The organism is Streptomyces sp. NPDC056486, assembly GCF_042795295.1.
In the GTDB taxonomy this organism is placed as follows: Bacteria; Actinomycetota; Actinomycetes; order Streptomycetales; family Streptomycetaceae; genus Streptomyces.
Map to the genome: position 1 here is coordinate 1 of NZ_JBHTSF010000037.1, position 56,181 is coordinate 56,181.

Genomic DNA, 56,181 nt, shown 5'->3' on the forward strand with positions numbered 1-56,181 from the left:
GAAGTTCACCTTCTGGCCCTCGAGGAGCTCACGGAAGCCCGAGGACGCGATGTTCGAGTAGTGGGCGAAGACGTCGGGGCCGCCGCCGTCCTGCTCGATGAAGCCGAAGCCCTTTTCCGAGTTGAACCACTTAACGGTACCGGTTGCCATGTCAATCTCCTCAACAGGGGCAGAGTAAGGAAAACCACGGAATTGTGGATTCCAAGCGCTGCAATGACCCCCATCCCGGAGAGACCGGAAAAAAACAATAATGCGCCTTCGGAGCATTCCCGTCAGGCGCACATAAAGTTCATGGGTACCAAAACTGCGACGCATAAGCCTAACACGGACGAGGGACCCCTTGTTTCGGGGTCCCCGCTGACCGCACGGGACCGGGCCGCCTCCCTTACTCCACTCGCCGCACCACCGAGCCGCACCACCGAGCCGCACCACGGAACCGGGGCGCCGGGACGTCGGGACGCCGGGGGTGAGATACCTGCCGCACACACCTTCCTCCTGTCGGGGCACCCCGCTACCTTCAACCAAACAATCGCTTGGTTGAGCGACGAGTGGCCATGGCGACCGCTACCGAGGAAGGCGGCCCAATGCGCATCACCCGTACACGCACCCGCACCCGCACCCGCACCCGCACCCGTGCAGCGGTCGGAGTCGCGGTCTGCGCGCTCGCCCTGGGCACCCTGCCCGCCTGGGCGGCCCAGGCCCAGGCCGAGACCGCCGGACCCGCCGCATCCGAGCGCGGCACGGCACAGCACGCCCCGCACCATTCCCGCCCCGCATCCGACGGCGTACACCGGATACCGCTCCAGGGCGCCGTCAACGTAAGAGACGTGGGCGGCTATCGCACCTACGACGGCGAACGGGTCCGCTACGGCCAGGTCTTCCGCGCCGACGCCCTGGCCAAGCTGACCGACGCCGACGTCACCACGCTCGCCGGGCTCGGCCTGAAGAAGGTCGTCGACTTCCGGGTGCCCGCCGAGGTCCAGTACGACGGACCCGACCGGCTGCCCGCCGGGCTCGCCCCGACGTCCCGGGCCATCAGCGACAACGGTCTCTTCGTGACGCTGATGACCGCGATCGGCTCCAAGGACCCGGTCAAGCAGGAGGAGATGCTGGGCAACGGCAAGGCGGACGCCTTCATGCGCGACGTCTACCGCACCTTCGTCACCGACGCCGCGAACCGCGCGCAGTTCGCTGCGACCCTGCGCGACATCGCCCACGGCGGAACGAAATCACCGCTGCTCTACCACTGCACGGCGGGCAAGGACCGTACGGGCTGGACCAGTTACCTACTGCTTCGCGCCGTCGGTGTCCCCGAACGCACCGTCGTGGGCGACTTCCTGGCGTCCAACACCTACCGGGCCGCGTACGACGCGAAGGTGCGCGAGAGCTTGAAGCAGAGCGGCCTGATGCAGAACCCGGATCTGCTGATCCCGCTCCAGGAGGTCCGCACCGGCTATCTGGAGGCGGCGCTCGCCCAGGTGAAGGAGAAGTACGGAAGCCTCGACGGCTATCTGAGGAAGGGACTCGGGCTTGATACGCGGACGATTCTCGCGCTGCGGGAGCGGATGGTCGACTAGAACGCCCCTCGGGGCGCGGAGGTCACGTCCTCACGATCCCCCGCGCCCGCGCCGCCGCGAGCCAGGACGGGAACTCTCCGAGGAGCTGGTCGTACAGGTGCTCGTCCGGGACCTTGTGGGGCTTCTTCCCCGCGTGGAAGAAGCCCGCGTTGTCGACGACGCGCTCGGCGGGGACGGCGAGTTCGTCGAGCCTGCGGAGGTAGTCGAACTGGCTGCTCTTCTCGTTGCCGAAGCCGATGAACTGCCAGAAGAGCGGGAGACCGGCCGCCTTGCAGAGATACCGCTCGGCGGCGCTCTTGCTGCTGGGGCCGCCGTCGGTCTGGAAGACGACCAGGGCAGGAGCGGTGGATCCGCTGTCCATGTAGTGGTCGATCACGGCGTCCATCGCCACGTGGTAGTTGGTCAGGCCCATGGGGCCGAGCCCGGCGACGATCTCGTCGATCCTGCCGTGGTGGCGGTCGAGGGAGATCTCCGTGACGGCGTCGACGTCTGTGGAGAAGAAGACGGTGGGCACGATGCCGTCGTCGTCGAGGTGCGCGGACAGGCCGAGCACGCGCTCGGCGAGGGCCTGGACGCTGCCCTTCTTGTAGTAGGACCGCATGGAGCCGGAGTAGTCGACGACGAGATAGACGGCGGCGCGCATGCCCTCGAGGCCGTGCTTGCGGAGGCTGACTCCGGCGGACTTGTAGAGGCTGACAAGGGCGGGCGCCGCCTCTTCCACCTTGCGCAGGCTGATCGCCGGTTCCACGTTCCGCTCCGTTCTCCCGCCCCGTTCCAGTGGGCCGAGGCTACGGGGTCGGCCGGAGGGGGCGTGCAGTGATCTCTTACGGGCTAGAGGGCAAGGTCGTACTGATCACCGGTGCGGGCCGTGGTCAGGGAGCGGCCGAGGCGCGGCTCTTCGCGGAGGCCGGGGCGCGGGTCGTGATCACGGACGTACGGGAGGAGGAAGGCCGCGAGGTCGCCAAGTCCCTGGGTGAGCAGGGTCTGTTCGTACGTCACGACGTCACGGATGCGGAGAGCTGGTCGTCGGCCGTGGCGGCCGGGACGGAGGCCTTCGGCCGCCTGGACGCGCTCGTCAACAATGCCGCGCTGTGGCGGACGGCGTCCGTGGAGAACGAGACGTACGAGAACTTCGAGGCCCTGATCCGGGTCAATCTGCTCGGCCCGTTCCTGGGCATCCAGGCGGCGCTGCCCGCGCTGCGGGAGGCGGGCGGGGGTTCGATCGTGAACGTCTCCTCCACGGCTGGGCTCGTGGGGATACGGGGGCATGCGGCGTACGGCTCGACGAAGTTCGGGCTGCGGGGGCTGACCCGGTCATCGGCCCTTGACCTCGCGCGGTTCGGGGTGCGGGTCAACTCCGTGCATCCGGGGGCGATCGACACTCCGATGATCGCGGGGGTGTCCTCCACGTCCGGCAAGGACTGGTCCCATCTGCCGCTCGGCCGGATGGGTCGGCCCGAGGAGGTCGGGGAGCTGGTCCTCTTCCTTGCCTCGGAGGCGTCCTCGTACATCACCGGGGCGGAGTTCGCGGTGGATGGAGGGTCGACGGCGGGGTGATTTTCGCGGTCGGCAGTTCCGGTCAGGTCGACACGCGAGCCGACTGGTAGCATTCCAAAACTACTTGTGACTTTATATCACTGGGCCACCGAAGAGGAGAAGCCGTGTCCGACCGGACGGATCACGTCACCTTCCAGCATGGGCAGGAGTTCTTGAGCGCCATCTCGGAGCGCTGGAACTACCAGATCCTGCGGGAGGTGTTCTTCGGGGTGGGCCGATTCGGGGAACTCAAACGGGCGCTCGGCATCTCGGCGAACATTCTCACCTCGCGACTGGCCACCCTGACGGAGCTCGGCCTGCTCTCGAAGCGCGCCTACCGGACGGACAAGCCGTGGTACGAGTACGAGCTCACCGACAGCGCCCGTGAACTCGTCGTCCCCGCCATCGTGGCGATCACCCGCTGGGCCGAGACTCGCGCGACCGACACGGACGCCACGCGGCACCCGCTGATGCACACGGTGTGCGGCAATCCGACCGACCCCTACCTCGCGTGCAGCAGCTGCCACGAGCCGATGGAGGCCGCGACCCTGCGCCCTATGCCCACCCAGGAGGGCAGCTAGCCATCTCACTGGTAGCGAGTCGGTACTAGTAGCGATACACTACTAGTACTACTCGAATCAGGAGACGATGACTGTGACGACGACAAACGCAGCACACGCGACGACCGCGCCCGAGTGGGCCTTGAAGTTCATGGACGCCATCGACACGCTGGAGTTCGGTGAGGGCTTCGCGCCGCTGACCGAGGACACCGACATGTTCTTCGGCACCGAGCACATCCACGGCGTCGAAGCCATCAAGGCGTTCTTCGTCAAGATCGACGAACCGCTGATCATCAAGCACGAGATCCTGGAATTCTGGGCCGCGGGCGACGGTGTCCGCCTGCTGCGCGGAGAGGCCACCATGGCCAAGAAGACCGAACCCGACCGCGTCGTCCGCGCCCCGTTCATGCACATCTTCTACCTCGCCGACGACGAGCTCACCGGCGAGGAGCTCACCGGCGAGGAGCTCACCGGCGAGGAGACGGTCCGCATCCGTGAACTGCGCATCACCGCAGGCCCGCTGCAGACCGACGCGGTGATGTGAGAGAACCTACTGAAACGCGGGCAACTCGAAGATCCGCGTCTTCGCCCCGTCGTCCATCAGCTCGACCAACGGCAGGACCAGTCCCCACAGATCCTGCTTGCTGACCTCGCGGGCAAGCGCGTCAAGATCCGCATCCGTCAGAGCGGCCGCCTCGTCCGCCACCACCTTGCGACCCGCGTCCGGCAGCAGCTCCACCAGGGGCAGGAACTCCGCCCACAGCCCGGTGGCCACGACCGCCCGCACGACCCCGCCGAGCACCTGCGCTTCCCGCAGGGAAGGCAGCACAGCGACCGCCCGTCGTTCCTCCTCGCCGAGGAGTGCGACCAACGGCAGCAGTGACTCCCACAGGTCCTGTTCGCTCACCGTCACGACCAGGGAATCCAGCTGCTCCGGCGGGCGTGCGGCGGCGAGCGACGCGATACGAGCCCGCTGCTCCCCCGTCACCATCCCCGCCACGGCAAGGGCCTCAGGCCACAGCCCCTCCCCCGACGCCGAAGCGATGACCGACGCGAGCCGCTCCGCGCCCATCAACTCGATGATCTGGCCGAGCCGTTCGGGCTCGTCGATCGTGAACCCGGTCCGCAGGACGGCGGCGTCGTCCACCTGCGGCAGGATCCGACGCAGCGCGGAGTCCCGCAGGTGGCCGACGAACCGGCCCATCGTCAGGTGGTCGCCCCGCTCGGCAAGGGCCACCGCGATCCGCACCACCAGGCCTTCGTCGAGCCGGTCGACGATGCCCTTGATCCGGCGCGGGTCGAGATGCCCGCACGACTGAGCCGTGAACGGCACCGGCAGCTTCTCGATGATGTCCGCGGCCCGCGCCGGTTCGAGGCGCCCCGCGACCCCGGCGGCGAGCCGCGGACCCAGCGCCTTCTGCGAGATCGCGGCAGCGACCCCGGCAGGCACCAGCTTCGTCGCGGACGCGATCCGGTCGAGCATCTCGGGCGTACGGTCGAAGAGTTCCGCGACGCAACTCTCGCGGAAGCGGCGTACGTCCTCGACGGGAAGCGTCCGCAGGAAGGCGAGCGTGTCCGGCTCCACGTCGAGGAGTCGAGCGATCTTCAGGGTCTCCGCCCTGCTCCGCAGCTTGTCCATGGCGTGCCCCTCCCCTATCGGAACAGAATCCGGCGTACAGGACCTCGCGCCAGCGCGGGCACGAGTTTCAGCGCCTCCTCGGCGGCCTCGTTCAGACCCGACGCCCGTCGCTCACGTTCGCGCTTCAGCGCGTCGGCCAGCAGAGCCAGTTGCTCGGGCGCCAACTGCCCGAAGGATTCCGGTGGTTCGTCCCGCAGCTCCTTGCTCAGCTGCTCCCGCGCTTCGGTGCTCATAGGGCCTCCCATGACCGGTCTGGCTCCAGAGACTGATGCGATATTGACTATTAGTCAATAGAGTCGGATCCGGAAGGCGCGCTACCGCCGAAGCGCACGTACTCTTGTGCGAATGAAACGTGCAGGCCTCCTTCTCATCGCCGTAGCACCGGTCGCCACGGTCGCCGTCTACTTCCTGGGCGGGGACTCGGACAAGGGTGGCTCCGGGGCCGGCCAGAAGGCGCCCGGCACCCACCGGCCCTACGACGACGACAAGTCGGCGGCCGAGATCAAGGCCGACGACGAGCTGATCGCGGACCTGCCCCCTGGCCTCGCGGCGCCCGCCAAGAAGGACCTCGCCCAGCAGCTGATAGCCAGCGCGGAGAACTCCACGCTGAAGTGGCGCGAGCAGTACGGCTATATAGAGGACATCGACGACGACCACGGCTACACCGCCGGGATCATCGGCTTCTGCACCGGCACGCACGACCTGCTCACCCTTGTCGAGCGGTACACGAAGGACCACCCGGACAACGGCCTCGCCCGCTATCTGCCCGCCCTGCGCAAGGTCGACGGCAGCGACTCGCACGAGGGCCTGGACCCCGGCTTCACCAAGGCCTGGAAGACGGAGGCCGACGAGCCCGCGTTCCGCAAGGCCCAGAACAGCGCGCGCGACCGTATCTACTTCGACCCCGCCGTCCGCCTCGCCAAGCTCGACGGGCTCGGCACGCTCGGGCAGTTCATCTACTACGACGCGATGGTCCTGCACGGTCCGGGCACCGGACCGCGCGGCTTCTACGGCCTGCGCGAGGCGGCGCTGAAGGAAGCGAACACGCCCGCGCAGGGCGGCAAGGAGAAGGCGTACCTCGACATCTTCCTGGACATCCGCCGCGCGGCGATGAAGTCCGAGAAGGCGCACCGCGACACGACACGCGTGGACACGGCGCAGCGGCAGTTCCTCTACGACGGCAATCTGAGCCTGAAGACGCCGCTGACATGGAAGGTGTACGGGGAGACGTTCAGGGTTCCGTAAGCCTGGACGACCCTGAAAACCCTGAACGCCCCGCCTCGCTCAGCCTTTCACCGCTCCCGCCGCCAGGCCCGAGCCGAGCTTCCGGTGCACGATCACGAAGAAGATCATCACCGGCACGGTGACCAGCGTGGAGCTGGCCATGACCGGGCCCCAGGCCGTGGAGTTCTCACCGAAGAACTGGTAAATGCCCACGGCAGCCGTGTACTTGTCGCTGCTCTTCATGAAGGTGTACGCGAAGACGAACTCGTTCCACGCCGTGATGAAGGCGAAGATCGAGGTCGCGACGAGTCCGGGCGCCACCAGCGGAAGCAGCACCGAGCGGAACATCCGGAACCAGGACGCCCCGTCGATGTACGCCGCCTCCTCGACCTCCTTCGGCACGGTCTGGACGAACCCGCGCAGGGTCCAGATCGCGAAGGGGAGCGAGAGCGCGATGTAGACGATCGTCAGGCCGATCAGCGAGTTGAGCATCTCGTAGTCCCGCATCTGGATGAAGAGCGGGATGACGAGTGCTTCCAGCGGGACCATCTGCACTATCAGGACCATGATCAGTACGGAGGTGCGGAACCGGAACTTGAAGCGGGCCACGGCGATCGCCGCGAAGAGCGAGAGCACTCCGGCGGCCAGGATCGTGCCGAAGCCGACGAGCGCCGAGTTCAGCAGGTACGTACCGAAGTTGCCCTTCTCGAACACGTAGGTGAAGTGCTCGAAGCTGAGGCCGCTCGGCAGCACGTCCGAACCGCGGGTGACCGCCTTCGGGTCGAGTGCCGTGGAGATCATCCAGTACACGGGGAAGAGCGCGAAGAGCAGCAGCGCGGCGACCGCGACGGGCAGGCCGATGCGTGCGGCGAGTGTGGCGCGACGGACACTCACAGGTCCTCCTCCCCCTGCCGGAACAGCGTACGGATGTAGACGATCGTGATGGCCAGGAGCAGCAGGGTGAGCAGGACCGCGGCTGCCGCGCCCGTGCCGTAGTCGTTCTTGGCGAAGGCCTGGATGTACGAGAAGACGCCCAGGTTGTAGACCTCTGCGTTGGCGCCGTCGCCGCCCGGCATCAGATAGATCTGGGTGAAGACCTTGAAGTCCCAGATGGTGGAGAGGATGGTCACCACGAGGAAGACCGGCTTGATCGTCGGCAGCGTGATCTTCCAGAACCGCTGCCAGGCGTTGGCGCCGTCCAACTCCCCTGCTTCGTAGAGCTCCTTGGGGATCGTCATCAGGCCCGCGAGGACGGTGATGGCGACGAACGGGAAGCCGTGGTGGACGACGTTCAGGGTCGCGATCGCGTAGAACGGTCCGCGCTCGGTGAACCAGTTGCTGGTCTCGGGGTCGATGAGCCCGATCGAGCCCGCGATCTGACTGACCATGCCGTCCTGCGGCTGGAAGAGCCAGATCCAGACGTACGTTCCTGTGACGGCGGGCATCGCCCACGCGGCGAGGATCGCGATGGAGCAGATCAACCGCCAGGCCGGGCCGAGGCGGTTGAGCAGCAGCGCGACGAGCGTGCCGAGGGCGACGGTGAGGCCGACGCAGGCGATCGCGAAGAACGCCGTGTTGGGCAGGACCGTCTTCCACAGGAGTTCACTGCCGAGCAGGTCGGTGTAGTGGTCGAATCCGGTGTACGTGCCCACTCCGCCGCCGAACTTGACGACGTAGTCCTGCATCGAGAGCTTGCCGACCTGGATCAGCGGCCAGAGCAGCAGGCCCGCGAGGACCAGGAGGGAGGGCGCGAGGAGCAGCCACGGCCGGGTAAGACCGACCAGCTTCTTCTTACGGAGGGCTGCTTCGTGTTCCGGTCGGGGGGAGGGGCGGCGGCGGGCCGTGGCGTCTTCCTCGGCCTTGGGCCCGTCGCCGACAAGCGTGTCTTTCACAGTGCCGACTCGCCCCTGCCTACTTGTCCTTGGCGAAGATCGCGTCCATGTCCTTGGCGGCCTTGTCCGCCGCCTCCTGGACGGAGGACTTCCCGGTCAGGATGGACTGCACCATGCCGGGGATGACCTTCGATGCCTGGATCTCGCCGTACGCCTTGGTCTTGGGGACGGTCGCGCCGGCCTCCAGCATCTGCTTGGCGAACGGCTCGACCAGCGGGTCCTTCTTCGCCTCGATCTTCTTCAGCTCGGAGTTCTGACCCGGGAAGTAGTTGGTCTCCTCGGCCCACTTGGCGGCGAAGTCACCCGTGGTCAGCATCTTCACGAACTCCCAGGCGAGGTCCTTCTTGTCCGTGTTGAACGTGGACAGGTAGGAGCCGCCGAGGAAGGACTTGCTCATGCCGCCGGTCTGGCCGGGGATCGGCACGGCGCCGAGCTTGCCCTTGAGGTCCGGGTTGGCCTCGACGATGGCCTTGGGGGTCCAGTTGCCGTTGACGGACATCGCGACCTGGCCCTTACCCCAGGCGTCGCCGACCTCCTTCTCCGTCCAGGTGTTGACCTTGGCCGGGGAGACCTTGTCCTTGGTGGCGAGGCCGGTGTAGAACTCGATGCCCTTGACGGCCTCCGGGGAGTTGATCCCGGACTTCCACTTGCCGCCCGACTCCGTGGCGAGTTCGCCTCCGGCGCCCCAGATGAAGGGGGTGGCGTACATTTCGGCGCCGCCCGCGACCGGGAAGGGGATCATCCCGGGCTCCTTGTCCTTCAGCGTCTTGGCCGCTGACTGGAGCTCCTTCCAGGTGGTGGGTGCCTTCAGCTTGTGCTTCTCGAAGACGTCCTTGCGGTAGACGATGCTGCGCACGCCTGCGTACCAGGGCATGCCGTACTGCTTGCCGTCCAGCGTGCCCGCGTCCGCGAGGCCCTCGACGAGGTCGTCATTGAGTCCGGACTCTTTCACCTTGTCGGTCACGTCGACGAGGCCACCGGTCTCGGCGAACTGCGGCACCCAGGTCGTACCGACCTCGGCCACGTCGGGGACCTGGTCCTCGCCGCCCTCGATGGCGGTGGTGAACTTCTTCTGCGCGGTGGCCCACTGCTGGTACTCGACGTGGATCTTGGCGCCGGTCTTCTTCTCGAAGGCCTTGCCGGCCTCGCTGAAGAAGGGTCTGGCGTCGGGGTTGGTCCCCTCCATGATCCATACGGTGAGGGTCTTGCCCTTGCCGTCGGTGGCGTCGCCGCCGTCGCTCCCGTCATCGCTGCCGCATGCCGTCGCGGTCAGTCCGAGCGTCATGGCGATACCTGCCGCGATGACCCGTCGCTTCATACCGGCCCCCTCATGGGTTCGAGCTGTTTCCTGCGCCGACCGTTGCTGTGGAGTGATTGTGGCCACACGGACTCCAGCCGGTCTAGACCCATCTGGGCCCGCTGCCGAACCGTAATGAGCATTGCGGGCTGCGCAATGCACAACGCGTGTTGCGTGGTTCGCAACGGCTTTGGGTCTCTGACTGCGCTCAGGCGGGGGTGGTGGCGGGTGGCGCTCCGGGGCTTTGGCGGGCCTGGGGTGTGGGGGTGCCGTTGCGGGAGTGCGGGTGGCCCGGTGTCGGTGAGGGCGCCGGGGCCGTCCGGTTGAACCCAGGTTGGTGGTTGCGGGCCGGGAGTAAAGGGCGCTCCTGCGTCGCGTCGGCTGCGCCGATGGCCCTGCGGGCCACCCTTGACTCCCGTCCCTCCACCACGCGAGGGAAGACGACCGGACGGCCCAGGGGCGGGACTCTCGACTATTCACGTGGGGTCGTTCGGTTTTGCGGTCGGGTGCGGACTGGTTCGTTGGGGGCGGCGGGGCGTGGGTGAGGTACGCGGCCGGTTCGGGGAGGGGTGGCGGTCTCGTCAAGCGTCCGACGACCGGATCGTCAGGGGTGACCGTCGAGGGGGCAGTGGAGGGGCATCGGGCGGCGGATTGCAGGAAAGTCCCGCGACACGCCGAGGTTAGGGGTGGATGGGCGGGACTTTCTTGCAACTGGCCCCTTTTCGGGGTGGGGTGGCTGCCGGTCTCCCGGGGACGCCGCGCGGAGGCGCACCTACTTTGGCGAAGTTGCGTTCTTGCAGGAGAGGGGCGCGCGAGTACGCCAACGCGCCCTTGAGCGGTACGTCATCCGCACCCTCCATCAAAGTGGGTGACCGGACGGTGGGTGCGCGGTCGCTCGGGAGGTGCGCGCTGGTCTGCTCAAGCGGTGGCGAACCGGCGCATAGACCCAATCGTCACGAATAGCGTGTCCCTCATGGGGCGGATACGAACATTCGGTGTCTTGTTCAGCCTCGGTGTCGTCGTGCTGATCACTGCATGTGGCAGCGGAACCACCGAGCGCGACGTCCACCGGCTGCCCGCAGCAGCCTGGCCCGCTGCCCACGGTGGCCATGACTCCGGAGAAGGACACGAAGTGGGGTTGGACCAACCCCAGTTGCCGGTCGAGCGAGCGGGGCAAGGCCGGAGCAACCCGCCACGATACGCGAGTGCGGTGCGAGGAGATGGGGGGCCAGTGGCAGTGGGGATGGCGTATCCCGCCCCAACCGAAGGAGCCCTGCGTGGACGAGAGTGGATGGGAACTCAGTACCCGTACCCGTTCCTACGTGTGCCGCGATGGGAGTTGGCGCGAGGAGCGACGCGAGGACTGGCGTAGGCCGCCCCCGGCTGACGGGCCGACTGGCGACTCGCTCCGGTGGAGGGTGCGGATGACGTACCGCTCAAGGGCGCGTTGGCGCACTCGCGCGCCCCTCTCCTGCAAGAACGCAACTTCGCCAAAGTAGGTGCGCCTCCGCGCGGCGTCCCCGGGAGACCGGCACCCACCCCAGCCCCGGTCCCGGCGGCCTCCCGTGGGACTTTCCTGCATTCCGCCCTCCCCACTCCCTCTGCGGCCACCCCCGACGATCCGGTCGCCGGCCGCTTGACGAGACCGTCACCCCTCCCCGAACCGACCGCGTACCCCTCCGTACTCGGGGTGCCCGCGACGAACTAGTCCGCACCCGGCCGCGAAACCGAAGCCCCCAAGCCAGCTGTCCCGAGAGTCCCGCCCCTGGGCCGTCCGGTCGTCTTCCCTCGCGTGGTGGAGGGACGGGTGTCAAGGGTGGCCCGCAGGGCCATCGGCGCAGCCGACGCGACGCAGGAGCGCCCTTTACTCCCGGCCCGCAACCACCAATCTGGGTTCAACCGGACGGCCCCGGCGCCCAGACCGACACCGGCCCACCCGCACTCCCGCACTCCCGCAACGGCACCCCCCACACCCCAGGCCCACCAAAGCCCCCGGAATGGCCCCGGGCCGAGCGGCACGCACCCTCAGCCCGAGCCCGGCCCGGGGCCCGCGAACGCCACGACGCCCGCCATGGTCCGGTCGGGGACGAGGCGGGCGCCGCTCAGTTCCGTACGCCGTTGTACGGGACGAATATGGGGTTGTGGTGGTGCTGAAGGACTAGACCATCAGAGATCGGTCCGTGGGTCGAATCGGGGACGGCAGGTCGCTCGCGCCGGTGAGGAAGCGGTCCACGCCCTTCGCGGCCGAGCGGCCCTCGGCGATCGCCCAGACGATGAGCGACTGACCGCGACCCGCGTCGCCGGCGACGAAGACGCCGGGGACGTTGGTCTGGAACTCGGCGTCGCGCGCGACGTTCCCGCGCTCGTCGAGGTCCAGGGAGAACTGGTCCACCAGGCCGTTCTCGCGGTCCGTGCCCGTGAAGCCCATGGCGAGGGTGACCAGCTGGGCGGGGATCTTGCGCTCCGTGCCCGGCTTCGGGGTCAGCTTGCCTTCGATGAACTCGACCTCGGTGAGGTGCAGGAACTGGACGTTCCCGTCCTCGTCACCCTCGAAGTGGGTCGTCGAGACGGCGTAGACGCGCTCGCCGCCCTCCTCGTGGGCCGAAGTGACCTTGTAGAGCATGGGGAAGGTCGGCCACGGCTGGTTGGCGTTCCGCTCCTCGCCCGGGCGCGGCATGATCTCCAGCTGGGTCACGGAAGCCGCGCCCTGGCGGTGGGCCGTGCCCACGCAGTCCGCGCCGGTGTCGCCGCCGCCGATGACCACGACGTGCTTGCCCTCGGCGGAGACGGGCGTGGTGACGTAGTCGCCCTCCTGGACCTTGTTGGCCAGGGGCAGGTACTCCATCGCCTGGTAGACGCCCTTGAGCTCACGGCCGGGGACCGGGAGGTCGCGTGACGTCGTGGCGCCCGCCGCGATGACCACCGCGTCGTACCGCTTGCGCAGCTTCTTCGCGTCGATGTCCCGGCCGATCTCCACACCCGTACGGAACTTGGTGCCCTCCGCGCGCATCTGCTCGATGCGGCGGTTGATGTGGCGCTTCTCCATCTTGAACTCGGGGATGCCGTACCGGAGCAGGCCGCCGATGCGGTCGGCGCGCTCGTAGACGGCGACCGTGTGGCCCGCCCGCGTCAGCTGCTGCGCCGCGGCCAGACCCGCCGGGCCCGAGCCGATGACGGCGACCGTCTTGCCGGAGAGGCGGTCGGGCGCCTGGTGCAGCACGTCGCCCGTGTCCCACGCCTTGTCGATGATGGAGACTTCGACGTTCTTGATGGTGACGGCGGGCTGGTTGATGCCGAGCACGCACGCCGACTCGCAGGGCGCCGGGCAGAGGCGGCCCGTGAACTCCGGGAAGTTGTTCGTGGCGTGCAGCCGCTCGGAAGCGGCCGACCAGTCCTCGCGGTACGCGAAGTCGTTCCACTCGGGGATCAGGTTCCCCAGCGGACAGCCCTGGTGACAGAACGGGATACCGCAGTCCATGCAGCGCGACGCCTGCTTGGAGATGATCGGGAGGAGGGAGCCGGGAACGTAGACCTCGTTCCAGTCCTGGACGCGCTCGCCGACCGGGCGGGTCTGCGCGACCTCGCGGCCATGGTTCAAAAAGCCCTTGGGATCAGCCATTGGTCGCCGCCTCCATCATCTTCTCCGTGATCTCGGTCTCGGAGAGACCGTCTCGCTCGGCGGCGTCCTTGGCGGCGAGCACTGCCTTGTACGTGCTGGGGATGATCCTGCTGAAGCGCTCCACGGTGGTCTCCCACTCGGCGAGCATCTTCTCGGCGACGGTCGAACCTGTCTCCTCCTGGTGGCGGCGCACGACGTCGTGCAGCCACTTCTTGTCGGAGTCGTCCAGGGCCTCCACGGCGCCCAGGTTGCCGGGGTTGACGTTGTCCCGGTCGAGGTCGATGACGTACGCGATACCGCCCGACATACCGGCCGCGAAGTTACGGCCCGTCTCGCCGAGGACCACCGCGTGGCCACCGGTCATGTACTCGCAGCCGTGGTCGCCCACGCCCTCGGACACGACCGTCGCACCGGAGTTACGGACGCAGAACCGCTCACCCGTGCGGCCACGGAGGAACAGCTCGCCACCGGTCGCGCCGTACGCGATGGTGTTGCCCGCGATCGTCGAGTACTCGGCGAGGTGGTCGGCGCCGCGGTCCGGGCGGACGATGACGCGGCCGCCCGAGAGGCCCTTGCCGACGTAGTCGTTGGCGTCGCCCTCCAGGCGCAGCGTCACACCGCGCGGTACGAACGCGCCGAACGACTGGCCCGCCGAGCCGGTGAAGGTGATGTCGATGGTGTCGTCGGGCAGGCCCGCGCCACCGAACTTCTTCGTCACCTCGTGGCCGAGCATGGTGCCGACCGTGCGGTTGATGTTGCGGATCGCGACCTGTGCGCGGACCGGCTGGGCGTCACTGGCGCCGGAGGCGGAGAGCGCGTCGGCGGCGAGCTTGATCAGCTCGTTGTCGAGCGCCTTCTCCAGGGCGTGGTCCTGGACCGCGATCTGGTGGCGCGCCGCGCCCTCGGGCAGGGACGGCACGTGGAAGAGCGGCTCGAGGTCGAGGCCCTGCGCCTTCCAGTGGTTGACGGCCCGCTCGGTGTCGAGGAGCTCGGCGTGGCCGACGGCCTCCTCGATCGTGCGGAAGCCCAGCTCGGCGAGGAGCTCGCGGACCTCTTCGGCGATGAACTCGAAGAAGTTGACGATGTACTCGGCCTTGCCGGAGAAGCGCTCGCGCAGCGCCGGGTTCTGCGTGGCGATGCCGACCGGGCAGGTGTCCAGGTGGCAGACGCGCATCATGACGCAGCCGGAGACGACGAGCGGCGCGGTCGCGAAACCGAACTCCTCGGCGCCGAGCAGCGCGGCGATGACGACGTCACGGCCGGTCTTGAGCTGGCCGTCCGTCTGGACCACGATGCGGTCACGCAGGCCGTTGAGAAGCAGCGTCTGCTGGGTCTCGGCGAGGCCGAGCTCCCAGGGGCCGCCCGCGTGCTTGAGCGAGGTGAGCGGCGAAGCACCCGTACCGCCGTCGTGTCCTGAGATGAGCACCACGTCCGCGTGCGCCTTGGAGACACCCGCGGCGACCGTGCCGACGCCGACCTCGGAGACCAGCTTCACGTGAATCCGCGCCTGCGGGTTCGCGTTCTTCAGGTCGTGGATCAGCTGGGCCAGGTCCTCGATGGAGTAGATGTCGTGGTGCGGCGGCGGGGAGATCAGGCCCACGCCCGGCGTCGAGTGACGCGTCTTGGCGACCCACGGGTAGACCTTGTGTCCGGGCAGCTGGCCGCCCTCGCCGGGCTTGGCGCCCTGCGCCATCTTGATCTGGATGTCGTCCGCGTTGACCAGGTACTCGGAGGTCACACCGAAGCGGCCGGACGCGACCTGCTTGATGGACGAGCGGCGGGCCGGGTCGTACAGACGCTCCGCGTCCTCGCCGCCCTCGCCGGTGTTGGACTTGCCGCCCAGCTGGTTCATGGCGATGGCCATGGTCTCGTGGGCTTCCTGCGAGATCGAGCCGTACGACATGGCGCCGGTCGAGAACCGCTTGACGATGTCGGCGGCCGACTCGACCTCGTCGACGGAGATCGACGGGCGGTCGCCCTTCAGGTTGAACAGGCCGCGCAGCGTCATGAGGCGCTCGGACTGCTCGTTCACGCGGTCCGTGTACTTCTTGAAGATGTCGTAGCGGCGGTTGCGCGTGGCGTGCTGCAGGCGGAAGACCGTCTCCGGGTCGAAGAGGTGCGGCTCGCCCTCGCGGCGCCACTGGTACTCACCGCCTATGTCGAGCGCGCGGTGCGCGGAGGCCACGCCGGAGACCGGGTACGCCTTGGCGTGCCGGGCGGCGACCTCCTGGGCGACGACGTCGATGCCGACTCCGCCGATCTTGGACGTCGTACCGACGAAGTACTTCGCGACGAAGTTCTCCTGGAGGCCGACGGCCTCGAAGACCTGCGCGCCGCGGTAGGAGGCGACGGTCGAGATGCCCATCTTGGACATGACCTTCAGGACGCCCTTGCCGAGCCCGTAGATCAGGTTCCGGATGGCCTGCTCGGCGCCACCATTCTCGTCGGCCTCCAGGAACGTACCCGCGCGGACGAGGTCCTCGACGGACTCCATCGCGAGGTAGGGGTTGACGGCCGCGGCGCCGTAGCCGATGAGGAGGGCCACGTGGTGGACCTCGCGGACGTCGCCCGCCTCGACGAGCAGGCCCACCTGGGTGCGCTGCTTCGTACGGATGAGGTGGTGGTGGACGGCCGCGGTGAGAAGCAGCGAGGGGATCGGCGCGTGCTCGGCGTCGGAGTGCCGGTCGGAGAGCACGATCAGGCGGGCGCCGGCCTCTATTGCGGCGTCGGCCTCGGAGCAGATCTCCTCGATGCGGGCGGCGAGGGCGTCGCCACCGCCGCTGACGCGGTAGAGACCGGAGAGGGTCGCGGCCGTCATGCCGGGCATGTCGCCGTCGGCGTTGATGTGGATGAGCTTGGCGAGCTCGTCGTTGTCGATCACCGGGAAGGGCAGCGTGACGCTGCGACAGGTCGCGGCGGTCGGCTCAAGGATGTTGCCCTGCGGGCCGAGCGAGGAGTGCAGCGAGGTGACGAGTTCTTCACGGATGGCGTCGAGCGGCGGGTTGGTGACCTGCGCGAACAGCTGCGTGAAGTAGTCGAAGATCAGCCGCGGGCGCTCGGAGAGTGCGGCGATCGGGGTGTCCGTGCCCATGGAGCCGAGCGGCTCGCCGCCGGTCTTGGCCATCGGCGCGAGGATGACGCGCAGCTCTTCCTCGGTGTAGCCGAAGGTCTGCTGGCGGCGCGTGACGGAGGCGTGCGTGTGCACGATGTGCTCGCGCTCGGGCAGGTCGGAGAGCTCGATCTCGCCGGCCTCGAGCCACTCCTGGTACGGCTTCTCCAGGGCGAGCGCGGCCTTGATCTCGTCGTCCTCGACGATGCGGTGCTCGACGGTGTCGACGAGGAACATCTTGCCGGGCTGCAGGCGGCCCTTGCGGACGACCTTCGCGGGGTCGATGTCGAGGACGCCGACCTCGGAGCCCAGGACGACGAGGCCGTCGTCGGTGACCCAGTAGCGACCGGGGCGCAGACCGTTGCGGTCGAGAACCGCGCCGACCTGGATGCCGTCGGTGAAGGTGACACAGGCCGGGCCGTCCCAGGGCTCCATCAGCGTGGAGTGGTACTGGTAGAAGGCGCGGCGGGCCGGGTCCATCGAGCCGTGGTTCTCCCACGCCTCGGGGATCATCATCAGGACGCTGTGCGGAAGCGAACGTCCACCGAGGTGGAGGAGTTCGAGCACCTCGTCGAAGGACGCCGAGTCGGAGGCGTCCGGCGTACAGATGGGGAACACGCGGTCGAGCTTGTCGGTGCTGGCCTCGCCGGCGGAGGCGAACAGGTCGGAGGCGAGCTGCGACTCACGCGCCCGCATCCAGTTCCGGTTGCCCTTGACCGTGTTGATCTCGCCGTTGTGCGCGACGAAGCGGTACGGGTGTGCGAGCGGCCAGCTCGGGAACGTGTTCGTGGAGAAGCGCGAGTGGACGAGCGCGACGGCCGTGGCGAAACGGCGGTCGGACAGGTCGGGGAAGAACGGCTCAAGCTGGCCGGTGGTCAGCATGCCCTTGTAGACGATGGTCCGGGCGGAGAGCGAGGGGAAGTACGTCCCTGCCTCACGCTCGGCGCGCTTGCGCAGCACGAAGGCCTTGCGGTCGAGCGCGATGTCGGAGCTCTCGCCGTCGGCAACGAAGATCTGCCGGAAGACCGGCATCGTCGAGCGGGCGGTGGCACCGAGCAGCTCGGGGGCGACGGGAACGTCGCGCCAGCCGAGGACCGTCAGGCCTTCCTGGGATGCGATCGTCTCGATCTGTGAGACGGCGGCGTCGGTGGTGCCCGCGGTGTCGACCGGCAGGAAGGCGATGCCGACGGCGTACGCGCCGGCCTCGGGGAGCGCGAATCCCGCGACTTCGCGCAGGAAGGCGTCCGGCACCTGGAGCAGGATGCCCGCGCCGTCTCCGGAGTCCGGCTCGGAACCGGTGGCACCACGGTGTTCGAGATTGCGCAATACGGTCAGCGCCTGTTCGACCAGCTCATGGCTGGCTACACCGGTGAGGGTGGCCACGAACCCGACACCACAGGCGTCGTGCTCGTTACGGGGGTCGTACATGCCCTGAGGGGCGGGGCGACCGTCCATGGGCGACCAGGCGTGTGTACGCATTGGCTCTCCCGTCGTCGTCGTGGCATAGGCAATAAGCGAGGGACGACGTTGGCCCAGGCGAAATTTCGTGCAGGTTACATGATGGAACGCTTCTCGAAAAGCGGATAGTTCATTCCACCATGTGGACACCGCTCATAAGTGTGGAGAGCGATCAGAGGGGGGCCTATGCGGACAGATCCATGGCCGTAGGCCCGAGAGCGGCGCGGGCCTCATTGCCCGCAGCGCTTTCACCTCATGCCCGGTGGTTAACGACTCGAAACCGCCGAGTAACGACTACTTATGCAGGGTCCCGCATAGGACTGCAAGAGTTCATCCTACGGCGCTACCGAACAAGCTGCCCAGGGCGTACGTCACACCCGCCGCCGCCCCACCGAGCGCCAGCTGCCTCAGACCGCTGAACCACCAGGAACGCGCGGTTACCTTCGCCACAACGGCACCGCAGGCGAAGAGGCCGATCAGTGCGAGAAGCAGCGCGGGCCAGAACGTGTCGGCGCCGAGCAGATACGGCAGTACGGGAAGCAGGGCGCCGAGCGCGAAGGCGCCGAAGGAGGAGACCGCGGCGACGGTCGGCGATGGCAGATCGCCGGGATCGATGCCCAGCTCCTCGCGCGCGTGGATCTCCAGGGCCTGCTCGGGGTCCTTGGACAGCTGCTTGGCGACCTCATGGGCGAGCCCGGACTCGACGCCACGCGACACGTACAGCGCGGCGAGCTCCTTCTCCTCGTCCGCCGGGTGCTTGCGCAACTCCCGCCGCTCCACGTCGAGTTCGGCCTCGACGAGCTCACGCTGCGAGGCGACCGAGGTGTACTCACCTGCCGCCATGGAGAAGGCGCCCGCGGCGAGACCGACCAGACCCGTGACGACGATGGCCTGCTGCGACACGGATCCGCCCGCGACACCGGTCATCAGGGCCAGGTTGGACACCAGGCCGTCCATCGCGCCGAAGACGGCGGGGCGCAGCCAGCCGCCGTTCACGTCGCGGTGGGTGTGGTTGTCGCGGTGCGCTTCGTGCAGCGTCGCTTCGGTCTCGATGATCGCCATCGTGGGCCCCCTCAGTGCTTGGACGATCTCGAAAGTACGCGCGAAAAATCGCTCTCGCCAGCAAGGAAGGCCGTACTTACCTGCTCTCACGTAGGTACGAACAGAGGTCTCTCGAACCGGTGATCGCATGGGGCGGAGGGGTGACGTCGGCGGTGGGGATGCTCGCGTCAGGGGTGCCGCGTGGCAGAGATACAGGCACACGTCTCGGCACCAGGGAGGCACGGCATGACGACCGGTGTGACAGGAGCGACCGGCCTGAGAGAGCGGGCGCGGGGCGCGCTTCTCGGCCTCGCGGTCGGCGACGCGCTCGGCGCGCCCGCCGAGAACATGAAGCCTTCGGAGATCCGCCGCCGTTGGGGACGCATCACCGGGTACGTCGCCGAGCATCCGTCGGGCACGGACGACACCGAGTACGCGATCTTCTCGGGGCTCCTGCTCGCCCGGCACGGCTCGGCCCTCACCGTCGCGCATGTCGAGGCGGCCTGGCACGAGTGGATCGCGGACCTGGACGAGGGCCCCTTCCGGGGCGCGGGCTTCAGCGAGCGCGGCACGCTCGAGAACCTGCGCCGCGGCCTCGCGGCGCCCATCTCCGCGCAGCACCGGCACGCGTGGAGCGACGGCCTCGCGATGCGGGCCGCCCCGTTCGGGGTCTTCGCCGCGGGCCGGCCCGCCGAAGCGGCCCGGCTCGTCGCGATCGACGGCTCGGTCAGCCATGACGGCGAGGGCATCTACGGCGGTCAGGCGGTGGCAGCGGGGGTGTCGGCGGCGATGGTCGGGGCGCCGGTGGCCTCCGTGGTGGCCGCGGCCCTGTCCGTCATCCCGATGGACTGCTGGACGTCCCGTTCGCTGCGGCGGGCGGTGGCGGTGGCCCACCGGGGCGAACGCGCGGTCCGCTCCGCGGTGGTGATCGGCGGCTACCCCTGGACCGACCTCGCTCCCGAGGCGGTGGCGCTCGCGTTCGGGGCGTACGCGGCGGCCTCCGGCCATTTCCCGGATGCGGTGCTGACCGCCGTCAACATGGGGCGGGACGCGGATACCACCGCGGCGGTGGCGGGGGCGCTGGCCGGGGCGTCGTGCGGGCCTTCGGCGATTCCCTTGGCGTGGGCGGCTGCGATCGGCCCTGCGCGGGGGAGCTGTCTCCCTTCTATGCGGGGGCATCACGTACTGGATGTGGCTGAGCTGCTTGTTTCTGACCGGGGGGTCTCGTGACCGACGACAGGGCCGCCGCTTCGCGGCGGGTGTCTCCCGCCCACCCACCCGTTTGCCCCGCGTCCGCCAGTGCCGAAGAACCCGCTGTGGGCGGGTGGGCACAGCCCTTGCCCCCGGGTGCCGGGGGAAGTGGCGGCCACCGAAACGAGGCGCTGGGAGCGCACATCGAGGGCCTGCTCCTCGGCCTCGCGGCAGGCGACGCCGCCGGTTGGCCCGCCGCACGGCATCGTGCCGCACGCATGCCCGAGTGGACCCGCAGGCTGACCCGCGAGCTGGACACCTTCGCCGAGCAGAACGCCACCACCACCCTCCCCGTCCCCATCGCGCTCAACCAACCCCCCGAACCGCTCCGCCTGGGCCCCTCCGACGACGCCGAATGGGCTGCCTTCACCGCTGAGGCACTGCTCCGCGCCACGGACGGGACCCTCGACCCCCGGCTCTCCGCGGACCGCCGGGTCCGCGCGGCCATCGACCTCGCCTGGAACGCCCTCGCGAGCGAGATCGCCGCGGCAGCGGCCCGCGCCCCCGAGGTCGAGTCCGCGGTACTCCCCCTGCGCGCCCGCATCTCCGTACGCGCGGGCCTCGGCAACCTCGCCGCGGGCCTGCGCCCACCCGCCACCGGCCACGACAACCCGCACTTCTTCGACGACGCCGGCTGCGTACGCGCCTGCGTCCTCGCCCTGGTCCACCCGGGCGACCCCGAACAGGCCGCCGCCCTCGCCGAGTTCGACGCCCGCTACACCCAGGACGGCGACGGCGTGCACGGCGCCCGCGCCATGGCAGCGGCGATCGCGGCGGCGCTCGGCGGCGCCGACGTCGACACGACCGTGGACGCCGCTCTCGCCCAGCTCCCCGAGCACACCGAGATCGGCCGCAACGCCTGGCACGCCGTCAAACTCGCCCGCACCCAAGCAGAGGAGGACGGCGCGTTCGGCCTCGTACCCCTCCTGGAGCACCAGATCGTCGACCACGTCTACAGCTACGGCATCGCCGCCGCCGAGACCGTCCCGGTCGCCCTCGCCCTGACCACCGCGGCCCGCGGCCGCATCCGCGACGCGGTGCCCGCCGCCGCCTGTCTCTCCCGCGTCGCCGACTCCGCGCCCGCCCTGGCCGGTGCGCTGACCGGCGCGCTCGGTACGGCCGCCGCCATTCCCGAAGCCTGGCGCGACGCCTGCCGCATCCTCTCCGGCTGTGCGCTCCCCCGTCTCGCGGGCACCGACCTGGTGGAACTCGCCGGGCACCTGGCAGCCACGGAACTGACCGCTCCGGGAGGACAATCCCGGCATGACGCCATCAATGGAACCAACGGGACCGGATCTCCCTGAACGCATCACCGCCTGCCTGGTCGGAGCAGCCGTCGGTGACGCCATCGGCGGCCCTGTCGAGGGCTACTCCCCCGAGCAGATCGTCGAACGGCACGGCGGTCGCGTACACGGCATCGTCGGTCCCTGGAACGGCGACCAATGGCGCACCGCCCGCCCCATCGCGCCGTACCACAAGGGCGACGGACACGTCACCGACGACACCTTGATGACGCACGCGCTCATCCGCGTGTACGCGTCCGTCCGCGACCACCTGGACGCCTACGCGGTCGCCGACCACCTGGTCCCCGACCTCATGACGACCCCTCGCTGGATCCCGGAACTGGAGGCGGAGGCCATCCCCCTGCACCGTCTCTTCCTCGCCGAGAAGTGGATCGTCACCCGCCTCCACTACGGCCACGTCGACCCGCGCGAGGCAGGCACCGGGAACATCGTCAACTGCGGTGCGGCGATGTACATGGCACCGGTCGGCCTGGTCAACGCGGCGAACCCGAAGGGTGCGTACGCCGAGGCCCTCGACATCGCGGGCGCGCACCAGTCGTCGTACGGACGTGAGGCGGCCGCGGTCTTCGCGGCGGCGGTGGCGGCGGCGTGCGCACCGGGCGCGACGCCGACCTCGGTGATCGACACCGCTCTCTCGTTCGCGAAGGACGGGACGCGGGCCGCGATCGAATCGGTGGCCGAAGTGGCCGCCCATCACCAGGACTTCGAGTCGGCGCTGACCCCGCTGCGCACCGCGGTCACCCCATTCGACACGGTCGGCCCCGACTACCGCTCCCCCTCGCTCGGCGCCCGCCGCCCCTCCCGCCTGCACTCCATCGAGGAACTCCCCGTCGCGCTCGGCATGCTCCTGGTGGGCGACGGCGACTACCGCCACACGGTCCTCGGCTCGGTCAACTACGGCCGTGACTGCGACTCCATCGCGACCATGAGCGGCGCGATCGCGGGCGCCCTGGGCTCGGGCGCCCCGCCCGAGTGGTCGAAGACGGTCGCGGAAGCGAGCCGCCTGGACCTGCACGCCCCCGCGACGACGCTCGCGGGGGTCGCCCAGGAGATCTTCACCCACGACGTACGGCGCCGCCGCGCCCACGAGTCGGCGTACGCGGCCCTGACGGCCACCCCATGATCCGCCTCACCTGGGTCCAGCCGGAGGACCTGGTGGGCCACGAACTCCGCCAGGCGCAGGAGGAGGGCAAAGACGCCCGCGCGATCCAGACCCGCTGGCTGGCAGCGGGCGGCCACTTGGCCCCTGCCAGGGCGGGCGCGTCCCCAACTCCGCCGCCCCCGGCGTTGCGGGCTCTCGCTGAGGAACTGATGGCCGAACTGTCCCAGCTGCCTGCGTTGTGGGCAGGCGTTCCGCAAGGTGGAACGGGTGGGCACAACGCAACAGTGCCGGGTGCGGACCCAGCAGCGTCAACCACACTCGGCCTACGCCACCGCCTACACGCCGCCTGGCTAGGCAGAGCCGCAGGCTGCCTACTGGGCAAACCGGTAGAAAAGCTCCCGCTAGAAGGCATCAGAAGCCTCGCCAAAGCAACAGGCAACTGGCCCCTGACCACCTGGTTCACGGAAAAGGGCGTCCCCCGGGAACTAAAGGAGGCGTACCCCTGGAACAAGCGCTCCGCGCCCACCTCCCTCGCCGAGAACATCGACGGCATGCCCGAGGACGACGACCTCAACTACCCCCTCCTCAACCTCCGCCTCCTCCAACGCCACGGAAGGGACTTCACCACCACGGACGTGGCGAAGCTCTGGCTTGACGAGCTGCCCGCCGCCCGCACCTTCACCGCCGAACGCATCGCCTACCGCAACCTCCTCAACGGCATCGAGCCCCCGCACACCGCCACCCACCACAACCCGTTCCGCGAATGGATCGGCGCCCTGATCCGCGCCGACGTCCACGGCTGGACCCACCCCGGCGCCCCCACGGAGGCAGCCGACAGCGCGCAGCGCGACGCGTGCCTGACCCACACCGACAACGGCGTGTACGGCGCGATGTTCGCGGCGGCCACCATCGCCGAGGCGGCGGCAGGCACCGGAGACGTCCACCACTGCCTGCGCACGGGCCTCACCGTCGTACCGCCGGACTCACGCCTGGCCCACGCGATCCGTCACGGCATCCAACTGGCCCACCGGACAACGGACTTCGACCAAGTGGCCGACGACCTGCACGCCGTCTACGGCCACCACCACTGGGTCCACGTCATCCCCAACGCCGCCCTCCTGTCCGCCGCCCTCACCCACGCCGACGGCGACTTCACCGGCTCCATCACCCGCGCGGTCTCCGGCGGCTGGGACACCGACTCGAACGGCGCGACCGCGGGCTCGATCGCGGGGCTGCTCGCGGGCCACCCGGACGCGCTGCCCGAACGCTGGACGTCGCCGCTCAAGAACCGCCTCGCCAGCTCCGTCCCGGGCTTCGACGGCACCGGCTTCGACACCCTCGCGGACCTCACCACCGAACTCGCCGAACCCGCTGAACTCGCCCAGGAGAGACCTCACCCATGACCCACATCGCCGTGCTCGGCAGCACGAACATGGACCTCGTCGCGTACGTCGCCAAGGCCCCGCAGCGCGGAGAGACCGTCACCGGGCGCGAGTTCCGTACGCTCCCCGGCGGCAAGGGCGCCAACCAGGCCGTCGCCGCGGCCCGCGCGGGCGCCGACGCCGTGTCGATGATCGGCGCGGTCGGCACCGACGCCTTCGGCACCCAGCTCCGCGCCGCACTCGAACACTCCGGCGTCGACACCGACCTGCTGCGCACCGTCGACACCGCGCCCACCGGCACCGCGCACATCGTGGTCGACGACGAGGGCGGCAACGCGATCGTCGTCATCCCCGGCGCCAACGCCACGCTCACCGCACTCGCCCTCGGCGACGAGGGCCTGATCGCCTCCGCCGACACCCTCCTGCTCCAGCTGGAGATCCCCGTCGACGGGGTGCTCGCCGCCGCGCAGGCCGCCCGCAGGCACGGCGTGCGCACCATCCTCACCCCTGCGCCCGCCCAGCCTCTGCCTCCCGAACTCCTCGCCTCCATCGACCTGTTGGTGCCGAACGAGCACGAGGCGGCCACCCTCACCGGACTGACCGACGCGCACGACGCCGCCCGGTCGCTCCTCTCCCAGGTCCCCGAAGTCGTCGTCACGCTCGGCGCGCGCGGCAGCCTGTACGCGGCCCGGGGCGCCGATCCTGTCCTTGTGGCGGCCCCCCACGTCACCGCCGTGGACACGACCGGCGCGGGCGACACACTCGTAGGAACCCTGGCGGTGGCGCTCGCGGAGGGCCGTTCCGTGCCGGACGCCCTCGCCTGGGCGGCATCGGCTGCGGCGCTCTCCGTACAGCGAACAGGGGCGTCGGGTTCCATGCCGTTCCGCGCCGAGATCGACACCCAGGCGAACGGGGCAACCTCGTGACCGCACCCCTCACCGGCCTCCGCGTCCTCGACCTGGCGACGCTCTTCGCGGGACCGCTCGCCGCCACGATGCTCGGCGACTTCGGCGCGGAGGTCATCAAGGTCGAGCACCCGCGCAAGCCCGACCCGTCCCGGGGGCACGGCCCTTCGAAGGACGGCGTCGGCCTCTGGTGGAAGCTGCTCGGCCGCAACAAGCGCACGATGACGCTCGACCTCTCCGCACCGGGCGGTCGCGAGACCCTCCTGCGCCTGGCCGCGACGGCGGACGTGATCGTCGAGAACTTCCGCCCCGGAACCCTGGAGAAGTGGGACCTGGGCTGGGAGGAGCTGAGCGAGGTGAACCCCCGTCTCGTCCTGACCCGTGTCACGGGCTTCGGCCAGTTCGGCCCGTACTCCCGCCGTCCCGGCTTCGGCACGCTCGCGGAGGCGATGAGCGGTTTCGCCGCGATCACCGGCGAACCGGACGGGCCGCCGACCCTGCCGCCCTTCGGCCTCGCCGACTCGATCGCGGGGCTCGCGACGGCGTACGCGGTGATGACGGCGCTCGCGGCCCGCGACCGGACGGGCAAGGGTCAGGTGGTGGACATGGCGATCATCGAGCCGATCCTCACGGTCCTGGGCCCGCAGCCGCTCTGGTACGACCAGCTCGGCCATGTGCAGCCCCGCACCGGCAACCGCTCCACCAACAACGCGCCCCGCAACACCTACCGCACGGCGGACGGGAGTTGGGTCGCCGTCTCCACGTCCGCCCAGTCGATCGCGGAGCGCGTGATGCGCCTGGTGGGCCGCCCGGAGCTGATCTCCGAGCCGTGGTTCGCGACGGGCGCGGACCGCGCGGCCCACGCGGACGTGCTCGACGGAGCGGTCGGCGGCTGGATCGCCCTGCACACCCGCGACGAGGTGATCGAGGCCTTCGAGAAGGCGGAGGCTGCGGTCGCTCCCATCCAGGACGTACGTGACGTCATGACGGATCCCCAGTACGCGGCTCTGGACACCGTCACCACGGTCGACGACCCGGAGCTGGGCCCGCTGCGCATGCAGAACGTCCTCTTCCGCCTCTCCGAGACACCGGGCTCGATCGGCTGGGCGGGCCGCCCCCACGGAGCGGACACGGAGGCGGTCCTGACCGAACTGGGCCTGACGGGCGGGGAGATCGCGGGCCTGCGCGAGGAGGGCGCGCTGTGAAGGAGACGCCTCTCACCTATCTCTACGCCCCCGGCGACCGGCCGTCCGTCGTGGCGAAGGCGCTGCTCGCGGGCGCCGACGCCGTCATCATCGACCTGGAGGACGCGGTCGGCCCCGACCGCAAGGAGTACGCGCGAGCGGCGACGGCCGAGCTCCTCTCCGAGATCCCCGCCGTCCCGGTCCATGTGCGCGTGAACGCCCTGGACGGGCCCCTGGCCGATGCCGACCTCCGGGCGATCGCGCACCTGCCCGGGGTCTTCGGGCTTCGCCTGCCCAAGGTGACCTGCCCCGCCGACGTCGTCCGCGTCGCGGAGCGGTCGGCCCCCGCGGACGGCGGCGCCCCCGCCCTGCACGCCCTCATCGAATCGGCCGTCGGCCTGGAGCACGCCTTCGCCATCGCCACCGCGCACCCGGCCCTGCACGGGCTCTCCATCGGCGAGGCGGATCTCCGGGCGGACCTGGGAGTACGTGACGACGCGGGGCTCGACTGGTCCCGTGCGCGCGTGGTGGTGGCCGCACGGGCCGCGGGCCTGGCACCGCCCACGCAGTCGGTGTACACCGACATCCGTGACATCGCGGGCCTGACGGCGTCCTGCGCGCACGGCCGTTCCCTGGGCTTTTTGGGCCGCGCCGCGATCCACCCGCGCCAGCTCCCCGCCATCGAACGCGCCTACCTCCCCACCCCGGAGGAGATCGACCACGCCGAGCAGATCGTCAAGGCGGCCACGACGGAGGCGGGTGCTCTGGCTCTCCCGGACGGCACGTTCGTGGACAAGGCCGTGGTGGAGGGCGCGCGGCGGGTTCTTGACCTCGCGCGGCGGCGCCCATAGCGATGGGGCCGCCGGATCAGTGATCCGGCGGCCCCATCGACGTACGAAGCAGACGTACTGAGCGAAAAGCGTGTCAGCCCTTCTTGGCGGACTCGCCCACATCCTCCGCGTCCTTGGACGCTTCGGCTTCGGCGTCCACATCGGCGTCGTCGTCCGTGGACTTGGACTTGGACTCGGACGTGGACAGGGACGGCTTCGCGTCCTCGCCGTCCGAGGCTTCCTCGTCGGCGGGCACGGGCTCGACGATCTCCTCGCGCCCGGGGCGCTTCTTCGCCGAGAGCACGAAGTAGACGACGGCGAGGACGAAGACCGCGATGGCGGTCCAGACGTTGAGGCGAAGACCGAGCACGTGGTGCGCGTCGTCGACCCGCATGTACTCGATCCAGCCGCGGCCCGCGCAGTACGACGCGACGTACAGCGCGAACGCCCGTCCGTGGCCCAGCTTGAAGCGGCGGTCGGCCCAGATGACCAGGAAGCCGACGCCGATGCACCAGAGCGACTCGTAGAGGAACGTCGGGTGGTAGGTGCCGGGTACCCGGCCGTCCTCCGCCGACGTGATCTTCAGCGCCCAGGGCAGATCCGTGGCCTTGCCGTACAGCTCCTGGTTGAACCAGTTGCCCCAGCGGCCGATCGCCTGGGCGAAGGCGATGCCGGGGGCGAGGGCGTCGGCCCAGGCGGGCAGCGGAATGCCGCGCCGGCGACAGCCGATCCAGGCGCCGACCGCGCCGAACGCGATCGCGCCCCAGATACCGAGGCCGCCCTCCCAGATCTTGAAGGCGTCCACCCAGTCACGACCCTCGCTGAAGTACAGCTGGTAGTCCGTGATCACGTGGTAGAGACGCCCGCCGACGAGGCCGAACGGCACGGCCCAGACGGAGATGTCGGCCACGGTGCCTGGGCGGCCCCCGCGAGCGATCCACCGCTTGTTGCCGAGCCAGACGGCGACGAAGACGCCGATGATGATGCAGAACGCGTAGCCGCGCAACGGAATGGGTCCGAGTTCGACCACACCGCGCGACGGGCTGGGAATGAAGGCAAGGTCCATGGCAGGTCCGACGCTACCGTGCCGGGCGGGGCCCTAGGCAACCAGCCCGGCTACGTCTCCATAACAGGACCCGCCCAAGGCCCGCCCGAAGGCGCGGCTAGCCCTTGTTCGCCGCCTCCACCTTCGCCTTCAGCTTCGCCGGGGTCAGCGGATTCTTCTGGTCACCGAAGATGTTCTTGCCGTCGAGCAGCACGCTCGGCGTGCCCTGGAGGCCCGCGTCCTGGAAAGCCTTGTTCGACTTGGTGGCCCAGCTGTCGTGCTTGCCGTCGTCCACGCACTTCTTGAAGGGGGCGGTGACGAGGCCGTCCACCTTGCCCGCGAGCTCGATCAGCTTGCTGTTCTTGCTGAACGCGTCGTCCGTCTCGGCGGGCTGGTTCTGGAACAGCACGTCGTGGTAATCGGTGAACTTCCCGGCGTCCTGGGCGCACGCCGCCGCGTTGGCCGCGCGCAGGGAGCCGCTGCCGCCCATGTTCCCGTCGATGATCGTCGCCAGGTGATACTCGACCTTGAGCTGGCCCTTGTCGGCGAGCTCGTGGATCGTCGTGCGATAGGTGTCCTCGAACTGCTTGCAGGCGGGGCAGCGGAAGTCCTCCCAGATGGTGAGGGTGGACTTGGCGCTGTCCTTGCCGACGGGGATCGAGAGCTGATCCTCGCCGTTCGCCCCCTTGGGGGCGGACAAGGGGCTCGAAGTCTCCTTGTCGTCACCCGAGTTGGCAGCGACCAGACCGGCCACGGCGGCGAGCGCGAGCACGCCCACTGCGGCGGCGCTCACGATCAGCACTCTGCGCTGCTTGTCCCGCGACTTCTGCCGCTCTCGCTCTTCAGCCAGCCGGTCGCGGGCCGCGCGCTTTCCCTCACGGTTCTTCTCACTCACACCCCGCCAACGAACCGGGGAGGCACGAGCGTGCCTCCCCGGTCCCAGGTCCACCCGTACGAGTTACGCGTTGCCGCGAACTCCCTGGGCGAGATCACCGGCGAGCGCACGGACGGCGGCAAGGCCCGCGGCCTCGTCCGGCGCGTCCAGCATCCGCTGGACGAAGGCGGAGCCGACGATCACGCCGTCGGCGAAGCCCGCGACCTCGGCGGCCTGGCGGGCGTTGGAGACGCCGAGGCCGACGCAGACCGGCAGGTCGGTGGTGGCCTTGGTGCGCCGCACCAGTTCCTGCGCCTGCTCCCCGACGGAGGCCCGGGTACCCGTGACGCCCATCAGTGAGGCCGCGTAGACGAAGCCCGAGCCGGCCGCCGTGATGGTGGCGAGCCGCTCGTCCTTGCTGCTCGGCGCGACGACGAAGACCGTCGCGAGGCCGTGCTTCTCGGCGTGCTCCCTCCAGGTCGCCGACTCCTGGACGGGCAGGTCGGGCAGGATGCACCCGGCGCCGCCCGCGTCGGCGAGCTCGGCGGTGAAGCGCTCGATGCCGTAGCGGTCGATCGGGTTCCAGTACGTCATGACGAGCACCGGCTTGCCGGTCGCCTCGTGGGCCTCGCGCACCGTGCGCATCACGTCGGCGATCTTCAGGCCCGCCTTGAGCGCGATGTCGTCGGCGGTCTGGATGACGGGGCCGTCGAGGACGGGGTCGCTGTGCGGGAGGCCGACCTCCACGACGTCGGCTCCGCCGTCGAAGACGGCCTTGATGGCCGCGATGCCGCCGTCCACCGTCGGGAACCCGGCGGGGAGGTAGGCGATGAGGGCGGACCGGCCCTCTGACTTGGCCGCGGCGAGGGTGTCGCCCAACAGCTGGATGTTGCCGCTCACTTGGCATCCCCCTCGATCTCCGCGCCGGTGCCGGCCGCGTCCGCCTCGACGGCGGCGTCCGTGTCGTAGAGCCCGAAGTAGCGGGCGGCCGTGTCCATGTCCTTGTCGCCGCGACCGGACAGGTTGATGATCAGCAGCCCGTCCTTGCCCAGCTCCTTGCCGATGTCGAGCGCCCCGGCGAGCGCGTGGGCGCTCTCGATGGCCGGGATGATGCCCTCGGTGCGGGACAGGAGGCGCAGGGCCTGCATGGCCGCGTCGTCGGTGACGGCGCGGTACTCGCCGCGGCCGCTGTCCTTGAGGAAGGCGTGCTCGGGGCCGATGCCGGGGTAGTCGAGTCCGGCCGAGATCGAGTAGGGCTCGGTGATCTGCCCTTCCTCGTCCTGGAGGACGTACGACCGTGAGCCGTGCAGGATCCCCGGCTCACCGGCGGTCAGCGTCGCCGCGTGCTCGCCGGTCTCGATGCCGTGGCCCGCGGGCTCGCATCCGATGAGCCGTACGTCGGCGTCCGGGATGAAGGCGTGGAAGAGGCCGATGGCGTTGGAGCCACCGCCCACACACGCGACGGCGGCGTCGGGGAGACGGCCCGCGCGCTCGATGATCTGGCGCCGTGCCTCCACCCCGATGACGCGGTGGAAGTCGCGCACCATGGCGGGGAAGGGGTGCGGGCCCGCCACGGTCCCGAAGAGGTAGTGCGTGCGGTCGACATTGGCGACCCAGTCGCGGAACGCCTCGTTGATGGCGTCCTTCAGGGTCCTGCTGCCGGACTTCACGGCGATGACCTCGGCGCCGAGCATGCGCATGCGGGCGACGTTCAGGGCCTGGCGCTCGGTGTCGATCTCACCCATGTAGATGGTGCATTCGAGGCCGAAGAGCGCGCAGGCGGTGGCGGTGGCGACGCCGTGCTGGCCCGCGCCGGTCTCCGCGATGACGCGGGTCTTGCCCATGCGCTTGGTGAGCAGGGCCTGGCCGAGCACATTGTTGATCTTGTGCGAGCCGGTGTGGTTCAGGTCCTCGCGCTTGAGGAAGACCCGAGCGCCACCCGCGTGCTCGGCGAACCGGGGCACTTCGGTGAGGCTGCTGGGGCGGCCGGTGTAGTTGACCATGAGGTCGTCGAGCTCGCGGGCGAACTCGGGGTCGCTCTTGGCCTTGTCGTACTCGACGGCGACCTCGTCCACGGCGGCGACGAGGGCCTCCGGGATGAACTTGCCGCCGAACGCGCCGAAGTACCCTTCGGCGCTGGGGATTTGACCCTCGGGGTCGGGATGGAAGTACTCGCTGGGCATGCCTCTACCTCACGTGGCGTGAATGGGTGATCTGCGCTGCGATCGACCCCGCCAGGGGCGCGGGGAACTGCGCGAGCAAGCCCCACCGGGGTGAGGACGGCTACGCGCCGTGAAGGGCAGACGATTCGTCCGGCCGACGCGACGCCGTGGCTGGTCGCGCAGTTCCCCGCGCCCCGGACGGGGCGCTCGGCCATCGCATCCCGTTCACCTGACCCGGCTCATCGCCGATGACGTACCGCACCCGGCGCCCATGCACGCGCCGCGCGGGCGCCCGGCAGCCGCGAGGGCGGCAGCCGGGTGCGAGGCGGGCGAAGGCGGTCATCGGGAGGGGTCAGCTCCGCCCGTGGCGAAGGGCCGGGTGCGCGCCCGCGGCGACGAGATCGGAGACCGCGCCCTTCGGGTCGCGTCCTGTCACGAGGGACTCGCCCACGAGCACCGCGTCGGCGCCCGCATTGGCGAACGCGATGAGGTCGTGCGGCCCGCGCACACCGGACTCGGCGATCTTGACCACGTTGTCCGGCAGCTCGGCCGCGACCCGCTCGAAGGTGGAGCGGTCGACCTTCAGGGTCTTGAGGTCGCGGTTGTTGACGCCGATGACCCGCGCGCCCGCGTCCACGGCCCGCTCGGCCTCGTCCTCGTCGTGCACCTCGACGATCGGCGTGAGGCCGATCGAATGGGCGCGCTCGATGAGCGACTCGAGGGCGGGCTGCTCCAGGGCGGCCACGATGAGGAGGGCGAGGTCGGCGCCGTACGCCCGTGCCTCCCACAGCTGGTACGAGGTGACGATGAAGTCCTTGCGGAGCACCGGGATGTCGACCTTGGCCCGGACGGCCTCCAGGTCGGCGAGCGAACCGCCGAAGCGGCGCTCCTCGGTGAGCACGGAGATGACGGCGGCGCCGCCCGCCTCGTAGTCGGCGGCGAGTCCTGCCGGGTCGGCGATCGCGGCGAGCGCGCCCTTGGACGGGCTCGATCGCTTGACCTCGCAGATGACCTTGACGCCGTCGCCGCGCAGCGCGGCGGCCCCGTCCTTGGCCGCAGGAGCCTTCGCCGCGCGCTCCTTGAGCTCGTCGAGGCTGACGCGCGCCTGCCGTTCCGCGAGGTCGGCACGGACTCCGTCGATGATCTCGTCGAGCACACTCACGCGAGCGGCCCCCTTCCCTGACGGTGAAGCTGCTGTTTGAACCTCAAGCTGTTCGGCTGCCTCATCAGGCATTCCGATGGTCACTGCGATGGTATCCGCAGGAGGGCGAAGGCCTCGCATCCGGTTGACGCCAGTCCCACGACCTGGACACCCTCCACCCCTGCGGCCTGCGGTTTCTCGTTATGTCAAGGATGCAGCCATGCCCCGAACGGCAGATTGCGTACGAGGGTGAAGACGGCGATGAGGACCCCGATTCCGTACAGCTGCGCGGAACCAAGATCGATCCGCAGCCCTCGCCCGCGCGCCGCACGGGCCGCCCAGAGGGTCCAGACGACCGCGAAGACGACGTACCCGACGACGGCGAGCGCGTTGGCGCCGAGTGCCGTGGTGAAGTCGCCGTGGATGAAGGCGTGGGCGCTGCGCAGTCCGCCGCAGCCGGGGCAGAACACGCCGGTGAGCTGGAGCAGCGGGCAGGTGGGGTAGTGGCCCGGCTCGTTCGGGTCGACCGCCGCGACGTAGGCGAAGGCGGCGATCACCGAGCCGAGCACGCCGACGGGCACGGCGAGGCGCCGCAGTGCGGGGCCGACGGGTGGTGCCGCGCTCTCGGGTTCAGCGTTCACCCGATGCATTGTGCCCTCAGGCGGCGGCCTCTGCCCGGCAGGGAAACGCGGAAGGAGGCGGTCCCGGCACACCTGCCGGGGACCGCCTCCCACGTACGTCGGTCGAGGACTCAGCCCTCGGAGTGCGCGAGCTGTCCCGTCGGCTGCGCCTTGCGCTTCGCCTGGCCGAGGCCCGCGGCGCGCATGATCATGCCCACGACACCACCGCCGAGGATGATGACCATGCCGGCCCAGAAGCCCAGCGGGTTGGCCATCACCATGAAGGCACCCGCTACGCAGAAACCGATGACGGCGATGATGACACCGGTCCAGGCGGCCGGGGTGTGTCCGTGGCTGGTGCCCGACATGGCTTGCTCCTCGTTGCTGTATGCGTGGTGGTGAGATGCATGGGGTGGTGATGCAGGGGGTGAGCCGGACGCTCACCGCTCCATTGTCCCGCACGCGCGCGCAGGCCTGAGTCCGGGGTCACGTCTCCCGCGTCGGGTCCTCGCCGCGGTCGAGGGCCTTCCACAGGTCCTCGGGCCGGTCCGGGTCCACCGTGGGCGGCGCCTTGCGCGGGCGCGGGGCTCCGTCGCGTTCGTAGCGTCCCGACATCGCGGGCCAGGACTTGCCGTACGTCAGGGCGAGCAGCCCGGCGATCATGATCAGCGCGCCCGCGGCAGCGGCTGCGTACGGCCAGGCCGTGTGGCTGAGATCACCGATCGTGGCGGCGGCGTCGCCGGAGGATTCGGCGGCCTTCTCGTCGAGCGCGCTGCTGTCGTCGGCGGCGAGCAGGGCGGCGGCCACGGTGCCCGCGCCGCTCAGCGCGAGCAGCAGCGAGACGAGCATCCGCCCGGCCTTGCGGACGGCGAAGACGGCGACGAGCGCGGCGAGCCCCACTATCGCCAGGGCCGCGGGTACGCCCGTGACATCGCTGCCCGTGGCGCTCAGCGGCAGCTCGCCGCCCGCCACCGAAACGGTGCCTTCGGCCCAGGTCTGGCGGGACGCGAGCAGCGCGAGGGCCGCGCCGACCGCGCCGAACAGCAGGGCTACGGCGATACTGCGCCGACCGCTGCGCTGAGCCCTGGTCTCGGGCTCGGCGTCGGCCTGGGAGGCGTCGGCCGCCTGGGTGCGGGGCGGTGGTACGGCAGAAGTCACCCCTCCACTATCCCTCACGTCCATCGGGGCGCCGCAGCCGGTTCGCCGTGTGGACGGCGCGCAGGACCGCCGCCGCCTTGTTGCGGCACTCGGTGTCCTCGGCCACCGGGTCGGAGTCGGCCACGACCCCGGCTCCCGCCTGGACATACGCCGTGCCGCCCCGCAGCAGCGCGGTGCGGATGGCGATGGCGGTGTCGGAGTCGCCCGCGAAGTCGAGATATCCGACACAGCCTCCGTACAGACCGCGCCGGGAGGGTTCGAGCTCGTCGATGATCTGCATCGCGCGGGGCTTGGGGGCGCCGGAGAGGGTGCCCGCGGGGAAGCAGGCGGTGAGGACGTCGAAGGCGGTGTGTCCCTCGGCGACCTGGCCGGTGACCGTCGACACGATGTGCATGACGTGGGAGTAGCGCTCGACGGACATGAAGTCGACGACTTCGACCGAGCCGGGTTCGCAGACGCGCCCCAGGTCGTTGCGGCCGAGGTCGACCAGCATCAGGTGCTCCGCCCGCTCCTTGGGGTCGGCGAGCAGCTCGTCGGCGAGCGACTGATCCTCCTGCGGGGTCGCGCCGCGCGGTCTGGTGCCCGCGATGGGGTGCACCATGGCGCGCCCGTCCTCGACCTTGACGAGGGCCTCGGGCGACGACCCGACGACGTCGAACCCGTCGAAGCGCAGGAGGTACATGTACGGCGACGGATTGGTGGCCCGCAGCACGCGGTAGACGTCAAGGGCGCTGGCTTCACAGGGCGTTTCGAAGCGCTGCGAGGGGACGACCTGGAAGGCCTCGCCCGCGCGGATGCGCTCCTTGATGTCCTCCACGACCTCTTGGTACTGCTCGCCGCCCCACAGCTGCGTGTACTCCGGCAGCTCGGACGGCGGAAGCGCGGCCGGGAGCTGGGAGACGGACCGCGACAGGTCGGCCTCCATGGCGTCGAGGCGGGCGACCGCGTCGGCGTACGCCTCGTCGACACCTGTCCCCAGGTCGTTGTGGTTGATCGCGTTGGCGATCAGGAGCACGGAGCCGTCCCAGTGGTCGAGGACGGCCAGATCGCTGGTGAGCAGCATGGTCAGCTCGGGCAGCTGGAGATCGTCCCGCTCGCCGGGGCCGATCTTCTCCAGGCGCCGCACGATGTCGTAGCCGAGGTAGCCGACCATCCCGCCCGTGAAGGGCGGCATCCCGGACGCCAGGTCGCGCGGCGTGTGCAGGGCCTCGACGGTGGCGCGCAGGGCGTCGAGCGGGTCGCCTGAGGTGGGGACGCCGACGGGCGGGGTGCCCAGCCAGTGGGCCTCGCCGTCGCGGGTGGTGAGGGTGGCCGCGCTGCGGACGCCGACGAAGGAGTAACGGGACCACGATCGGCCGTTCTCGGCGGACTCCAGGAGGAACGTGCCGGGCCGCTCTGCGGCGAGCTTGCGGTAGAGCCCGACGGGAGTGTCGCCGTCCGCGAGGAGCTTGCGGCTGACGGGGATCACTCGGCGGTCGCTCGCGAGCTTGCGGAAGGTCTCGACATCCATGGGAGGAGCTTACGGCCGTGCGGGTGGCGGACGGTGTTGCGGACCGAAAGGCGAAACGCCGACCGCTACAACTGGACGATGACCAACCGCCGTACGCTGCCTGTCCTTGTCCTCCTCCTCGCCTCGACCGCGTTCGCGGCCGCCGCCCCCGACCCGGTGGTGTGGCCCGCCCCCAAGGACGTACCCGAGAGGGTCCGGGCCGCGGGTCTTCAGATGCTCGACTCCGAGGCGATGGACATGCACATCCACACCACCTTGAAGGTGTACTCCGGCGGCCGTCCCGTCACGGTCCCCGCGGACATCGGCATCGACCGCTCGGGCCCCAAGCCCCGCTACAGCCCGCTGCACACGCACGACACCACCGGCACCCTGCATGTGGAGTCGGAGCGGTGGCGGGACTTCACCCTGGGTCAGTTCATGACCGAGTGGGGCGTGAGCGGCGTACGGGAGAGGTGCGGGGCCGCTGTCGGCGGGAGCCCCCGGGCCGGTGATCCGTCCCGCATCGTGCTGCGGGACGGCGAGACGATCACTCTCCGGTGCCGGTGACTCCTGTGCCGGTAACTCCTGTGCCCGTGAACGTGACCGGCAGGGAATCGGCGTCGAAGCACGTGCGCGTGCCCGTGTGACAGGCGGCACCGATCTGGTCGACCTGGACCAGGACGGTGTCCGCGTCGCAGTCCAGGGCGACGGACTTCACGTACTGGAAGTGCCCGGACGTGTCGCCCTTGACCCAGTACTCCTGGCGGCTGCGCGACCAGTAGGTACAGCGCCCCGTGGTGAGCGTGCGGTGCAGCGCCTCGTCGTCCATCCAGCCCAGCATGAGCACCTCTCCGGTGTCGTACTGCTGGGCGATGGCGGGGACGAGTCCGTCCGCGCCGCGCTTGATGCGGGCGGCGATCTCGGGGTCGAGGCTACTGGGCGGGGGCGTGGCGGTCATGAGCCCATTGTGCCGCGCCTCGGGAACTCGGCCGGGCCATGTCCACTGGGCGGGCCGGGTGCCGAGTCGTAGGCTGGACCGTATGTCGACCCATGCCAAGCGTGAACGACTTCTCCTCGCCGATCTGTTGGAGGCGCAGGGCCCTGATGCCCCCACCCTCTGCGAGGGCTGGAACACCCGTGATCTCGCGGCCCATGTGGTGGTCCGCGAGCGCCGCGCGGACGCCGCGGGCGGGCTGCTGATCAAGCAGCTGGCCTCGCGCCTGGAGCGTGTGCAGGCCGAGTTCGCCGCGAAGCCGTACGAGGAACTGATCCAGCTGATCAGGACGGGGCCGCCGCGCTTCTCGCCCTTCTCCCTCAAGCAGATCGACGAGGCGTCGAACGCCGTCGAGTTCTACATCCACACCGAGGACGTGCGCCGCGCCCAGCCCGACTGGACGCCGCGTGAGCTCGACCCGGTCTTCTCGGACGCCCTGTGGTCCCGCCTGGAGCGGATGGCCCGCCTGGTGGGCCGCAAGGCGCCGGTGGGCGTGGTCCTGCGGCGCCCCGACGGTCAGACGGCGGTGGCGCACCGCGGCACCCCCGTGGTGACGGTGACCGGAGAGCCCTCCGAGCTGCTTCTGTTCGCGCACGGGCGGCAGGACGCGGCCAACGTCGAACTGGACGGCGACAAGGACGCGATCGCCCGGCTGCACGAGACGAAGCAACTGGGCTTCTGATGATCAAAATCGCCATGACCGGCGTGTACGTCGACGACGTGGCCAGAGCCCACGCCTTCTACACGGACGTACTCGGCTTCGAGACCCGGCACCACGTCGACATGGTGGCGGGCCAGGTCTTCGTCACCGTCGGGGCGGCGGGCGGTCAGGGCGATGTGGAGCTGCTCCTCGAGCCGGGCGAGGGCCCCATCGCGGAGCCCTACCGCAAGGCGCTTCACGAGGCGGGGATCCCGTGCATCGTCTTCGGGGTCGACGACGTACGCGCCGAGCACGAGCGGCTCGTCGGCCTCGGAGTCCGTTTCACCCAGGGGCCCGAGGAGCAGGGTCCTGTGATCACCGCGGTGCTCGACGACACGGTGGGGAATCTGGTGCAGCTGATGGAGGCCGGGTCCGGGTCCGCGGGGTAGCCCGCCTCAGCTCGGGAGTTCGGCGCGGCGCAGGGCACTGGAGCAGAGACCGAGCACCCCGCCCGCCGCGCTGACCGCCGCGCTGACGGCGAACACCGGCTCGGCGCCCCAGGCGCCGATCGCCGCGCCGACGACGGGGTACGCGATGGGGGCGATGCCCACTGTGAAGAGCGTCGCCACGGAGGTGACGCGGCCCAGGTAGGCGGGCTCGGTGACCGTCTGCAGCAGGGCGCCGATCAGCGCGCCGCCAAGGCCGGTGCACAGGCCGACGCAGAGCCCGGCGGCCGCCGCGGCACCGACCGAGGGGGCGAAGGCGATCGCGCCCAGCGCGATGGAGCCCGCCACCACTCCCCAGGACTGGACGGCTCCCGCCCGCCCTATGCGCCCCCGCACGGCGAGGAGCAGCGCCGCGGCCCCGGCGCCGACCCCGAAGCCCCCCACGATCCACGCCATACCGGCGGCTCCCCAGCCCCGCTGGTCGGCGAGCAGCACGACGCCGATATTGGCGGGTCCGGCAAAGCCCAGCTCCATCACCGCGGCCACCAGGAGCAGCGGGGCGAGCACCCGGTGCCCGCGGATGTACGCCAGGCCGTCCACGAGCTGGCGCCAGGCGCTGTCGTCCGTCCCCGCCTTCTCGTCCGGCGCGAGCTCCTGTACGTGTACCGCCATCAGCAGCACCAGTGAGCCCGCGAAGAGCACCCCTGCCACTGCGAACCCGGCCGCGGGCCCGCCCACCGCCACCGCGAGGCCGCCCAACGGTGCGGCGGCGACCGTGGCGACCCGCTGCGCGAACCCCCGCATGCCCTGCACCCGGCCGAGCTGCCCCGGCGTGGTGATGCGCGGCGGCAGGGCGCCGACGCTCGGCAGGAACAGCGCGTCGACGGCACCGAAGACCAGGGCGACGAGGACCAGGAGCCAGATCCCGGGAGTGGTCACCAGGAGCAGCACGGCGACGGCGAGGATCACCGCGCAGCGCACCGCGTCGCTCCCGATGACCACCCGGCGGGGCCCGAACCGGTCGGCGATCACCCCTCCGCCGAGCATGAGCGCGGCACGTGGCAGCGAGCCGACGGCCAGGACGAGACCGGCCTGCGCGGGGCTGCCGCTGCGGGTGGCGGCCCAGGAGAGCGCCACGAAGTAGACGCTGTCGCCGACCATCGACGCCGTGTAGGCGCTCAGCCAGCGCAGGACATTGCCGTCCCGGTGCGCAGGCCTCTCGGAGGCGGCGACAGAAACCGTGCGTATGCCGGTGGTGGTCACGTGGGGCAGGCCTCTCAGATCCGGAACGGAAAACTGGCCAGATGCAGCGCGACGGTCTCGCGCCCCTCGGTGTCGCCCGCCGCCTCAGCGGCCTTGCCCTGCTCCTCGTACGTCCTGATCAGGGCGTGGATCTCGGCGTTGAGCCGGGTGAGTTCGGCGGGGTTCAGACGGGCGAGGAAGTCCGACTGGTCCGCCGCCTTGCGCCACTCGGCGCCCCAGGCCTCCTGCTGGTCCAGGTAGGTCTCGTACTGCTCCCTGCGGTGCGCGATCAGGCTGCGGAGGACGGCCGCATGCGTGGCCGCCCCCTCCGGCGTGTCCTTGAAGTCCTCGTGCCGGAAACTCAAGTTCTCCTGCGCCGCCTGCCACCACCGCTCCCGCGCGTCCTCGCTCTGCACCTCGGCCTCCTCGATGAGGCCGTGCTCGGCGAGCTTGCGCAGGTGGTAACTGACGAGCGAGACCGCCTCGTCGACCTGCGAGGCGAGCTGCGACGCGGTTGACGGGCCCGAGACCCGCAGCGTGCCGTAGACCTTCAGACGCAGCGGGTGCCCCAATGCCTTGAGCGTGCCGAGGTCGGTGATGCGGCGGGGATTCTCCATACCGTCACCGTAGATACGAAAGAAAACTTGCGCAATATAAATTGCGCAAGTTTCGCTTCCTATCTCTCGAGCAGGGAGCCCTGGCCACCCGGTGACCAGGGCTCAGGCGCAAGAACCGCTCAGCGTACGGGGTGCCCCGCCTCCCGCAGCGTGTCCTTGACCTCGCCGATCCGCAGATCCCCGAAGTGGAAGACCGACGCGGCGAGCACCGCGTCCGCGCCCGCCGCGATCGCGGGCGGGAAGTGGTCGAGGCGGCCCGCGCCGCCGGACGCGATGACCGGGACGGTGACGTGACGGCGTACCGCCGCGATCATCTCGATGTCGTAGCCGTCCTTCGTGCCGTCCGCGTCCATCGAGTTGAGCAGGATCTCGCCCGCGCCCAACTCGGCGGCCCGGTGCGCCCATTCGACGGCGTCGATCCCGGCGGACTTGCGGCCGCCGTGGGTCGTCACCTCGAAGCCCCCGGAAGGAGTGCGCCTCGCGTCGACCGAGAGCACGAGCACCTGCCGCCCGAACCGCTCCGCGATCTCGCGGATCAGCTCAGGCCGTGCGATGGCGGCCGTGTTCACGCCCACCTTGTCGGCGCCGGCGCGAAGCAGCTTGTCGACGTCGTCGGCGGTGCGGACGCCGCCGCCCACCGTGAGCGGGATGAAGACCTGCTCGGCGGTGCGGCGGACCACGTCGTACGTCGTCTCGCGGTTGCCGGATGACGCGGTGATGTCCAGGAAGGTGAGCTCGTCGGCGCCCTCGGCGTCGTACACCTTGGCCATCTCGACGGGGTCGCCCGCGTCGCGCAGGTTCTGGAAGTTGACGCCCTTGACGACCCGGCCGTTGTCCACGTCCAGGCAGGGGATCACGCGTACCGCGAGGGTCATGACGTCTCAGCTCCCCGGGCTTCCTGGGATTCCTGGGCTCCCCGGGCTCCCCGGTACGCCTCCACCTCGACCTCGACGACCAGGCTCGGGTCGATGAAGCCGGAGACGATCAGCATCGACGCGGCGGGGCGGACGTCGTCGAAGAGCTCCTTGTGGGCCCGGCCGACGTCCTCCACGTCCCGCGCGTGGGTGAGATACATGCGGGTGCGTACGACGTCCTCGCGGCCGAGGCCCAGCTGCTTCAGCGCCTCGACGGCGGTGTTGAAGGCGTTGATCGCCTGGTCGTAGGGGGTGCCGGCATCTATGACGCCGTTCACCACCGACGTGCAGCCCGACACCAGGACGAGGCCGTTGGGCAGCTCGACGGCGCGGGAGTAGCCGATGGCCTCCTCCCACGGTCCGCCCGAGCCGACCCTGCGGACGATGTCACTCATGACGCCACCGCTGCGAGGGCCTCTTCGAGCGTGAAGGCCTTCGCGTACAGCGCCTTGCCGACGATCGCGCCCTCGACGCCCTGCGGGACGAGCTCGGAGATCGCACGCAGGTCGTCCAGGGACGAGACGCCGCCAGATGCGACCACCGGGCGGTCCGTGGCCGCGCAGACATTGCGCAGGAGCTCCAGGTTCGGGCCCTGCAGCGTGCCGTCCTTGGCGATGTCGGTGACGACATAGCGGGCGCAGCCCTCGGAGTCGAGGCGCGCCAGGGTCTCGTAGAGGTCGCCGCCGTCGCGGGTCCAGCCGCGGCCGCGCAGGGTCGTGCCGCGGACGTCGAGGCCGACCGCGATCTTGTCGCCGTGCTCGGCGATGATCTTGGCGACCCACTCCGGGGTCTCCAGCGCTGCGGTGCCGAGGTTCACGCGGGTGCAGCCGGTGGCGAGGGCCGCGGCGAGCGTGTCGTCGTCGCGGATGCCGCCGGACAGCTCGACCTTGATGTCCATGGCGTCCGCGACCTCGGCGATCAGGGCGCGGTTGTCGCCGGTGCCGAACGCGGCGTCCAGGTCGACCAGGTGCAGCCACTCGGCGCCCGACCGCTGCCAGGAGAGGGCGGCCTCCAGCGGGGAGCCGTAGGAGGTCTCCGATCCGGACTCACCGTGGACGAGACGTACGGCCTGGCCGTCACGGACGTCGACGGCGGGGAGGAGTTCGAGCTTGCTCACAGAAATCCCTGACATCGCTAGAGGGTTCCGATCCAGTTGGTGAGGAGCTGGGCGCCGGCGTCGCCGGACTTCTCGGGGTGGAACTGCGTGGCCCACAGCGCGCCGTTCTCGACGGCGGCCACGAAGGGCTCGCCGTGCGTGGTCCAGGCGACCTTGGGCGCGCGGAAAGCGGGGTTGCCCGCCTCGAAGTCCCAGTGCTGCACGGCGTACGAGTGCACGAAGTAGTAGCGGGATTCGGCGTCGAGGCCCGCGAACAGCTGGGAGCTTTCGGGCGCCGCGACCGTGTTCCAGCCCATGTGCGGGACGATGTCGGCCTTCAGCGGCTCGACGGTGCCGGGCCACTCGTCGAGGCCCTCGGCCTCCACGTCGTGCTCGATGCCGCGCGCGAAGAGGATCTGCATGCCGACGCAGATGCCCATCACGGGACGGCCGCCCGCGAGCCTGCGGCCCACGATCCAGTCGCCGCGCGCCTCCTTGAGCCCCTGCATGCAGGCGGCGAAGGCGCCGACGCCGGGGACGAGGAGGCCTTCGGCGTTCATGGCCTTGTCGTAGTCACGGGTGATCTCGACCTCCGCGCCCGCGCGCGCGAGGGCGCGCTCGGCGGAACGGACGTTCCCGAAGCCGTAGTCGAAGACGACGACCTTCTTCTGGGGAGTGCTCATCTCGGCTGCGTCCCCTCAGTTCCAGTAGTCGAGCCGCATGACGCCCGCGACGATGCACATGGCCGCGCCGATGGAGAGCAGCGTGATCAGGCTCTTGGGCATCCCCTGCTTGACGAAGGAGATGATGCCGCCGATCAGGAAGAGACCCACGACGATGAGGATGGTGTTGAGACCGGTCATGGCTTTACAGCGCGCCCTTCGTGGAGGGGAGAATCCCGGCGGCGCGCGGGTCGTGCTCGGAGGCGTAGCGCAGGGCGCGGGCGAGGGCCTTGAACTGGCACTCCACGATGTGGTGGGCGTTGCGGCCGTAGGGCACGTGGACGTGCAGGGCGATCTGGGCCTGCGCGACGAAGGACTCCAGGATGTGCCGGGTCATCGTCGTGTCGTACGTGCCGATCATCGGCGCCATGGTCTCGGGCTCGGTGTGCACGAGGTACGGGCGGCCGCTCAGGTCGACGGTCACCTGGGCGAGCGACTCGTCGAGCGGGACCGTGCAGTTGCCGAAGCGGTAGATGCCGACCTTGTCGCCGAGCGCCTGCTTGAAGGCGGCGCCCAGGGCGAGGGCGGTGTCCTCGATGGTGTGGTGCGTGTCGATGTGCAGGTCGCCCTCAGTCTTGACCGTGAGGTCGAAGAGGCCGTGGCGGCCGAGCTGGTCGAGCATGTGGTCGTAGAAGCCGACCCCTGTTGATACCGCCACCTCGCCCGTGCCGTCGAGATCGATCTCGACGAGGACCGACGTCTCCTTGGTGGTCCGTTCGACCCGTCCAACGCGGCTCATGCCTGCTGCTCCTTCTTGAGTTCGCGTACCGCATCGAGGAACGCGTCGTTCTCTTCCGGGGTTCCTGCGCTGACCCGCAGCCATCCCGGTACTCCGTTGTCCCGGACCAGGACGCCCCGGTCGAGGATCCGCTGCCAGACCGTGTGGGAGTCTTCGAATCGCCCGAACTGTACGAAGTTGGCGTCGGAATCGGTCACTTCGTAGCCGATCGCACGCAGCTCGCTCACCAGGCGGTCGCGCTCGCCCTTCAGCTGCTCGACGTACTTCAGGAGCGTGTCGGTGTGCTCAAGGGCGGCGAGCGCGGTGGCCTGCGTGATCGCCGACAGGTGGTACGGCAGGCGTACGAGCTGTACGGCGTCCACGACCGCCGGGTCGGCGGCGAGGTAGCCGAGGCGGAGCCCGGCCGCACCGAAGGCCTTCGACATCGTGCGCGATACGACGAGGTTCGGCCGCCCCGCGAGCAGCGGGAGAAGCGATTCGCCGTGGCTGAACTCGACGTACGCCTCGTCGACCACGACCATCGAGGGCTTCGCGGCCTGCGCGGCTTCGTAGAGCGCGATCACCGTGTCGGCCGATACGGCGTTGCCCGTCGGGTTGTTGGGCGTGGTGATGAAGACGACGTCCGGCTGGTTCTCGGCGATGGTCCGCGCCGCCGCGTCGGCATCGATGGTGAAGCCCTCGCCGCGGGGGCCCGAGATCCAGCCCGTGCCGGTGCCGCGCGCGATGAGGCCGTGCATCGAGTACGAGGGCTCGAAGCCGATGGCGGTGCGTCCTGGCCCGCCGAAGGTCTGCAGGAGCTGCTGGATGACTTCGTTCGAGCCGTTGGCCGCCCAGACATTGGCGGGACCGACTTCGTGGCCGCCGGTGTTCGTGAGGTAGCGCGCGAGCTCTGTGCGCAGCTCGACCGCGTCCCGGTCGGGGTAGCGGTTGAGGTCGCGGGCCGCCTCGCGGACGCGCTCGGCGATGCGCTCGACGAGCGGCTCGGGGAGCGGGTAGGGGTTCTCGTTGGTGTTCAGGCGTACGGGAACGTCGAGCTGAGGGGCGCCGTAAGGAGACTTGCCGCGCAGTTCGTCGCGGATGGGGAGTTCGTCCCAGGGGGACAGGGGGGCGTTGTTCGTCACTTGGTCTGAGGCACCTTCCATCCGAAGCGGGCCTTGACCGCCGCGCCGTGCGCGGGCAGGTCCTCGGCCTCTGCGAGCGTCACCACGTGGTGGGCGACTTCGGCGAGCGCGTCGCGGGTGTAGTCGACGATGTGGATGCCGCGCAGGAACGACTGAACGCTGAGCCCCGAGGAGTGGCAGGCGCAACCGCCGGTCGGCAGCACGTGGTTGGAGCCCGCGCAGTAGTCGCCGAGCGAGACGGGGGCCCACGGGCCGACGAAGATCGCACCCGCGTTCTTCACCCGGTCCGCGACGGCCGCGGCGTCCGCGGTCTGGATCTCCAGGTGCTCGGCGCCGTACGCGTCGACGACGCGCAGGCCCTCCTCCAGACCGTCGACCAGGACGATCGCGGACTGCCTGCCCGCGAGGGCGGGAGCGATCCGGTCCTCGACGTGCTTGGTCGCCGCGACCTGCGGCTCCAGCTCCTTGGCCACCGCGTCGGCCAGGGCCAGGGAGTCGGTGACGAGGACGGCGGCGGCGAGCGGGTCGTGCTCGGCCTGGCTGATCAGGTCGGACGCGACGTGCACGGCGTCGGCCGTGTCGTCGGCGAGGACCGCGATCTCGGTCGGGCCCGCTTCGGTGTCGATGCCGATGCGGCCCGTGAAGTAGCGCTTGGCGGCCGCGACCCAGATGTTGCCGGGCCCGGTGACCATGTTGGCCGGGGCGCAGGTCTCGGTGCCGTACGCGAACATCGCGACGGCCTGGGCGCCGCCGACCGCGTACACCTCGTCGATGCCGAGGAGGGCGCAGGCTGCAAGGATCGTGGGGTGCGGGAGCCCGTCGAAGTCCTTCTGCGGCGGGGACGCGAGCGCCATCGACTCGACACCCGCCTCCTGTGCCGGGACCGCGTTCATGATCACGGAGGACGGGTAGACAGAGCGTCCGCCCGGTGCGTAGAGCCCCACGCGCTCGACCGGCACCCACTTCTCGGTGACCGAGCCGCCGGGCACGACCTGGGTGGTGTGCGGGGAGCGGCGCTGCTCGCGGTGGACGATGCGGGCGCGGCGGATCGACTCCTCGAGCGCCTCGCGCACGACGGGGTCGAGGCCGGTCAGGGCTTCGGCGATGGCGGTCGCCGGGACACGGACCTGCGTCAGGCGTACTCCGTCGAACTTCTCCGCGTATTCGATCAGCGCCGCGTCGCCACGATGATGCACGTCCTCGCAGATGGGCCGCACCTTCTCGAGGGCGGCCGCGACGTCGAAGTCGGCACGGGGCAGCAGGGTGCGCAGGGCGGGACCCTCGGGGAGGGCGTCGCCGCGCAGATCGATTCGGGAGATCACGTGACCAATTCTCTCAGACCCCGATTCCGGTCCGGACGCCCGTATCACTGGCTGATATAGATCCCGGAAGACCTCGTTCACCACTAGCGTTCAGCCCGTCACGGAACGGGCATGAAACAGGTGTACGAGACCAGGGCGCATCGCAGTACGGAATTCAGTACGGGATCGCAGTACGGGTACGGGGAGGACAACAGCAGTGGTCGACGACACCGGCATCGGTGATCCGCCGGACGGACTGACCGCCGCCGAGATCGGCATGTGGCAGGCCTTCCGCAACGGCAGCGTCTATGACCTCAGGTCGGGGGACGCGATGGCGGACGATCCGCACGGCGGCCACCCCTGGGGTCCGGAACGCAGCGTGCGCGCGCGCATCGTGTGCTGGCTGCTCCTCGAAGGGCCGCCCGCGCTCTCGGGCCGGGTCTCGTCGCTGAAGCTCTCGGGTCTGCAGATCACGGACGTGCTCGACCTGGCGGGCGGCGAGGTTCTGCCCTACGCCGAGCTGAAGCACTGCCGCTTCGAGAAGGAAGTACTCGTCCCCGAGGCCAAGTTCACCACGCTGCGTCTGGTCAACTGCTCGATCCCGCGCGTGGAGGCGGCCCGCGTGCACACGGAGGGCGATCTGCATCTGCCGCGCTGCCGGATCCACAACGGCATGCGGCTCACGGACGCCCAGATCGGCACCGACCTGCTCATCAACCAGGCCGTGATCTACCGCGACCGGCGCGGCAACTCGATCATGGGCGACGGGCTCTCGGTCGGTCAGGACCTGCAGGCCGAGATGATGGAGTCGCACGGCCAGCTGAGCCTGCGCGGCGCGAAGGTCGGCGTCTCCTTCAGCCTGCGCGGCAGCAAGCTCGCCAATCCGTACGGCCAGCGGGCGCTGAACGCCCCGCAGATGACCGTGGAACGCACGCTCTACATGACGCCCGCCGCACTCGGCGATCCCCCCATGACCAGCGGTACGACGCCCCCGCGCGGCACCCGCGTCCAGCGCTTCGAGTGTCAGGGCGGGATACGGCTCGACGACGGGCGCTTCGGGGACGCCGTCGACCTGGCCCAGGCGCGTTTCGTCCTGGAGAACGACCAGGAGGTGTCGCTGCGCCGCGTCCAGACCCCCGAGCTGCGCTTCCTCGGCGAGGCCCCGCAGCGCGGCAAGATCATCCTGTCCGGCATGAAGGTCGTCAACCTCATCGACAAGTCGACCAGCTGGCCGGGCCCCGGCGGCCTCCAGATGGGCGGCTTCAGCTACGAGAACCTCGTCCCGCAGGGCAGTTTCCCGCTCTCCCGGCGGCTGGCCTGGGTGGCCGCGGCGACCGCCGAGTACAACCCCGAGCCGTACGAGAAGCTGGCCGCCGTCCTGCGCAACGGCGGTGAGGACGCCGACGCCCGTGAGGTCCTGCTCGCCAAGCAGCGCCGACGCCGCGAGACCCTGCCTCTCGCTGCCAAGCTCTGGGGCTTCGCGCAGGACTGGACGGTGGCCTACGGCTACCGGCCGGGACGGGCCGCCCTGTGGATGGCGGTGCTCTGGGCGGTGAGCGCGGTGGCCTTCTCGCACTCCGACCATCCGGCGATCAAGCCGGGCGAGCACCCGAACTGGAACCCCGCGCTCTTCTCCCTCGACCTGCTGCTCCCGGTCATCAACCTCGGCCAGGACAGTTACTGGCAGCTGCGCGGCGGCTGGCAGTGGTTCGCGGCGATCCTCATCCTGCTCGGCTGGGTGCTCGCGACGACGGTCGCGGCGGGGGCGACGAGGCTGCTGCGGAGGAACTGAGCGGAGGAACTGGAGGGGGGCACAGAGGCCGCCGGGAGCAGAGATTTTACCTGCCCTTGACCATGTGCCAGGCAACCTGACGACTGATACGAAAGCTTCACCGGCCGCCCCCTGGCACTGCTCCGACCTGCGGCTTTCAATATTCACACGATGGCATTCCTGCGCGCCCTGATCCACACCGCACGCATGGTCAGGCACACCCCGCTCCTGGCCACCGGTCTCACCCCCGACGACGAGGTGCTCCTCGACGCGCCCGACGACCGGCTCGGCCCCGCGCTCGTCGCCGCGGGCCGGGGCGACTACGACCCCGCGGCCAAGCTGCTCGCCATGACCCGCGAGGGCAACGAGTGGGAGAACCGCGACCGCTACACGACACGCCTCGCCACCTTCGCCCGCTCCCGCTCCGAGTGGTTCGACGACTGGCAGTCCGCCGCGCCGCACGACCCGGACGCACTGCTCGTCAAGGCCGAGCTCGCGGTCGTCCGCGGCTGGGAGTCGCCCGCCCGCGCCGAACTGCTCCGCCAGACGGCGCCCCTGATCACCGCAGCCGCCGAGGCGGACCCGCGCGACCCCGTGCCGTGGCGGATCGCCCTGGACCACGCGCGCGGCACCCATGCCCCGCAATCGGTCTTCGACGCGCTCCGGGCCGAGGCGGTGCACCGCTCGTCGCACCACTACGGCTGCCACGCGTCGGCACTCCAGTACCTGTCGGCCGACTGGTACGGCTCGCACCGCCAGTGCTTCGACTTCGCCGAGCACGCCGCGCGGGACGCGCTGCCGGGATCGCTGATCCAGGCACTGCCCGCGCGGGCCGCTTTCGCGTATCTCACCAGCGCCTCGGGGAGCGTGCCGCGCGAGCGTCTGGACGCCGCGGCCGACCTCGGGATCGCCGTGTCGACGGAGTACGAGGCCGGGGACCCCTGGCCCGCGGAGGTCCGCAACCTCCTCACGTACGTCCTCGTGCGCCTTGAGCGATGGAGCGACGCCCTCGAACAACTGCGCCTCATCGGGCCCCGTGCGACGTCCTTCCCCTGGGACCGCATGTCCGACGACCCGCTCGGCCAGTTCCTGGAACTGCGCGACGGAGTGCGCATCGAGGTGGCCTCCAGGACGCCGCTGCGCACCGGCGGCGGGCGTCCGCGCCCAAAGGACCATTAGGCTTCGGGCTCGTGACCACCGTCCGGCTTCCGCTCTTCCCGCTCAACTCGGTGCTGTTCCCGGGGCTCGTCCTCCCGCTGAACGTGTTCGAGGAGCGTTATCGCGCCATGATGCGCGATCTGCTCAAGACTCCCGACGAGGAGCAGCGCCTCTTCGCGGTCGTCGCGATCCGTGACGGCCTCGAGGTGGCGCCGAGCGCCCCCGGCCTCCCGGACCCCACCGCGCAGCCCGAGCAGGGGCCGACCGCCGGCTTCGGCGAGGACCCGCTCAAGGCCTTCCACGCGGTGGGCTGCGTGGCGGACGCGGCGACGATCAGGGAGCGCGCCGACGGCGGCTTCGAGGTCCTCGCCACCGGCACCTCACGCGTACGCCTGCACTCGGTCGACGCGTCGGGCCCCTACCTGACCGCGGAGGTCGAGGAGCTGCCCGAGGATCCCGGCGAGGAGGCAGGAGCGCTTGCCGCGGGCGTCCTGCGGGCGTTCCGTGCCTACCAGAAGCGGCTCGCCGGGGCGCGCGAGCGTTCCCTCTCCACCGGGGCCGAGCTGCCGGACGACCCGTCGGTGGTGTCGTACCTGGTCGCGGCCGCGGCCGTCCTCGACACCCCCACGAAGCAGCGGCTCCTGGAGGCGCCGGACACGGCGTCGCGCCTGCACGAGGAGCTGAAAGTCCTTCGCGCCGAGACCGCGATCATCCGTAATCTGCCGTCGTTGCCCGCGACGGACCTCACGCGCGGCACCACCAGTCTCAACTGACACAAGCCGTAACTGACATAAGGCGCGAGCGCTGTGGCCAAGAAGCAGAAACAGCAGAAGCAGTCGGGCGCGGGCGGCACTCCCGCGACGGTCGCCCTCACGGCGGCGGGCGCCGACTACACCGTCCACGCGTACGAACACGACCCCGCGCACCCCTCCTACGGCGAGGAGGCGGCGCAGGCCATGGGCGTCTCCCCGGACCGGGTCTTCAAGACCCTGGTCGCCGAGGTCGACGGTGAGCTGACGGTGGCCGTGGTCCCCGTTGCGGGCACCCTGAACCTCAAGGCCCTGGCGACGGCGGTCCGTGGCAAGCGTGCGGTGATGGCCGACCCCGCGGCCGCCGAACGCACCACGGGGTACGTACGGGGCGGCATCTCCCCCCTGGGCCAGCGCAAGAAGCTGCGCACCGTCCTGGACGACTCGGCATCGTCGCACGCCACGATCTGTGTCTCGGCGGGCCGCAGGGGCCTGGAAGTGGAGCTGGCCCCCGGCGACCTGGCGCGCCTCACGGGCGCGGTACTGGCCCCGATCGGGCGTGAATAGCCCCTCGACGGGAGCCGCCGGCTCGACTAGTACCACCCTCATGTCGAAGAAGACGCGCAAGAGGAAGTGGCGGGTGAAGAAGGGCAAGGCCAACCACGGGAGGCGCCCCGCCTGACGTCCGGCCTCAATTCCCGGCCGGGCCCCCGTCGGCCCGGTCGGGGTCCCCGTAGGGCAGGGGGTAGGGATCAGGGTCCCGCGGCCCGAAGAGCGCGGTGAGGCCCAGGTGCACGAGCAGCGCGGCCACCGGCCAGGCCAGCAGCGCGCCCTTCGCCTTCAGTTCGAGGGGTGCGTCGAACGCGACGCCCTTGCCCACCGACTTCGCATGGGCGACGACATCCGTCTCGGGCCCGAGGAAGATCCCGAAGCGCCAGCCGACCACGGCCGCCAGAAGTCCCCCGGCCGTCAACCCGACGACCAGCGGAATCCCGCCCCGCTTACGCAGCAGGAACACCACGGCACCACTCACCGCGCCGAAGGCAAGGGCGAGCAAAGTGAACGTTCCGTCGACCCCGATCGCCTGCTCGCCCTCGGTGTCGTAGAGGTACACCGCCTCGTTGTTGGCGATCAACGGCACCCGCGGCGCGAGCCACATCCACAGGAGCCCGAGCAGTACGCCACAGACAGCCATCGCGACCATGATCACTGCGGCCTGCCGCACTTCGGTCTTCATACCAGGACCGTCCTCCTCATGCGCCGACGTGGGAACGGCCCCGGACGGCTGAGCGGCTTGCTGCCAGGCGTCGTGCGAGGGCTGGTCGTGGGGCGGCTGGGAGGGCGTCAGCGGTGCAGTCACCCACACATGGTGCCAGGCCCGCCCAGGGACCGCGTCACCGCACAGCCGCACGGCGGTAGGCCCAGGTCGCGATCGCGAGCGAGGCGACGCCGACCCCCGCGCAGACCGCGAGATCCAGGGCGACGACCGCCCAGTCCGGATGCGGCCCGAAGGTACGGGCGAACGCCTCGACCCCGTACGTCGAGGGCAGCAGGTCCCGCGCGTACTGCAGGAAGCCCGGCATCCGCTCGGCCGGAAGGACCCCGAGGAGCAGCGCCGCCGACATGCCCAACTGCCCCAGCAGCGTGGCGAGCTCGGGCCTGGGCGCGAGCAGCCCGAGGGCGGCACCGAGCCCGGCGAGCGCGGCGCCCGCCAGCGGGATCACCGCGGCGAGCACCCACAGATGCCCCAGCGGGAGCCCGAAGAGGCCGCATCCGACGACCGCGGTGACGAGTGTGCCCGGCACGGTGAACGAGGCGTAGGCGGCCGCGGCGCCAAGGACCACCGCGGCGGGCGGCACGGGCAGCGTGGCGTAGTGGTCGAGACCGCCGTCGGCCCGCAGCTGCCCGAAGTACTGCGCGAGCAGGTTGAGCGCGACGAACGCGACGACGAGCACGGAGGACCCGGCGACGACGGCACGCGCCTCACCGCCCCCGTCGACGACGCCCCGCATCAGGATCATGATCCCGACGGACTGGAAGGTCGCCACGAAGAGCAGCGGAATCCGCGCGACCCGCGCCCGGGACAGCTGCGCCCGGTAGACGGCCGCGAGCGCGGGAAACAGCCGCGCACGGGGCCCCAGGGGCGCGGCGGCATCGGCCTGCCGCTCACGGTCGTCGGTCCGCACCGCGGCTTCCAAAGGAACCGCACTCATCGGACGCCCCTCCTACAGATGTTCATGTCACTACGCCCACGACTCGATACGGGGCGCTCGGGTGGGTGGGCGGGAAAACTCCGCCGCGAAGCGGCGACACGAGAACGGCCCCACAGAGCCGCAACAGAAGTCACGCCTTCACCAGCCCCGTACCGCTCCCGCCGAGGGCCAGATACACGTCCTCCAGGCTCGGCGTGGCCAACGTGAAGTCATCCAGCGAGGCAAAGGCGGCCCCGCCGGTAACCGCCGCGACAGCGGCCCGCGCCTCCTCGGGGGCGAGCCGCAAGGACCACCGCCGCCCGGACTCCACGGCGGACGAGCGCAGCGCGGCGACCTCGGGGACATCCAGAGGCGCCCGCTCCCGCCACACGAGCTCCACCCGCACCTCACCCGCCACCTGCTCCTTGAGCCCCACGGGGCTGTCGCAGGCGATGACCTTGCCGTGGTCGAGGACGGCGACGCGGTCCATGACCGTCTCGGCCTCGATGACGTTGTGGGTGACGAGCAGCACCGTCGTGCCGCGCTCGGCCCGCCGCCGGTCGACGGCGCCCCAGACCGCGCGCCGCGCGATGGGGTCCATGCCGGTCGTCGGCTCGTCGAGGACGAGCAGCGGCCGCTCCCCCACCAGGGCGGTGGCGAAGCAGGCGAGCCTGCGCTGTCCGCCGGAGAGCTTCTTCAGGGGCCGCGAGGCGAGCGGGGTGAGGGCGAGCTCTTCGAGTACGCCGTCCCGCTCGGCCCGCGCCGCACGCACGTCGAGGCCGCGCAGCCGCGCGGTCGTCTCGACGGCGAGCGAGACGGTCAGCTCGTCGAGCGCGGTGGACTCCTGCCCCAGATACGCGAGGATCCGCGCGGCCCGCTCGGGGTGGCGCAGGATGTCGTGCCCGAGGATCTCGACGCTCCCGCTTTCGGGCCGCATCAGGCCGGTCAGCTGGCGTACGAGGGTGGACTTGCCGGCGCCGTTGGGGCCGAGCAGGCCGAAGATCTCGCCGCGCCTGACCTCCAGGCTGATGCCGTCGGTGGCGCGCACCTCGGGGGTCGCGGGCCTGCCGCGCCTGCCCCGGACGGCGGGATATGTCTTGACGAGGTCGCGCACCGCGCAGACGGCATCACTGCCGTGACCCTGTCGGAGCCCCTGTCGGACTGCCTGTGCCGAGCGCGTACTCACGAAGGACGAGGGTACGGGGTCCGGTGCCCACTGCGACGCCCGGGGCGCCCCGTACGCCCCGTATCAGTCATCTGCGCCTGTGTTCCGTCACTCGTCCGCGTACCTGTTCGGTCACTCGCCGGAGCGGTCGCCCACCGGCGCGTGCTCGACCGCCGTGTGGACGTCGATCTCGCGCCAGAAGCCCGCCCTGATCGCGTACCGGTCGTGTTCGTCGATCTGGTCGTCCTTGTGGGCGAGCAGGCCGAAGCGGGCCGCGTACCGCAGGAGCTCGCCGTCGACGCGGTGCGGGATGCGCGGGTACATCGTCGAGAGCTTCTGCAGGTTGTGCTGTTCCGGCAGGCGGGCCATCCAGCGGCGCGCGAACACCTGCCCGACCTCGAAGGGGTCGCCGCCGACGGTGGTGATGTCCTCCTCGCGGTCGGCCCAGCGCTGCTCGGCCGTCGTCAGCTGGGCGAGCGTGGGCAGTGCGGCGGCCTCCGGGCTCTCCGCGGCGCCGCCGGGGCGCTCGACCCACCCCTTGTCCGAGGACCAGCGCAGCGTGGCGTTGGTGGGGTGCTGTGCGGCCTGTGTGCCGGGGCCGCGCAGGGCGGCCAGGTCCTTGGGGGTGGGCACGCCCTTGCCCGGGGGCATGTGGTGGTGGGCGCCGCTGTCGCCGTTGGTCCCGGCATCGACGTGCTGGCCGTGCTCACTGTGCTGGCCGTGGTGCACCCCTGCGGCCTCGTCGGCGGCCCGCTGGGCGCTGGCCGCGAGCGCGGACTCCGGCAGGGGCGCGGAGAGGATCGCGGCGATCTCGGGGCGCGGAATGGGAGAGGGCGCGCAGACGCCGGTGAGCTCCTTGGGGCGGACGGCCTTGGTGATCCAGGTCCGGTCGAGGACGCGGCGCTCGTCGGCCTCGGCCACCAGGTCCTCGGACTGGTTGTAGTCCCCGTCGGCGGCCTGTACGGCCCACAGGTGGACGGCGACGCCGTGCTCCTTGGCGGCCATCATGCCGGGCAGCAGGTCCCCGTCGCCGGTGATGAGCACGATGTCCGAGCAGGCGCGGTTGCGGGCCAGCTCCGTCAGCTCGGCGTGCATGGCGGCGTCGACGCCCTTCTGGGCCCACCGTCCGTCGCTCCGGGTCAGCGCGCCGAGCCGGACCGTCACGCGCGGCATGACCCGCAGCCTTCGGTGCTCGGGCTGCGGTACGCGGTCGGGGGCTCCGTCGAACCAGTAGATCCGCAGCAGGGGGCGCTCGGTGTCGGATTCGGCGCGCTCACGGATGCCCTGGATCAGGGCGGTGTGATCGACGGTGATCCGGGACCGGGACGGCTCGCCCGCGAGGAGACTCGCGGCGGCACCCAGCAGATACCCGGCGTCCACCAGGACGATGCAGCGGTCCACGCGATCCACCCTCTTTCCCTGGAGATTCCCTGGAAGTAATGGTTCGGGTTTCCTTCGAGTCTGCCCGACCCTGCGGAGGTTAACGGCCGGAACTCGATCTTCGGCGTGGCGCATCGCGACTTCACTCTTCGACAGGCCTTATTACGCACGGTAATTCTCTGAAATGCGCAGCTTGTCGCCATATGTGAATCTGGTCGCGTCCTGGCCCCCAGATTTCCTTCAGGAGGAAGATCACTATGGCCAAGAACAAGAACCGCAAGCAGGGCGACGACCAGAACCGCGCTTCGGCCGCGGAGCAGGCGCAGGAGCAGGCCAAGTCGTCTGCGGAGCAGGCCGAGCAGCGGGTTCAGTCCGCGGTTCAGTCGCAGGGCAGCCCGGCCGAGGTCGCCCGCAAGCATCAGCGTCGTTTCGGCCACAACTGACGCGCACGCAGGCGTATATGCGTGAAGGGGCGCACCCGGAATTCCGGGTGCGCCCCTTTCGTGAGGTCTGGACCGGGTCCCGGCCGAGCCTGGACCTATCCGGCCAGACAGGACGCGCCGAGCAGCACCTTAAGGTCACCGAAAAGGGCGGGATCCGGCTGCACGCGGTGGCGGTCGAGCCGCAGCACCGTCGTCTTCTGCGCGCCCTGGAGCTTGATCCGCACCTCGCTGTTGCCCCGGTGGTGGCTGAGGATCTCGCCGAGGCGGCTGACCATCGGCGGGGTCACCCGCACCGTCGGGATGGTGATCAGGACGGGCGCGTTGGTGCCCGCGTTCGACAGGTCGGGAACCTGCATCTCCATGGCGACGAGGCGCGGCACGTCCTCGCGCTTGTCGAGACGGCCCTTGACGAACACCACGGCGTCCTCGACGAGTTGGGTCGACACCAGCTGATACGTCGCCGGGAAGAACATGCACTCGATGGAGCCCGCGAGGTCCTCGACGGTCGCGATCGCCCAGGCGTTGCCCTGCTTGGTCATCTTGCGCTGGAGGCCGGAGATGATGCCGCCGATGGTGACGATCGAGCCGTCCGAGTAGTCACCGCCTGTGAGCTGTCCGATGCCCGCGTCGGCCTTGTCGGAAAGGACGTGCTCCAGGCCGAAGAGCGGGTGGTCGGAGACGTAGAGACCGAGCATCTCCCGCTCCTGGGCGAGCAGATACGTCTTTTCCCACTCGTCGGTGGAGAACTCCACGTCGAGCCCGAAGCCCGGCTCGTCGCCGCCGCCCTCGTCGCCCATCCCGCCGAAGAGGTCGAACTGCCCCTCCGCTTCCTTGCGCTTGACCTGCACCACGTTGTCGATCATGGGTTCGTACTGCGCGGTGAGTCCCTTGCGGGTGTGCCCCATCGTGTCGAAGGCGCCCGCCTTGATCAGCGACTCCGTGGTGCGCTTGTTGCAGGCGGCGGCCTCGACCTTGTCGAGGTAGTCGGGGAAGGAGGCGAACTTCCCCTTGGCCTTGCGCGAGCGGACGATCGACTCGACCACGTTCGTACCGACGTTACGGACCGCCTCGAGGCCGAAGAGGATCACGTCGTCGCCCTGGGCGGCGAAGTTGTGCACGGACTCGTTCACGTTGGGCGGAAGGACCTTGATGCCCATGCGCCGGCACTCGTTCAGGTAGATGGCCGACTTGTCCTTGTCGTCCTTCACCGAGGTGAGCAGCGCGGCCATGTACTCGGCGGGGTAGTTCGCCTTGAGGTAGGCGGTCCAGTACGTGACGAGGCCGTACGCCGATGAGTGCGCCTTGTTGAACGCGTATCCGGCGAAGGGGACCAGGACGTCCCACAGGGCCTGGATCGCGGCGTCCGAGAAGCCGTTCTTCTTCGCTCCCTCCTGGAAGAGGACGAAGTTCTTCGCCAGCTCGTCGGGCTTCTTCTTGCCCATCACGCGGCGCAGGATGTCGGCTTCACCCAGGGAGTAACCGGCGATGATCTGCGCGGCCTTCTGCACCTGCTCCTGGTACACGATGAGGCCGTAGGTCAGACCGAGCGTCTCCTTCAGGGGCTCTTCGAGCTCCGGGTGGATCGGCGTGATCTCCTGGCGGCCGTTCTTGCGCTCCGCGTAGTTGATGTGCGAGTTCATGCCCATCGGGCCCGGCCGGTAGAGGGCCGAGACGGCGGAAATGTCCTCGAAGTTGTCGGGCTGCATCTGGCGGAGCAGCGAACGCATCGGTCCGCCGTCGAACTGGAAGACGCCGAGCGTGTCACCGCGGCAGAGCAGTTCGAAGGTCTTCGGGTCGTCCAGCGGGAGCGAGAGCATCTCCAGGTCGACGCCCTTGCCCGCCCGCACCATCTTGACGGCGTCGTCCATGATGGTGAGGTTTCGCAGGCCCAGGAAGTCCATCTTGAGCAGGCCGAGCGACTCGCACTGGGGGTAGTCCCACTGCGTGATGGTGACGCCGTCCGTGTGTCGCGTCCAGAGCGGCGCGTGGTCGACGATCGGCTCGCTGGACATGATCACGCCGGCCGCGTGCACACCCATCTGCCGGACCAGGCCCTCGACACCCTTGGCGGTGTCGATGACCTTCTTCACGT

The 56,181-nt window shown here is 70.1% G+C and carries 56 protein-coding genes (1 of these 56 only partly in view); 20 read left to right on the plus strand and 36 right to left on the minus strand.

What is annotated here, in order from left to right; genetic code table 11:
* A partial coding sequence (locus ACFQ7F_RS17135; RefSeq protein ID WP_383271209.1) for a cold-shock protein occupies positions 1-150 on the minus strand: 150 nt, incomplete at its 3' end.
* Between the two features lie 434 nt (positions 151-584).
* Here ACFQ7F_RS17135 and ACFQ7F_RS17140 point away from each other — a divergent pair.
* The gene (locus ACFQ7F_RS17140) at positions 585-1,577 is read left to right on the plus strand and encodes a tyrosine-protein phosphatase (RefSeq protein ID WP_383271123.1); all 993 of its coding nucleotides are present in this window, start codon (positions 585-587) and stop codon (positions 1,575-1,577) included.
* 22 nt (positions 1,578-1,599) lie between these two features.
* On the opposite strand, the gene ACFQ7F_RS17145 is transcribed toward ACFQ7F_RS17140, so the two are convergent.
* The gene (locus ACFQ7F_RS17145) at positions 1,600-2,325 is read right to left on the minus strand and encodes a vWA domain-containing protein (protein WP_383271125.1); all 726 of its coding nucleotides are present in this window, start codon (positions 2,323-2,325) and stop codon (positions 1,600-1,602) included.
* Positions 2,326-2,396: 71 nt separating this feature from the next.
* Here ACFQ7F_RS17145 and ACFQ7F_RS17150 point away from each other — a divergent pair, with 71 nt between their 5' ends.
* From ACFQ7F_RS17150 to ACFQ7F_RS17160, 3 genes are all read left to right on the plus strand, one after another.
* On the plus strand, positions 2,397-3,134 hold the full coding sequence (locus ACFQ7F_RS17150; protein WP_383271210.1) for an SDR family NAD(P)-dependent oxidoreductase: 738 nt from the start codon (positions 2,397-2,399) through the stop codon (positions 3,132-3,134).
* A 104-nt stretch (positions 3,135-3,238) separates the two neighbouring features.
* Complete coding sequence (locus tag ACFQ7F_RS17155) at positions 3,239-3,694, plus strand: winged helix-turn-helix transcriptional regulator (RefSeq protein WP_383271127.1); 456 nt, start codon at positions 3,239-3,241, stop codon at positions 3,692-3,694.
* Between the two features lie 67 nt (positions 3,695-3,761).
* Positions 3,762-4,217, plus strand: coding sequence for a nuclear transport factor 2 family protein (locus tag ACFQ7F_RS17160; RefSeq protein WP_383271129.1), 456 nt, complete (start codon positions 3,762-3,764; stop codon positions 4,215-4,217).
* Positions 4,218-4,223: 6 nt separating this feature from the next.
* Here ACFQ7F_RS17160 and ACFQ7F_RS17165 read toward each other — a convergent pair whose 3' ends face one another.
* On the minus strand, positions 4,224-5,312 hold the full coding sequence (locus tag ACFQ7F_RS17165) for a hypothetical protein (protein WP_383271131.1): 1,089 nt from the start codon (positions 5,310-5,312) through the stop codon (positions 4,224-4,226).
* A 14-nt stretch (positions 5,313-5,326) separates the two neighbouring features.
* Positions 5,327-5,545: a hypothetical protein gene (locus tag ACFQ7F_RS17170; RefSeq protein WP_383271133.1), complete on the minus strand. Its 219-nt coding sequence runs from the start codon at positions 5,543-5,545 to the stop codon at positions 5,327-5,329.
* 112 nt (positions 5,546-5,657) lie between these two features.
* Here ACFQ7F_RS17170 and ACFQ7F_RS17175 point away from each other — a divergent pair, with 112 nt between their 5' ends.
* Positions 5,658-6,557, plus strand: a complete 900-nt coding sequence (locus ACFQ7F_RS17175; protein ID WP_383271134.1) for a chitosanase — start codon at positions 5,658-5,660, stop codon at positions 6,555-6,557.
* A 39-nt stretch (positions 6,558-6,596) separates the two neighbouring features.
* Here the strand turns inward: ACFQ7F_RS17175 and ACFQ7F_RS17180 are convergent, their stop codons facing one another.
* The 6 genes from ACFQ7F_RS17180 to ACFQ7F_RS17205 form a co-directional block, all read right to left on the minus strand.
* Positions 6,597-7,430, minus strand: a complete 834-nt coding sequence (locus ACFQ7F_RS17180; protein ID WP_383271136.1) for a carbohydrate ABC transporter permease — start codon at positions 7,428-7,430, stop codon at positions 6,597-6,599.
* Positions 7,427-8,428, minus strand: a complete 1,002-nt coding sequence (locus ACFQ7F_RS17185) for a carbohydrate ABC transporter permease (RefSeq protein WP_383271138.1) — start codon at positions 8,426-8,428, stop codon at positions 7,427-7,429. The genes ACFQ7F_RS17180 and ACFQ7F_RS17185 overlap by 4 nt, the downstream gene beginning before the upstream one ends.
* Before the next feature lie 19 nt (positions 8,429-8,447).
* Entirely contained in the window at positions 8,448-9,746 is a 1,299-nt protein-coding gene (locus ACFQ7F_RS17190; RefSeq protein ID WP_383271140.1) for a sugar ABC transporter substrate-binding protein, read from the minus strand.
* A 2,137-nt stretch (positions 9,747-11,883) separates the two neighbouring features.
* The gene (locus ACFQ7F_RS17195) at positions 11,884-13,344 is read right to left on the minus strand and encodes a glutamate synthase subunit beta (protein WP_383271141.1); all 1,461 of its coding nucleotides are present in this window, start codon (positions 13,342-13,344) and stop codon (positions 11,884-11,886) included.
* On the minus strand, positions 13,337-17,932 hold the full coding sequence (gene gltB / locus ACFQ7F_RS17200) for a glutamate synthase large subunit (RefSeq protein WP_383271143.1): 4,596 nt from the start codon (positions 17,930-17,932) through the stop codon (positions 13,337-13,339). Before gltB ends, ACFQ7F_RS17195 begins: the two co-directional genes overlap by 8 nt.
* A gap of 309 nt (positions 17,933-18,241) precedes the next feature.
* Complete coding sequence (locus ACFQ7F_RS17205) at positions 18,242-18,973, minus strand: VIT1/CCC1 transporter family protein (RefSeq protein ID WP_383271145.1); 732 nt, start codon at positions 18,971-18,973, stop codon at positions 18,242-18,244.
* Positions 18,974-19,198: 225 nt separating this feature from the next.
* On the opposite strand from ACFQ7F_RS17205, the gene ACFQ7F_RS17210 reads away from it, so the two are divergent.
* From ACFQ7F_RS17210 to ACFQ7F_RS17240, 7 genes are read left to right on the plus strand one after another with little or no spacing between them, the layout of a single operon-like run.
* Positions 19,199-20,182: an ADP-ribosylglycohydrolase family protein gene (locus ACFQ7F_RS17210; protein ID WP_383271147.1), complete on the plus strand. Its 984-nt coding sequence runs from the start codon at positions 19,199-19,201 to the stop codon at positions 20,180-20,182.
* Positions 20,179-21,507 carry an ADP-ribosylglycohydrolase family protein gene (locus ACFQ7F_RS17215; protein ID WP_383271148.1) on the plus strand — a complete coding sequence of 443 codons (1,329 nt, stop codon included), beginning with the start codon at positions 20,179-20,181 and terminating at the stop codon, positions 21,505-21,507. Before ACFQ7F_RS17210 ends, ACFQ7F_RS17215 begins: the two co-directional genes overlap by 4 nt.
* Complete coding sequence (locus ACFQ7F_RS17220; protein WP_383271150.1) at positions 21,467-22,630, plus strand: ADP-ribosylglycohydrolase family protein; 1,164 nt, start codon at positions 21,467-21,469, stop codon at positions 22,628-22,630. The genes ACFQ7F_RS17215 and ACFQ7F_RS17220 overlap by 41 nt, the downstream gene beginning before the upstream one ends.
* A complete protein-coding gene (locus tag ACFQ7F_RS17225; RefSeq protein WP_383271152.1) occupies positions 22,627-24,012 on the plus strand; it encodes an ADP-ribosylglycohydrolase family protein in 1,386 nt (461 codons plus the stop codon). Before ACFQ7F_RS17220 ends, ACFQ7F_RS17225 begins: the two co-directional genes overlap by 4 nt.
* Positions 24,009-24,917 carry a ribokinase gene (rbsK, locus tag ACFQ7F_RS17230; RefSeq protein ID WP_383271154.1) on the plus strand — a complete coding sequence of 303 codons (909 nt, stop codon included), beginning with the start codon at positions 24,009-24,011 and terminating at the stop codon, positions 24,915-24,917. The genes ACFQ7F_RS17225 and rbsK overlap by 4 nt, the downstream gene beginning before the upstream one ends.
* The gene (locus tag ACFQ7F_RS17235) at positions 24,914-26,101 is read left to right on the plus strand and encodes a CaiB/BaiF CoA transferase family protein (protein ID WP_383271156.1); all 1,188 of its coding nucleotides are present in this window, start codon (positions 24,914-24,916) and stop codon (positions 26,099-26,101) included. The genes rbsK and ACFQ7F_RS17235 overlap by 4 nt, the downstream gene beginning before the upstream one ends.
* Complete coding sequence (locus tag ACFQ7F_RS17240; protein ID WP_383271158.1) at positions 26,098-26,931, plus strand: HpcH/HpaI aldolase/citrate lyase family protein; 834 nt, start codon at positions 26,098-26,100, stop codon at positions 26,929-26,931. Before ACFQ7F_RS17235 ends, ACFQ7F_RS17240 begins: the two co-directional genes overlap by 4 nt.
* Positions 26,932-27,004: 73 nt before the next feature.
* Here ACFQ7F_RS17240 and lgt read toward each other — a convergent pair whose 3' ends face one another.
* From lgt to ACFQ7F_RS17290, 10 genes are all read right to left on the minus strand, one after another.
* Positions 27,005-27,976, minus strand: coding sequence for a prolipoprotein diacylglyceryl transferase (gene lgt, locus ACFQ7F_RS17245; RefSeq protein WP_383271160.1), 972 nt, complete (start codon positions 27,974-27,976; stop codon positions 27,005-27,007).
* Positions 27,977-28,073: 97 nt separating this feature from the next.
* Entirely contained in the window at positions 28,074-28,850 is a 777-nt protein-coding gene (locus ACFQ7F_RS17250) for a DsbA family protein (RefSeq protein WP_383271162.1), read from the minus strand.
* 63 nt (positions 28,851-28,913) lie between these two features.
* On the minus strand, positions 28,914-29,729 hold the full coding sequence (gene trpA / locus ACFQ7F_RS17255; protein ID WP_383271164.1) for a tryptophan synthase subunit alpha: 816 nt from the start codon (positions 29,727-29,729) through the stop codon (positions 28,914-28,916).
* On the minus strand, positions 29,726-31,012 hold the full coding sequence (gene trpB / locus ACFQ7F_RS17260) for a tryptophan synthase subunit beta (protein WP_383271166.1): 1,287 nt from the start codon (positions 31,010-31,012) through the stop codon (positions 29,726-29,728). Before trpB ends, trpA begins: the two co-directional genes overlap by 4 nt.
* A 100-nt stretch (positions 31,013-31,112) precedes the next feature.
* Positions 31,113-31,334, minus strand: a complete 222-nt coding sequence (gene trpM, locus ACFQ7F_RS17265; RefSeq protein ID WP_383271168.1) for a tryptophan biosynthesis modulator TrpM — start codon at positions 31,332-31,334, stop codon at positions 31,113-31,115.
* A gap of 9 nt (positions 31,335-31,343) precedes the next feature.
* Complete coding sequence (gene trpC / locus ACFQ7F_RS17270; RefSeq protein ID WP_383271170.1) at positions 31,344-32,153, minus strand: indole-3-glycerol phosphate synthase TrpC; 810 nt, start codon at positions 32,151-32,153, stop codon at positions 31,344-31,346.
* 185 nt (positions 32,154-32,338) lie between these two features.
* The gene (locus ACFQ7F_RS17275) at positions 32,339-32,782 is read right to left on the minus strand and encodes a DUF2752 domain-containing protein (protein WP_383271172.1); all 444 of its coding nucleotides are present in this window, start codon (positions 32,780-32,782) and stop codon (positions 32,339-32,341) included.
* Between the two features lie 101 nt (positions 32,783-32,883).
* Positions 32,884-33,120 carry an HGxxPAAW family protein gene (locus ACFQ7F_RS17280; protein WP_383271174.1) on the minus strand — a complete coding sequence of 79 codons (237 nt, stop codon included), beginning with the start codon at positions 33,118-33,120 and terminating at the stop codon, positions 32,884-32,886.
* A gap of 118 nt (positions 33,121-33,238) precedes the next feature.
* Entirely contained in the window at positions 33,239-33,934 is a 696-nt protein-coding gene (locus ACFQ7F_RS17285) for a TIGR02234 family membrane protein (RefSeq protein WP_383271176.1), read from the minus strand.
* Positions 33,918-35,420 (minus strand): anthranilate synthase component I, encoded by a 1,503-nt coding sequence (locus ACFQ7F_RS17290; RefSeq protein WP_383271178.1) that lies wholly within the window; start codon positions 35,418-35,420, stop codon positions 33,918-33,920. The genes ACFQ7F_RS17285 and ACFQ7F_RS17290 overlap by 17 nt, the downstream gene beginning before the upstream one ends.
* 78 nt (positions 35,421-35,498) lie before the next feature.
* Between ACFQ7F_RS17290 and ACFQ7F_RS17295 the strand changes: the two genes are divergently transcribed.
* Complete coding sequence (locus tag ACFQ7F_RS17295; protein WP_383271180.1) at positions 35,499-35,966, plus strand: hypothetical protein; 468 nt, start codon at positions 35,499-35,501, stop codon at positions 35,964-35,966.
* On the opposite strand, the gene hisI is transcribed toward ACFQ7F_RS17295, so the two are convergent.
* Complete coding sequence (hisI, locus tag ACFQ7F_RS17300; protein ID WP_383271182.1) at positions 35,947-36,357, minus strand: phosphoribosyl-AMP cyclohydrolase; 411 nt, start codon at positions 36,355-36,357, stop codon at positions 35,947-35,949. The genes ACFQ7F_RS17295 and hisI overlap by 20 nt on opposite strands.
* An 82-nt stretch (positions 36,358-36,439) precedes the next feature.
* Here hisI and ACFQ7F_RS17305 point away from each other — a divergent pair, with 82 nt between their 5' ends.
* Positions 36,440-37,075 (plus strand): TIGR03085 family metal-binding protein, encoded by a 636-nt coding sequence (locus ACFQ7F_RS17305; RefSeq protein WP_383271183.1) that lies wholly within the window; start codon positions 36,440-36,442, stop codon positions 37,073-37,075.
* The gene (locus tag ACFQ7F_RS17310) at positions 37,075-37,482 is read left to right on the plus strand and encodes a VOC family protein (protein WP_383271184.1); all 408 of its coding nucleotides are present in this window, start codon (positions 37,075-37,077) and stop codon (positions 37,480-37,482) included. Before ACFQ7F_RS17305 ends, ACFQ7F_RS17310 begins: the two co-directional genes overlap by 1 nt.
* Positions 37,483-37,488: 6 nt before the next feature.
* Here the strand turns inward: ACFQ7F_RS17310 and ACFQ7F_RS17315 are convergent, their stop codons facing one another.
* From ACFQ7F_RS17315 to hisD, 10 genes are all read right to left on the minus strand, one after another.
* Positions 37,489-38,742: an MFS transporter gene (locus ACFQ7F_RS17315; RefSeq protein WP_383271185.1), complete on the minus strand. Its 1,254-nt coding sequence runs from the start codon at positions 38,740-38,742 to the stop codon at positions 37,489-37,491.
* Positions 38,743-38,756: 14 nt separating this feature from the next.
* Positions 38,757-39,338 carry an ArsR/SmtB family transcription factor gene (locus tag ACFQ7F_RS17320; RefSeq protein ID WP_383271186.1) on the minus strand — a complete coding sequence of 194 codons (582 nt, stop codon included), beginning with the start codon at positions 39,336-39,338 and terminating at the stop codon, positions 38,757-38,759.
* A gap of 119 nt (positions 39,339-39,457) precedes the next feature.
* Positions 39,458-40,213, minus strand: a complete 756-nt coding sequence (gene hisF, locus ACFQ7F_RS17325) for an imidazole glycerol phosphate synthase subunit HisF (protein WP_383271187.1) — start codon at positions 40,211-40,213, stop codon at positions 39,458-39,460.
* A complete protein-coding gene (locus ACFQ7F_RS17330) occupies positions 40,210-40,647 on the minus strand; it encodes a RidA family protein (RefSeq protein ID WP_383271188.1) in 438 nt (145 codons plus the stop codon). The genes hisF and ACFQ7F_RS17330 overlap by 4 nt, the downstream gene beginning before the upstream one ends.
* Positions 40,644-41,369, minus strand: coding sequence for a bifunctional 1-(5-phosphoribosyl)-5-((5-phosphoribosylamino)methylideneamino)imidazole-4-carboxamide isomerase/phosphoribosylanthranilate isomerase PriA (priA, locus tag ACFQ7F_RS17335; protein WP_383271211.1), 726 nt, complete (start codon positions 41,367-41,369; stop codon positions 40,644-40,646). Before priA ends, ACFQ7F_RS17330 begins: the two co-directional genes overlap by 4 nt.
* A 17-nt stretch (positions 41,370-41,386) precedes the next feature.
* Complete coding sequence (hisH, locus tag ACFQ7F_RS17340; RefSeq protein ID WP_383271189.1) at positions 41,387-42,031, minus strand: imidazole glycerol phosphate synthase subunit HisH; 645 nt, start codon at positions 42,029-42,031, stop codon at positions 41,387-41,389.
* Positions 42,032-42,046: 15 nt separating this feature from the next.
* A complete protein-coding gene (locus ACFQ7F_RS17345; protein ID WP_202121127.1) occupies positions 42,047-42,211 on the minus strand; it encodes a hypothetical protein in 165 nt (54 codons plus the stop codon).
* A gap of 4 nt (positions 42,212-42,215) precedes the next feature.
* Positions 42,216-42,809 carry an imidazoleglycerol-phosphate dehydratase HisB gene (gene hisB, locus ACFQ7F_RS17350; RefSeq protein ID WP_383271190.1) on the minus strand — a complete coding sequence of 198 codons (594 nt, stop codon included), beginning with the start codon at positions 42,807-42,809 and terminating at the stop codon, positions 42,216-42,218.
* On the minus strand, positions 42,806-43,912 hold the full coding sequence (locus ACFQ7F_RS17355; protein ID WP_383271212.1) for a histidinol-phosphate transaminase: 1,107 nt from the start codon (positions 43,910-43,912) through the stop codon (positions 42,806-42,808). The genes hisB and ACFQ7F_RS17355 overlap by 4 nt, the downstream gene beginning before the upstream one ends.
* Positions 43,913-43,926: 14 nt before the next feature.
* Positions 43,927-45,252: a histidinol dehydrogenase gene (hisD, locus tag ACFQ7F_RS17360; protein ID WP_383271191.1), complete on the minus strand. Its 1,326-nt coding sequence runs from the start codon at positions 45,250-45,252 to the stop codon at positions 43,927-43,929.
* 256 nt (positions 45,253-45,508) lie between these two features.
* Between hisD and ACFQ7F_RS17365 the strand changes: the two genes are divergently transcribed.
* The 4 genes from ACFQ7F_RS17365 (at position 45,509) to ybaK (ending at position 49,476) form a co-directional block, all read left to right on the plus strand.
* Entirely contained in the window at positions 45,509-47,023 is a 1,515-nt protein-coding gene (locus ACFQ7F_RS17365) for an oxidoreductase (protein WP_383271213.1), read from the plus strand.
* Positions 47,024-47,173: 150 nt separating this feature from the next.
* Entirely contained in the window at positions 47,174-48,181 is a 1,008-nt protein-coding gene (locus ACFQ7F_RS17370) for a hypothetical protein (RefSeq protein ID WP_383271192.1), read from the plus strand.
* 11 nt (positions 48,182-48,192) lie between these two features.
* A complete protein-coding gene (locus ACFQ7F_RS17375; RefSeq protein WP_383271193.1) occupies positions 48,193-48,933 on the plus strand; it encodes an LON peptidase substrate-binding domain-containing protein in 741 nt (246 codons plus the stop codon).
* 33 nt (positions 48,934-48,966) lie between these two features.
* Positions 48,967-49,476, plus strand: a complete 510-nt coding sequence (gene ybaK, locus ACFQ7F_RS17380; RefSeq protein WP_383271194.1) for a Cys-tRNA(Pro) deacylase — start codon at positions 48,967-48,969, stop codon at positions 49,474-49,476.
* A 124-nt stretch (positions 49,477-49,600) separates the two neighbouring features.
* Here ybaK and ACFQ7F_RS17385 read toward each other — a convergent pair whose 3' ends face one another.
* The 4 genes from ACFQ7F_RS17385 to ACFQ7F_RS17400 form a co-directional block, all read right to left on the minus strand.
* Positions 49,601-50,269 carry a DUF2567 domain-containing protein gene (locus ACFQ7F_RS17385; protein ID WP_383271195.1) on the minus strand — a complete coding sequence of 223 codons (669 nt, stop codon included), beginning with the start codon at positions 50,267-50,269 and terminating at the stop codon, positions 49,601-49,603.
* A 34-nt stretch (positions 50,270-50,303) separates the two neighbouring features.
* On the minus strand, positions 50,304-51,122 hold the full coding sequence (locus ACFQ7F_RS17390) for an ABC transporter permease (protein WP_383271196.1): 819 nt from the start codon (positions 51,120-51,122) through the stop codon (positions 50,304-50,306).
* A 130-nt stretch (positions 51,123-51,252) separates the two neighbouring features.
* Positions 51,253-52,287 (minus strand): ABC transporter ATP-binding protein, encoded by a 1,035-nt coding sequence (locus ACFQ7F_RS17395; protein ID WP_383271197.1) that lies wholly within the window; start codon positions 52,285-52,287, stop codon positions 51,253-51,255.
* Between the two features lie 111 nt (positions 52,288-52,398).
* Positions 52,399-53,667, minus strand: a complete 1,269-nt coding sequence (locus tag ACFQ7F_RS17400; protein ID WP_383271198.1) for an NYN domain-containing protein — start codon at positions 53,665-53,667, stop codon at positions 52,399-52,401.
* A 236-nt stretch (positions 53,668-53,903) separates the two neighbouring features.
* On the opposite strand from ACFQ7F_RS17400, the gene ACFQ7F_RS17405 reads away from it, so the two are divergent.
* A complete protein-coding gene (locus ACFQ7F_RS17405; protein ID WP_383271199.1) occupies positions 53,904-54,089 on the plus strand; it encodes a hypothetical protein in 186 nt (61 codons plus the stop codon).
* A 95-nt stretch (positions 54,090-54,184) separates the two neighbouring features.
* Here the strand turns inward: ACFQ7F_RS17405 and dnaE are convergent, their stop codons facing one another.
* A protein-coding gene (gene dnaE / locus ACFQ7F_RS17410; protein WP_383271200.1) for a DNA polymerase III subunit alpha crosses the window boundary here: on the minus strand, positions 54,185-56,181 show its 3' portion. The gene runs 1,546 nt beyond the window's last position; the window shows 1,997 of its 3,543 coding nt (coding positions 1,547-3,543); its start codon lies beyond the right edge, outside the window; it ends in the stop codon at positions 54,185-54,187.

Coding starts and splice junctions, on each gene's coding strand:
- ACFQ7F_RS17365 (WP_383271213.1), top strand. CDS start 45,509: ATGTGGCAGGCCTTCCGCAACGGCAGCGTCTATGACCTCAGGTCGGGG.
- ACFQ7F_RS17370 (WP_383271192.1), top strand. CDS start 47,174: ATGGCATTCCTGCGCGCCCTGATCCACACCGCACGCATGGTCAGGCAC.
- ACFQ7F_RS17305 (WP_383271183.1), top strand. CDS start 36,440: ATGTCGACCCATGCCAAGCGTGAACGACTTCTCCTCGCCGATCTGTTG.
- ACFQ7F_RS17175 (WP_383271134.1), top strand. CDS start 5,658: ATGAAACGTGCAGGCCTCCTTCTCATCGCCGTAGCACCGGTCGCCACG.
- ACFQ7F_RS17345 (WP_202121127.1), bottom strand. CDS start 42,211: ATGACCGGTCTCAACACCATCCTCATCGTCGTGGGTCTCTTCCTGATC.
- trpM (WP_383271168.1), bottom strand. CDS start 31,334: ATGACCGCCTTCGCCCGCCTCGCACCCGGCTGCCGCCCTCGCGGCTGC.
- ACFQ7F_RS17405 (WP_383271199.1), top strand. CDS start 53,904: ATGGCCAAGAACAAGAACCGCAAGCAGGGCGACGACCAGAACCGCGCT.
- ACFQ7F_RS17275 (WP_383271172.1), bottom strand. CDS start 32,782: ATGCATCGGGTGAACGCTGAACCCGAGAGCGCGGCACCACCCGTCGGC.
- lgt (WP_383271160.1), bottom strand. CDS start 27,976: ATGGACCTTGCCTTCATTCCCAGCCCGTCGCGCGGTGTGGTCGAACTC.
- hisB (WP_383271190.1), bottom strand. CDS start 42,809: ATGAGCCGCGTTGGACGGGTCGAACGGACCACCAAGGAGACGTCGGTC.
- rbsK (WP_383271154.1), top strand. CDS start 24,009: ATGACCCACATCGCCGTGCTCGGCAGCACGAACATGGACCTCGTCGCG.
- hisH (WP_383271189.1), bottom strand. CDS start 42,031: ATGAGCACTCCCCAGAAGAAGGTCGTCGTCTTCGACTACGGCTTCGGG.
- ACFQ7F_RS17140 (WP_383271123.1), top strand. CDS start 585: ATGCGCATCACCCGTACACGCACCCGCACCCGCACCCGCACCCGCACC.
- ACFQ7F_RS17190 (WP_383271140.1), bottom strand. CDS start 9,746: ATGAAGCGACGGGTCATCGCGGCAGGTATCGCCATGACGCTCGGACTG.
- ACFQ7F_RS17295 (WP_383271180.1), top strand. CDS start 35,499: ATGACCAACCGCCGTACGCTGCCTGTCCTTGTCCTCCTCCTCGCCTCG.
- ACFQ7F_RS17390 (WP_383271196.1), bottom strand. CDS start 51,122: ATGAGTGCGGTTCCTTTGGAAGCCGCGGTGCGGACCGACGACCGTGAG.
- ACFQ7F_RS17310 (WP_383271184.1), top strand. CDS start 37,075: ATGATCAAAATCGCCATGACCGGCGTGTACGTCGACGACGTGGCCAGA.
- ACFQ7F_RS17285 (WP_383271176.1), bottom strand. CDS start 33,934: ATGGACGTGAGGGATAGTGGAGGGGTGACTTCTGCCGTACCACCGCCC.
- ACFQ7F_RS17320 (WP_383271186.1), bottom strand. CDS start 39,338: ATGGAGAATCCCCGCCGCATCACCGACCTCGGCACGCTCAAGGCATTG.
- trpB (WP_383271166.1), bottom strand. CDS start 31,012: ATGCCCAGCGAGTACTTCCATCCCGACCCCGAGGGTCAAATCCCCAGC.
- ACFQ7F_RS17165 (WP_383271131.1), bottom strand. CDS start 5,312: ATGGACAAGCTGCGGAGCAGGGCGGAGACCCTGAAGATCGCTCGACTC.
- ACFQ7F_RS17225 (WP_383271152.1), top strand. CDS start 22,627: ATGATCCGCCTCACCTGGGTCCAGCCGGAGGACCTGGTGGGCCACGAA.
- ACFQ7F_RS17160 (WP_383271129.1), top strand. CDS start 3,762: ATGACTGTGACGACGACAAACGCAGCACACGCGACGACCGCGCCCGAG.
- ACFQ7F_RS17205 (WP_383271145.1), bottom strand. CDS start 18,973: ATGGCGATCATCGAGACCGAAGCGACGCTGCACGAAGCGCACCGCGAC.
- ACFQ7F_RS17170 (WP_383271133.1), bottom strand. CDS start 5,545: ATGAGCACCGAAGCGCGGGAGCAGCTGAGCAAGGAGCTGCGGGACGAA.
- gltB (WP_383271143.1), bottom strand. CDS start 17,932: ATGCGTACACACGCCTGGTCGCCCATGGACGGTCGCCCCGCCCCTCAG.
- hisI (WP_383271182.1), bottom strand. CDS start 36,357: ATGACCGCCACGCCCCCGCCCAGTAGCCTCGACCCCGAGATCGCCGCC.
- ACFQ7F_RS17210 (WP_383271147.1), top strand. CDS start 19,199: ATGACGACCGGTGTGACAGGAGCGACCGGCCTGAGAGAGCGGGCGCGG.
- ACFQ7F_RS17220 (WP_383271150.1), top strand. CDS start 21,467: ATGACGCCATCAATGGAACCAACGGGACCGGATCTCCCTGAACGCATC.
- ACFQ7F_RS17290 (WP_383271178.1), bottom strand. CDS start 35,420: ATGGATGTCGAGACCTTCCGCAAGCTCGCGAGCGACCGCCGAGTGATC.
- ACFQ7F_RS17195 (WP_383271141.1), bottom strand. CDS start 13,344: ATGGCTGATCCCAAGGGCTTTTTGAACCATGGCCGCGAGGTCGCGCAG.
- ACFQ7F_RS17280 (WP_383271174.1), bottom strand. CDS start 33,120: ATGTCGGGCACCAGCCACGGACACACCCCGGCCGCCTGGACCGGTGTC.
- ACFQ7F_RS17330 (WP_383271188.1), bottom strand. CDS start 40,647: ATGAGTGACATCGTCCGCAGGGTCGGCTCGGGCGGACCGTGGGAGGAG.
- hisF (WP_383271187.1), bottom strand. CDS start 40,213: ATGACCCTCGCGGTACGCGTGATCCCCTGCCTGGACGTGGACAACGGC.